The organism is Paenibacillus sp. YAF4_2 (genome assembly GCF_052113225.1).
Lineage (GTDB): Bacteria > Bacillota > Bacilli > Paenibacillales > Paenibacillaceae > Pristimantibacillus.
Window position 1 is genome coordinate 288,358 of record NZ_JBFRCT010000008.1, and the last position, 57,671, is coordinate 346,028.

A 57,671-nucleotide genomic window follows, 5' to 3' on the forward strand; every position below is an offset into this window, starting at 1 on the left:
CTCACCATGCATGCTTATGCTGCTCATTATACGTATCAGAATACACCCATTGATGAATGGCTGAAGCAGGCTTTTCATATTAAAAGAGGCTTTTATGACCGGATTGTTCATTTTGCTTTTGGTCTGTTAATCGCCTTCCCTGTGCGGGAAGCTGTTCAGTATTTTTTGAAGCTTCGCAAGAAATGGCCGCCCTATATCGTGACGTTTACGATGATCATGACGGCAAGTGCCTTATATGAGCTGCTCGAAATGTGGTCGGCGTATCTGTTTAACCGGAAGATGGCCGCTCAATATATTGGACTTCAGGGAGATCCATTTGATTCGCAGAAGGATATGACATGTGCTCTCTTTGGTGTCTTGCTGGCCATTGTGATTTTTCTGATTTTGCATAAAACGCTAAATAAAAGTCGTACCAAATAACCCCTTTCAGCTCAAAAGCTGAAGGGGTTATTTGCTTAATTCAATGATTTAACAGGTATTGCTTTGGCGTCTTCCCGAAGGTGCGCTTGAACATTCGGATAAAATAGCTTGTCTCCATGCCAACAATTTCGGCTATCTTCTCAATCGTGATGCCAGACTGCTCCTGAAGCAGCTCCATCGATTTGCGCATTCGCAGCTGCAGGATATATTGCTGGGGGGTTACCCCAAATTGCTCAACAAACAGCCGGTGAAAATGCTGGACGGAATATCCCGCCGATCGGGCGACATTAGCTAGCGCAAGACGCTCATTGTAATGTTCATGCATTAACTGGACAGCCGTTTGGAGCGCAGCATTAGCCTGTCTCGAAGGAGACTCGTTCTTGCTGGCTTTCTTTAACGCGGATTGCCCTTCCAGAATCGTGAGCATCATATTGTACATTCGTTTTGACGATTCCCAGTAAGCATGCTCTCCGTTCTGACTAATCAAATACCATAAGGATTCCAGTTGATCCCATAAGCTGTCAAAATGACGTGTAGTTTCCGTATTCATGATCAGTTCGTCCATTTGCAGCAGTAAAGGATCAGCTGTAAAACCCCGGAATGCCACAAAGCCTAATTCCCAGTTCTCCTCATCTCGTTCAGGATAATATTCATGAGGCGTATTGGCAGGCAAAAAAAGGATGGTTCCAGGTGATAATCTCAGCTCCTGACGTCCGTCTATACGGAATCGGCCATAGCCGCTGCGGGACAGGAAAATTTGATGAGCGGGATAACCTTCGGGTCTATCCAGATGCTTTTGCGCATGGCTGCCGACACAGCAAACATAGAGCGGTAGAAGCTGTTCCAGATTGGCAAATTGGGCAAGCAGGAAGGGCATCATAACGGCATTATATCTCCTCATATGTTAAGATTGTACGATTTCTTGCTGCAACTGTTATACGGATATAAGACTACTTATTATTATAATCAGAAATAGATAAGCGGATATAACGATTATTGGAGGAGGTAGTCAAATTGGTGCAAAACGAGAAGGTATATCGTATTCAAACCGATTCATATAAGCCAAAAGAAATCTATCCATCTTCCTTAAAGCTTGGAGGAGCTCATCCCGAAGGTGACCATATTTCATTTACAAACTACTACATGGAACTTAACGGTAAACCGTACTTTGCGGTATGCGGTGAGTTTCATTACTCCCGATATCCGGAGACGGAATGGGATACCGAATTGCAAAAGATGAAGCTGTCGGGGATTACGGTTATTCCGACTTATATTTTTTGGAATCATCATGAAGAGATGGAAGGGGAGTTTCATTGGGAGGGCAATCTGAACCTTCGCAAATTTGTCGAGGTTTGCGGCCGGAATGGTCTTTATGTCATTCTAAGAATTGGTCCATTCTGTCATGGTGAGGTCCGTAACGGTGGTTTACCTGACTGGCTGTTCGGCAGAGCCTTTGATGTCCGTTCGAATGACGAAGGTTATCTGAACTATGTGTCTCGTCTGTACAACGAAATCGGTAAGCAGGCAGCTGGTCTATTGTATAAAGACGGTGGTCCGGTTATCGGCATTCAGTTGGAAAATGAGTTCCGTGCGGCTGCAGCTCTATGGGAGATGACGGCAAAGCAAGGGGACGAATATATGAGCGGAGGCACAGGCGGGGCAGAGCATATTATTCGCCTGAAGGAGCTTGCACAGGAAGCAGGATTAACAGCCCCAATCTATTCGATTACCGGCTGGGGAAATGCTCCAGTTCCGGAGGATGAGGTGCTTCCTCTGTATGGCGGTTATGCTTATACACCTTGGACCGTGAACGAGAAGCAGCAACAGCAGAAGCCAACTGCTGAGTATTTATTCACAGATTACCATAACGATACGAATGAAGCCCGAGACTTCGCTCCTCCTTATGCGCGGACGAAATATCCTTTTGCTTGCTGTGAAATGGGTGGAGGCATGCAGGCTTGGTATTTAGCCAGGTTCCAAGTGGATCCTGAAAGTGTGCTGGCAATGAGCCTGGTTAAGATCGCGAGTGGCTGTAATTTTATCGGCTATTATATGTTCCATGGCGGGACCAATCCGATTGGCAAGACCGGCTATCTGAATGAGAGCACGACTCCGAAGATTACATATGATTTCCAAGCTCCGATTGGCGAATTTGGGCAAATTCGGGCTTCGAATCATTTGATTCGGCCGCTGCATTATTTTCTGCAGACTTTTGGCGGACTACTCGCTCCTATGGGCACGCTTCTGCCGGAAGGTGCAAGCGGGCTGCAGCCGGAAGATACGGAGACCCTTCGCTTTTCGGTTCGAACAGACGGACATACCGGATTTCTATTCGTTAATAATTATCAGGATCATATTGAGATGTCCGAGCACGAAGGCATTCGGTTTGCAATCGAGCTTGGCGGCGAGACGTTGGCGTTTCCAAGAACGAAGCCTCTTACGGTCCGTCCTAATGCTTCATTCTTCCTGCCAATGAACATGAACTTAAGCGGCGTTCAATTACGCAGCGCAACCGCGCAGCCAGTGACGTTGCAGCAATCGGGCGATGTGAATACCTATTTCTTCTTAATGCTGGAAGGTAATGATGGTGAATTTGTCCTTGGTGATCAAGGAGTTGCATCGATAGAGGTAGATCGTGGTGTTGTGGTCCATGAAGAGAGCAGGGAATACATCATTACGGTGTCTTCTGATACCTCCAGCTTGATCCGTATTTATTGTCAAGACGGTTCAGAAGTGCGGATCTATGCGATGACAGCAGCAGAAGCGGCATTAATGTGGGAGCTTGATAAAGACGGTGATAAGCAAATTTTGTTCTCGACAGCTGTACCTGTGTGGTCGGATAAGGGGATCGAATTTGTAACGAGCAGCTCATTCACTGTGCGGGAGTATGAAGGAGCAAGCAAAAACGGATTTACTTCTTATCAGGTTCATGTTCCTGAGAAAAAGCCAGAGCTTCCTATTGTCCGTATTCATGATCACAAGGTGGCTTTACGCTTTACACCAGATGTCATGGACGATCTGGAGGATCTTATTCTGAACATTTCCTATACAGGAAATGTGGGTTATGCCTTCTCAGATGGGCAGCTGTTTCATGATCATTTCCATAACGGAGATCCTTGGGAAATTGGCCTGGCGAGATTTCCTCAAGTGCTGCAGGCAGGTGGAATTGTCCTAGAGACAACGCCGCTTCGGATCGGGAAGACCACTTTCTCAGATGATAATAATATGGCCGCTGAGCAGCGCTTCGAAGGCGAGAAAATTGCTGTTTTTCACGACATAACTGCTGTGCCTATTTATCGGGGTAGGATGAATTTGGGGAGAAAATAGGATTGAAAACAAGATTTGCGTATGCTATGATGTGCAAAAGCGTTGAAGAGAAATACATGCAAGCCGCTTATGTTCAGAGAGCAGGGGGAACGCTGAGACCTTTGCCTTAAGCGATGTATGGAGTCGTCTCGGAGCTGTTGACTGAAGGCTGAGCTCAGAATATTCAGCTGTGTAGGATCAACCGGACTGGCACACGTTATCGTGCAGCAGGTAAGAGCAATCTTACTTCATGAGACCGGCATCGCAAGATAACCGGTAAATCAGGGTGGTACCGCGAAGAGTTAACCCCTTTCGTCCCTAGGTTAGATCAGCTATGCAGCTGACACCTATGGAAGAAAGGGGTTTTTATGATTTACCACATCGGAATGTTTAAGTTCTTTAAAGCGATAAAGCGTAAAGAAAATCATTCCGATTGGCGATAAAAACTTCCGCTTAAACGCGGTCGCTCATCTTCGAAGTACTCCGCTAGGAGTTTTTTTCATATCGCTTTAGAAGCAATGAAGAGAAATAGCGACAAGCTGCTTATGCCCAGAGAGCAAAGGAAAAGCTGAGACCTTTGCCGTAAGTAATGTACGCGGTCATCTCGGAGCTGTTGATCGAAACGTCTCTTTAGAGTCGGAGTAGGTTCTACCGGATTAGCACACGTTATCGTGCTGCAGGTAAGCGCATAGTCTTACCTCTTGAGACCGGCATCGTAAGATATCCGGTGAACCAGGGTGGTACCACGAAGAATAAACCCCTTCGTCCCTTATTGGCCTAGCAGCTTAGCTGCGTGAGCTGATAAGGGACGAAGGGGTTATTTTAATTTACAGGGGGCTGCCGATTATGGAACAAACCATTCAAAAAACTCAAGCAACTCAAGCTACTCAAGCAACTCAAGCAACTCAAGCAACAGAAACGAAACAAACCTGGATGACAGGTTCTGAAGCATTGCTGCAAGGATTACTGGATGAAGGTGTAGATACGGTATTTGGTTATCCAGGCGGAAGTGCCTTATATATTTACGACGCGATGACTCGCAATGCGGAGTTCAAACATATTCTTACCCGGCATGAACAAGGCGCAGTGCATGCTGCTGACGGTTATGCAAGGTCGACGGGAAAGGTTGGCGTATGTATTGCCACTTCCGGACCAGGGGCGACTAACCTTGTAACGGGCATCGCGACAGCTCATATGGATTCCATTCCTATGGTTATTATTACGGCTAATGTCATGACATCTTTGATCGGTACGGATGCCTTCCAAGAGGCTGATATTATTAGCATTACGATGCCAATTACGAAGCATAGCTTCTCCGTACGAGATGCTGCGGACATTCCTAGAATTTTGCATGAAGCCTTTTATCTAGCTACTACCGGGCGGAAAGGTCCCGTGCTCATTGACATTCCGAAAGATATTTCCAATGCGAAGCTGTTATATGAGCCTTACAAAGCAGAGGTTCAATTACGTGGATACGTGTCGAAGCCGGCTTTGGATTACGAGAAAATTGAGCAGTGGCTGGAAGCTATCGCGGAGTCCCAAAGACCAGTCATTATTGCTGGTGGAGGAATTGTTCACTCAAATGCATCCGATGAGTTAATCCAATTTGTTAATCAAACGCAAGTTCCTGTTGTAGCAACCTTACATGGTTTAGGCGGATTTCCTAGTGGACATGAATTAGGACTTGGTATGGCCGGCCATCATGGCAACTTCGCAGCGAATATGGCGATTCAGCAGGCAGATCTCATTATCTCGCTTGGTTCACGGTTTGATGACCGGCTGACAATGAAGGTCGACGGCTTCGCCCCAGAGGCGAGACGAATCGTTCATATCGATATTGATCCCGCGGAGATCGGGAAAATCATTAGCACAGATATTGGCATAGTAGGTGATTTGAAGGACATTCTTGCTTATGCCTGCGCCAAAGCAAAACCTTCTAAAGCGGCAGGCTGGATGGAGCAATTACGGCAGTATCGGTCGCAGCATCCTTTGCGTTATAACGATTCAGACGCGGAAGTGAAGCCGCAGTTTGTTCTTGAGATGATTCATGAAGCTTCGCATGGCGATGCAATCATAACGACGGATGTTGGACAGCATCAAATGTGGACAGCGCAATTTTACAAGTTTAATCACCCGCGCTCGCTACTGACGTCCGGCGGCCTTGGAACGATGGGCTTTGGTTTTCCGGCGGCGATTGGCGCGCAGATTGGCAATCCCGATCGATTGGTTGTCTCGATTAACGGGGATGGAGGAATGCAGATGTGTGCGCAGGAAATGGCGATCTGCGCCGTGCATCAGATCCCGGTTAAGATCGTCGTTCTTAACAATCGTGTGCTTGGCATGGTGCGGCAGCAGCAGGAGCTGATGTATGAGAATCGGCTCAGTCAGATTGATCTTGCTGGAAGCCCCGATTTTGTTAAGCTGGCTGAGGCTTATGGGTTAAAGGGATTGCGCGCGAGCAACAAGGAAGAGGCAATCGCTGCCTGGAAGGAGGCCTTAGAGACACCGGGTCCGGTACTTGTTGAATTTGTTATTCCGATGGATGAGAATGTTTACCCGATGGTTCTTGGGGGTACTGCATTAGATGAGATGCTTTTAGGTGATTTCGAGTAAAACCTTCTTACGTATCAAGGTTATCACCTATCAGGAGGAGAAAATGAGGAAATTCATCTTTTTTCTTGTGGCAGCCGTATTTATCCTTATCTCGCTGTCTGGTTGCAGTAAAGGTCCATCGAAAGCAGATGTTTTAAAGGAACTGAAACCTGCCGAGAATGAAAAGTATGCCATCCATTTATTTTACAAGGACAGCCTTCCTGAAAGTGAAACAAATGAGGTTAATCTGTTCCAGAACTCAGATCCAGCGATTAACAAGGCGATTGTGAAAGTTCAGTTCTGGGATCACTATCAAGAGCGGAATAGGAAGTGGGCCAAGGCGATCGGCGTCAATGAATTTCCGATGTATGTTCTTGTTGATGCAGATGGGATCGTACTGATGACTCCCTATTGGAGCCAATTGAAGGAATACCTAACAGAATCACTGCTAAAATAATAAACCAGGCGTAAACCAGTTGACAGCAATAACTGTATACATTATTATAACAGTAATAACTTAAGTTACAGTTACTCACTTTCGATTAAAGGCGGTGATGACCGTGAATTTTGAAGTCAGCGATTGGGTGCAAGGTCAAACGATCAGCGGCGAATTTATTTTCGGCTATGTCGAGCAGATCGACTTGGAGCAAGGTGTTGCAAAGGTTTATGTTGTAAAATCGGATAACGAGGATTCTGCCGGTCGAATCGCGCTTGCCAAGTTTCATCATATGAGGCAGCAGGCACAATGGTCTCCTGAAGAGGAAGACATCCGTGGTCTTATTGATCTCGCATTAGAGACGCAGGATCAGGAATGGTTTATGGAGCTCAGCGACCAGTTGAAGGATACGGTAAAAGGCGATTCCAAAGGTCGCAGCGTATTCTCGAAAAAAAATGTATCCCGATTATCGACATATATTTAAGTATTGATGAATGAATACAAAAGTGGCCGTGCAAGTTCAATTGAACTGCATGGCCACTTTTTGTATTGCACCATTGCGAGTCACATTAACTTTGCTTTCGTTTTGTTCTATTTTGTAATTTAAGGAGATCTGCAACAGCAGAGCAACAGCAAAGATTTCCGAGAACTTGACATTTCCCGGACATACAACTATCCGCTTGGCTTGGATATATCTCAATACATATAACCCTATTCGGACTGTCACCTATACACGCACGCAATGGGACAGACAACATGCCATTCCCAATTCGGGTACTGACCATGGGAATAGTTGATTTGTTGCGCGACTTTTTGTAGTGCTTTCCTCTACATCCACATGAACATGACAAAGGGGGATACACCGCCTTAAATGAAAGTTTAAATGGTGTATTGTATGCGTTAACTTGTAACGGTGTATGGACGACAACTATCAACAATGAGGCCGCTTAATCAACGCGGATTTTTTTACCCTCACAACGGGGAGCTTGTTACACCAGCTTATAGATATACAAAAGGGTTCAAAATAAGCACACGGCTTATTTAAACCCTTTTTTTAGTAATGCGCTTAATAGATTGTTTTTACCATGAGTCAATTTTCCAAACGGAAGGGAAGGGATAGAAGGCGAAGAGAGAACCGCTTTTTTCGCTGCTGCCGGTGCTGTAACAGTTGCTTTACCTTTACTTTACCTTTACTTTACCTTTGCTTTACCTTTGCTTTTACTTATGCTGTTACCCTTGTTGCTGCCCTTACTTTTCCCATTCGTTCCCTTGACATTCTTACTGCCATTGCCGCCATTAGTGTTAGTACCTGTATTGCCATTAGCTTGCTCCTCGGTTTCTCTCCCCGTTTGTTCCAAGTCCTGCTCTGATGTTGTCGAGCCATTCCCTGATCCAACCGTGATAGATTCCGGGGCGATCTGTTTCACAAATCCAAAATGAATGATGCCACTATTGTTAACGACAACAACCTTATTGATCCAGCAAAACATGTAAGACTCGCATCCTCTCATAGCGGTGGCTTATCTCATAGTTTATGGACAAAATCCTGGACCCGAATGGGTGTTTTAATAGGGAATAGAGCCTTTTTACGGCTCAAGCATAGTCAGGCTTCACTGAGGAGAACACCGATAGTTCATCTTCCAGTGTGTGTATACTTTGAATCCACATTTCAAGAAAAGCCTTCCCATCAATTAAACGCACATTGACCTCATCTGCATATTTGATGGCAAGATCACTGTAAGAGCATGTCGCAATAATGGCTGCTTTTTGTACCTTTTGTTTAATCATTTGACTATGTAATATAGCGACAGGCTTAAAATCAAGCTTCGCATTAGGCTCGTAGCATTTTACTTGAATAAGCTCAACGCCATTATTCGTGTCATGCAATATGTCTATCCCTCCGTCATTGCTGGAGGGTGTCACTGTACATTTCCCCTTATATACAACTTCTAAGGTTTTTGCGACAAAACGTTCGAAGTCATAAGGTGTATCTTCTGTCTTTCCTTCTTCTTTTTTGAATCTTTGATACATTCCGGCTAATAGAATTTTATGTACATCTTCTTTTGATTTAAGGAATTCACTAAGTTTGTTTTGCTGTAATCGGATTTGGCTATCTTTTAGAGAATAAAGGTGAAAAGCATAATAACCAAGAGCAAATAACGTTAATACTAGCAATGTTTCAGGAACCAAAACAAATCATCTCCTTTTTATGCAATCTAGTATTAACAGAACAAGAGGAATTCATAATGGAGATAAATAAATGAAAGGGGCACATTTGAATGTGCCCCTTTCATTTATTTATTTTTTTATTTATTTATTTATTGAGCTGCAAGGCGAGTTGCTGTGAAGGGGATTCCGGTTCCTTAACTAACGGTTTCACTTCAAATTTATCCCATTGAATGAAGTTCTCCAAAATAATAACCAGCAAGACACCAATAATGAGGCCATTAGAGAGAATTGGCGTCAAGAGCGGAGGGAACTCCGCGAAGGCCGAAGCGGGAATGTTCATAATACTGATCCCCGTTAATACGGGAAGTGCAACACGATAGATCGTTTTGGCGTTAAACGTTGTTCCTTGGAAGGAGCGAATCGCAGTACCAAACATCTGCAGATAAGCAACAAACAGTACTGCGTTCCCGACGGATAAAGGCAGCTGTGCCAGCCATCCGCCTAGTGCAGGGAAGATCCCGACGATAATAAACATGGCAGAGCCTGCAAGGAGTGCGGCACGGCGTAATACCTTTGTATTTTCAAGAAAACCAATAGATGATGCAAATGTTCCAAATGGAATTAGACCAAGACAGCCAGCAAGGATGGAGAAGCTGTTTGTGAATAGAATCGATCGTACAAACTGCTTATCTGATGCTTCTCTTTTGAAGAGTCTGCCTGCAGCCGTTAAGCTGGTCAACGTATTGGTCATGTTCACAAGACCAGCGAGGAGACCAACCATCATAATTCCAGGTTCAAATCCAGGTGTTCCCCAGGGCAGCCAATGCCAAATGCCATTGCTGCTTCCAGTTGCTGCACCCATTCTGCTTTCGCTTCCGAACAATAAGGCATAAGCAATCCATCCGACGATGATACCACCAAGCAGCGAGAACTGTCCCCATTTGCCCTTGCCTTTCAGATGAATGAGAGCGACAACTACGATAATAAACAAGGACAAGCCTGCTAATTGCAAATCCCATTTACCGCCTTGGTCATAACCAATCATCCCTTTGAAGAATGTATTGGCGAGCTGGAAGGTAAGGAGCAGCAGGAAGACACCCATTACCATTGGGGTGAAGATTCGCTTCAATACTTTAAGAAAACCGCATAAGGCGAGCACAATAACGACCGCACTGGACAAAATAAATCCTGTACTTAGACTGGCAGCAACTGTGCCGATATCCATGCCCATAGCAGGAGCAGAAGCGCAGATACTAAGCACAAGCCCCCACCATACGCCAGCGGGTCCATCCATTAGGGCATATCGATGCCCCCAGATTGCTTGAACGATACAAAGCAGACCGGTCAATATAAAGGAGCGCTGCATGGAAGAAGCGATATCTTCCGGTGCAAGTCCCAGCGCATGTCCGATCGAGAGCGGTACCATCACTGTATTGGTAAATATAAAGAAAAGCCACTGCATGCCCGCAAGCAGCACAGTAAGTGAATCTTTTGACTTCAACATGTTATTTCCCAGCTTTCCACCTAATATCCGTACGTTTCGAGCTTTGATTTTCTCCCGAATGCTCCGTATATGGTATCATGGGCATAACTATATTAAAAATATTAAATAAATTGCGAAAGCATATGAAAATCATATAGCTGGTTTGCGGATTGGATCGGAACTGAAGATGGACATCAAACAATTACGTTATTTTATTGCCTTGGCAGAAGAGCTTCAAGTAACTTCAGCTGCGCATCGTCTACATATGTCTCAGCCTCCGCTTAGTCAGCAATTAAAGCTGATGGAGGAGGAGCTTGGCGTGTCGTTATTTCTTCGAAGTGGGCGTCATCTCGAATTAACCGCCCCAGGCAGAACGTTGTATGAGCATGCTCTTACCATAACGCGGCTGCTGGAGGAAGCGAAAGAAGAAGTAAGAGAATCCGGGCTTGGAGTAAGAGGAAAGCTGTCCATTGGCATTAATACGTTGTCTGATGAGCGGCTTCCCGGCGTACTCAGCGCTTTCCGCATGTTGTACCCGAAGGTTACGTTCAAAATCCAGCAGAATGAGACGATTACCTTAACCAGACTTATCAAGGATAAAGCACTGGATTTGGCGATTGTCCGCCTTCCGATTAACCTTGAGGAATTTGATCATGTCATTCTTGGTGCTGAGCCTTTGTTTTTTGTAACGGGAGCGGGAAGCGAGAACGAGGAGCTCGAAGCGATAACCTATGATTACATAGCTGCGCATCCGTTAGTCCTCCCGAGTACAGAGGGTCTTGGTCTTTATCATTTGATTTTGGATCAATTTCATTCACGAGGACTGTCGCCGTCCATTATTGGAGAGTGCTCCGATATCGGTATGCTTGTAGAGCTTGTGGCTTCCGGGTTTGGTGCTTCGATTCTGCCGCGGACTTCAGTTAACCGTTATCAGAATCACCGCATTCGCGTATTCCCGATTGAAGGCCCAGATGTCACCTCAAGCTCCGCAATCATTTGGCTGAAGCAGCACTATTTAAGCAAAGCCGCGCAAAAGCTCATTGAATTGATAGCGGATCGCCCGATTACTTGAGGGCAGGGCGGCTTTCTTTGTGCCAAAATGCCGTGTCCCGTCTATCAGTAGATGAATTTACTATAAGTATAAGAAGGAATCTATCCACCCGAAGGAGGGAATGTCATGCAAGGAAGAACCAAAGGCAACGCCCAAGGCATTGACGTATCCCATTACCAGGGAGACATTGATTGGCAGAAAGTAGCTGGTGCTGGCATTACGTTTGCATTTGTCAAAGCAACGGAAGGTGAAACCTACAAGGATCCGACGTTCGAGCGTAATGCCTCCGGAGCGGCAGCAGCAGGGCTTCTGGTCGGAGCTTATCACTTTCTGCGGGCAACTTCTGCGGCAGCTGCAAAAAGAGAGGCTCAGTTTTTTTATCAAACCGCTTCACAAGCCGACAAACTGCTGCTGCCTCCCGTGATGGATTACGAGACAAATTCAAGTAACCTAAGCGATGCCAGTATGAATGCCGTAGCGAAAGCTTTCTTAGATGAGACGGAGCGGTTATTTGGTGTAGAGCCAATCTTTTATACAGGCAACGCTTTTGCGAACCATTTTGATCCCACACTTGGCAGCTATTTGTTGTGGATTGCCAGATATAACGCTTCAACACCACCTGACGATGCAAAGGCATGGGGAAGATGGACCTTTTGGCAGTACAGCGATGGAGGCTCCGGTGGTACATTGCCAAACGGCAGCCGGAAAGTAGCGGGTATTAGCGGGAATGTCGATTTGAACGAATATGCAGGCACGGTAGAGGACTTGCTGAAAGCATATGGGCCAGAGGAGGATCAGCCAATGACAGATGCAGAAAGACAGCAAATGGAGGAGCTTTCAGAGCGGATCGCCGCTCTTGAGAAGCATGTTAATTTGTCGGGCGACCAAACGCCGCCAAGTTGGACGAAGACTTCGACTTCTGCGGCTATGAAGGCAGGTATTATCACTTCGGTAAACGATAAAGGAATGCCGGAGTTTATTACAATTCAAATGCTGTATAACGCAGGCTTATGTAATGCAGAATTAATTAAATTTTTCAAAGCGTTTAGTGCCGATACACGCAAGGCGATCGAAGATCTGCTGAAGTAAGATGTAAACAAATCCCCTCCGGTCTTGCCGTGAGGGGATTTGTTTGTATTAACCTAAAGTTTTGATTAGTTCATTGCCATGAATATCAAAAAGAGAATAAGCTTTATCGACCATGGCTTTATCTTTCTCGAATAAATGAAGGGCTTTATCACGGATTCCGCTTGTTGTGGACACATGATTAAGCTGCTGTACCATAAATTCAGAGTTGCATAAGGCAATGACCTTCTTGCTGTATATGGTTAGCTTTTGTTGAAAGTCCACTGCTGCTCCTATTATTTCTGGAGAATACACGACAACTTCACCATCTGCAGCCTTCATGTTGCGATGGTCGACTAATATATTTAACTCATCCCTGCCATATGCTGAGCAGATGCCTAATATGGTCGATGTTAAATATTCGACATCTTGCTTACCGCCAAACAAGCCGTTAACCTGGAAGGACAATATTTTCTTATCATGGTCCAGATGATAGCTGAACCTTTCTTTAAAAGGTACAGCAAAATCACTGGGCTGATAGGCAAGATTAGACGAGAATCTCTCACTTGAGAACAGATATTGGATGGAAACTCGAAGGGCGACTGCGATCTTTTCAATATTGACCAAACTAAGATTGCGTTCTCCTCGTTCGACGCCACTTATGTACGTTCTGTCGAGCCCGGAATGATAGGCGAGCATTTCTTGTGACATCCCGCTGCGGGCACGTAATTCCCTGACAATTTGGCCAAATTCGGAACGAATGTCCATGAAGGTAGTCCTCCAGATCTGCGTTATGAGCAATTGGAATACTTAATAGAAGAGAAAGCTTCGTTCATTCTATTGGAATAGGACGGAAGTGTCAATATCAGGGAATCAAGTTTTTCCCCTTAAAGCTGTTGTTGTTTTGCAGGGCATTCACGAAGTATAGTAAAAGTGGTGATCGCCCTTGAAGGATATTCCATTGTATAAACAAATTCAAGCAGCTATTAAAAATCAAATATCACTTGGGAACCTGCGGCCAGGTGACAGAATTCCATCAGAGATCGACTTGGCTGCCCAGTTTCATGTAAGCTTAATGACAACAAAAAATGCCTTGGCCGGTCTTGCAGAAGAGGGAATTGTTGTCCGCTCCAAGGGCAAGGGTACTTTTGTTGCTGGGCAGGCTCCTTACAAGCTGTTTTTTTCGGAGGAGTCAAGTAACGGCAAGAAGCGGCAGCTACCGATGAAGCCTCAACTAATTGGCATGATTATTCCATCTATGCGTACGAAAGTCGAACAGCGGCTGCTTGACGCTATTGAGAAGGCTGTTGACGGATTCGGCTATACGCTGGTGATTCGTGTGTCGAGAGGCAGTGCCGTGAAGGAACTGCAGTCGCTTGAAGATCTTGGTGCACTTGGTATCAGCGGACTCATCTTATTCTCGATTGGGGCACAGCATGAGCGCCGAACGGTTATAAGGGCGGAGGAGCTTGAGTGTCCGGTAGTTCTGATTGACCGTTACTATACCGACCTCCCCCTTGTCAGCGTCAGTTCGAATAATCAAGCAGGAGCACGACAAGCAGTTGCTTATTTGGTGAGAAGAGGGCATCATCGTCTTGCTCTACTTACGCCGCCAACTGAGCATAGCGTTATGGCCGACAGGCTTGCCGGATTCGACAACGCAGTAATTGAACACGGGATTGTTGAATCTTCTATTTTACGCTTTACCGTTCCATATGAAGTATTTAATGTCTCGAGGAAAGAAGGGGCGGAGCGGATAGAGCATTGGATGCGGGAGCGTCATGCCGAATTTTCCGGACTAATAGCTACTGATGTAGAGCTAGCCAGGCTGGCTTATCATGCTTTAAAACGGATGGATCTGATGTCTGGTAAACAACTGGTCACCTTCGATGATCCGGAAATCCCGGAGGTCGCTTATATCCGTCAGAATGAAACGGCAATCGGTGGGAAAGCGGTCAAGCTGCTAATGAACGGTATTCTTCGCGGAGAGCAGCTGCAAGGCAGACATGTCGTTCCAACACGGCTTGTATTCCCTTCATAAAAAGGCAGAAGGCAGACCCCGTCAGGGGTCTGCCTTCTTAGCTCTTATGGATTAACCTTGAAGTTATCGAATCGCGTATGATTGTTCATCGTACGCAAGCCGACCTTACCATGAGTAAACGGGTTGCTGCTGTTGTCCGTATAGGTGATCTTTGGCGTAGCCATATCGTTCACATATACTTTGATCGTTGTGCCGGAGGTCGTAACCTTCATATGCTGCCAGGTGCCCGCTGCCAGTGTAATCGGCGATGAGCTAACGGCTGTGTAATTATAATTCATCTTGCCTAAGTAAACTCCATTAGACTTGATAAAGGCATAATAACCTTGGAGGTAATCTGGATTATTGACCAGTACAGTACCATTTGACGGATTATTCACCCGGACCAGCATGCCGGCATCGCCGGTTGTGTCTACAAGCTTAATATCCGATTCAACGGTATAATCAGCCCAGCGCTCATTGCCAATCGTCGTTTTGCCAAATACGCCTGCTCCTGCAGAATCCAGCTCACCCGAATTAACGGACCAGCTGCCCTCAAACCTTGTCCAACCGTTGTCATTGCCGTCATTAAAATCGTCAGTCAGGCTGGTGACTGCGTCGCCGCGGGAGAAGGTCATCCCCGAGAAATCAAATTCCCCTTTAACAAACTCCAACCGGAGCTCGTGATAGCCGGCAGATAGGTAAAGCCCTTTTTTACTCGCTGTTGTCCAGCTTTCCCAATCACCAGTGCTCGGTACATTTACAATACCGGTTAGATCGGTTGAGCCGTCCCATACGCGGAAGCTCGCATCCGTGTAGGTAGTGGCAAGACGCGCATCCAGATCGTAGTAGCCGGTCTCGGCAACATTCACGCGGTATTTCAGCCATTCACCGGTTTGATTCCAGCCTACGACATTTTTGCCCTCCGCTGCTGAGCTGCGGATATCCACCGAACCCGTGCGGTAAGCGCCGCCAGTGTTGCCTGCGGTCAAGTCATGATAGGCTGTTCCCTCAGCCCCATTCATATAATGAACAGCTTCAATTTTGCCTGGAACAGGTTTATACGCATTCCATGCACTGCTTCCGTTCACTTTGTTGCTAAAAGCGGTGTAGCCAAAGTCGGCATGAGCATCCGTTGTGGTGTACCCGATCTTGCCGCCTGCGATTCCGTTTACGGTACGAGTCTGTTTTTTCATGCCATCCACATAAACGGTGAAGCTGGTACCTTCTTTCTCCACGCGGATCTGATGCCATTTGGTATAGTCGTATCCTGATGGAAGAGCTGCATATTGCCATCCTTGGCTGACGCCGCCAACAACATAATTCGTCTCTAGTCGGTTCAGGCTTCGGTTCAATACCGCTGTACCGTAGTTGTTCTCATCCGTGTAAGAAAATACAGCGCCATATACCGGATTGCTGGTTGTACCCTGCTTGATCTGCTTCGTGTTGAATTCCGCTGTATAATCGCTTGCGGTGCTGGTACTGGTCACTTGGCGGTAAGTAGCTGCGCTGCCAATCGTGTCCTGCCACATCAGCTCCTGATTATAGATCCCCCATGTACCGCCGCCGATATTCGTCCATCCGGTCCCGATGGCTGTCCGGTTGAAACGGTCTTCGAAATCCGCGAGCTCTGGATTTTGCTGGGAAGCCGTAGTTGGACCAAGCACCAGCATTTTGTCGCCATTCCAGACAACGCGGTCCAAATTCATTTTACGGCCCGGATAGACAAGATTGCCGCCCGAGGCATGGCTGTGATATACCATGAAGTCGGAGTCCAGGTCTGGTCCCTTGATCATGCTGTTATGTCCAAGGCCAACATTGGAGCCTTCCGTATCAATTAATACCGGGTTCTGAGAATCAGCCGGTGCGAAACCGGTGGTTGGGCTTGTACCAGTTGCATAATTGACCCGATATGCTGTGCTCCACACATGATTGCCGGTGTAGGTCATATAATATTTGCCGTTGCGCTTGAAGGTAGTAGACCCTTCCGTCCAGCCAGCCATCGTTAATCCAGTGCCAACAGCTGTACCAAAGGCTGTAGGGCTCGTCATTGGACGTGCATTAATCGTATTGGAGCCGGTCGAGTAGAAATACCATTTGCCGTCATCATCAATAAAGACATTGCCGTCAATGCCCATGCCAAGGTTGCCGGTTGCAACCGTGAATGGCCCGGTTGGACTGGTGCTTTGCAGCACATAATGTCCGCCGCCGCCCGGTGAAGTGTACATGTAGAACATCCCGTTCCAATAGACGACTTCAGGTGCATAAGCAGCCTTCGTGACCGCTTCTGTCGTACACAATCCGCGGTAGGACCAATCTACGAGATTAGTAGAGGACCATACCTTGACGCCGCTCTGATCATCAACGGTACTGACATAAAGGTAATAGGTGCCGTTAAATTTTAGAATATACGGATCGCCTTCGCCATAGAAATCATTGTTTGCCCAATGCCAGGAATCTGAAATAGTAATCGGATTGCTGAACGCACTCACCTGGAGCGGCATCAGCATAACAGAAGCTGCAGCGCCAAGGAGCAGGGTTTTCCATTTCTTCATCAATGATCATCTCCTCTAATAGTAGAATAGAACGCTTTAGTAAGCGTTTTCAAAACGTAGTATAACAGGAGGCTGCCTTGAGGGCTTATATCTAATTAGATATAAAAACAAGTACTTGGCGTAATTTTGAAGAAATATCCGGGCAACGAAATAGTCAGGCTTAAAAAGCCTTATTTAATATATTTGTAATAAATGTTATATTATTAGAAAACGCTTACTTATCAACTTCATTAGGGAGGAACGACGATGAATAATCTTTATATTCTGCCAGTTGAACAGCGGCTTCCGCTTTCGGAGCGGGCAAGTATGAACCATTTTCTGAAGAGCTTCTAGTCAACAATAGCATAGGGAGGGATTTCATGAATACGATACTTTATTCTCTTAAGCAAACTCCCTTTGAGGAAATGCCCCTAGGATCCATCCGGCCGATTGGCTGGCTCATAGATCAGCTACAGATTCAGGCGGAAGGGATGACAGGGCATCTGGATGAGTTCTGGAGCCATGTCGGTCCAAACAGTGGATGGCTGGGCGGCACGGGAGAAAGCTGGGAAAGAGGACCTTACTATTTAGATGGACTTGTTCCACTGGCCTATCTTCTGGAAGACGAGAGATTAATAGCGAAGGTAAAGCCCTGGATTGAATGGACGCTTGCAAGCGCCCGTGAGGACGGACAGTTCGGACCAACAACGAACGAGGACTGGTGGAGCCGGATGGTTATGCTGAAGGTGCTCATTCAACACGCGGAATATACTGGAGATGAAAGGGTCATTCCTTTTATGACCAATTACTTCAAATACCAGCTGAAGCATCTTCCGAATCGTCCGCTTGCCGAATGGGCGAAGGCGAGAGGCGGGGAAAACCTGATCTGCGTGTATTGGCTTTACAACCGTACTAGTGAGCCGTTTCTGCTGGAGCTGGCACAAATAATCAGTGAACAAACAGAGGATTGGAGGGGGTTATACGAGCAGTTCCCGTATTGGAACCGTCAAACCTCCTTCGATCACCGTGTTCATGTCGTTAATGTGGCCATGTCCTTCAAGCAGCCAGCACTCCGTTATTTGCAGACGGGAAGTGAGCTAGATAAAGCGGCTGTATATAAAGGCATTCGAAGCGTCATGACCTACCATGGCCAAGTAAATGGCATGTTCTCTGGAGATGAGTGGCTGGCGGGAACACATCCAAGCCAAGGGACGGAGTTATGTGCTGTTGTGGAATATATGTACTCGTTGGAGCATCTCATCAGGATAACCGGGGACGGCTACTTCGGGGATATTCTGGAGAAGGTCGCGTATAACGCGCTGCCTGCCGCGATCAGCTCGGACTGGAAGGTTCACCAGTACGATCAGCAGGCTAATCAGATCATGTGCACACATGCCAAGCGGAATTGGACGGAAAATAATAATGAGGCCAATCTGTTTGGCATCGAACCGCATTTCGGCTGCTGCACTGCCAATATGCATCAAGGCTGGCCGAAGTACGCGGCTAGGCTGTGGATGGCAGCTGAGAATGGTGGTCTTGCAGCAATTTCCTATGCACCTTGCCGGGTAACCGCGCAAGTTGGTGCGGAGAAGGCAGCTTCGGCAGTTATACAGGTGGAGACTTCGTATCCGTTCCGGGATACGGTCAACATAAAGGTTGAGTTGAGTTCGCCGGAGACGTTCACCATAAAGCTCAGAATTCCGGAATGGTGCAAGGCGCCTGTACTGCTGATTAATAACGAGCCTTATCCATTGCAAGCTGTTCAGGGGTTTGCCTCGGTTCATCGTTTATGGAGGGAGCAGGATGAGCTCGTGCTTACACTGCCGAAGCAGGCGAAGCTGGTTCCACGTGCAAATGGTGCTGTTGGTGTTCAATATGGTCCAATCATGCTGGCTATTCCAGTCAAGGAGCAATGGCAGAAGCATCGGACCTATCCTCCTTATCATGATTGGGAGCTGTATCCAAGATCACCATGGAATTACGGTGTAGAGCTTAGTGAGCAGACTGTTTCGGATAAAGGTAGAGTAATAGAGGATGAAATCCAGAGGCAGCCTTTTGCTGCAGAAAATTGTCCGCTCCGTATGAGTGTTCAGGCACGCAGGCTTCCAGAGTGGACAATGGAGATGAATTCAGCCGGCACACCGCCGGTCAGTCCGGTTATTAGTAAGGAGCCATTGGAAGAAATTGAGCTCGTTCCGTATGGCTGTGCGAGGCTTAGAGTTGCGGAGTTTCCGGTTCTTTGCGAGCTCCCATAATAGTTCATTCTAAAAGTCGGCCTAATGCCCTTCCTAGCAGGGGCATTAGGCCATTTTTGTGCAATCAATCAGAGATTAAGCTTTATAGATTTGAATCCGTTTATATTCCTTCATGATCTCGTCATGCAGTGCATGCTCCTCTGGTATGCCCATATGTCTTCTAATGATATCATTTGCCCCTTTTTGCTCGATAGCCAACTGCAGAATTTCGGCCTCCGGGTTACCTGCTCCAAAGTGTACGGCTTTCATGTCTATCACCTCACTATTATTTGAATATTCAGATAATTAAGGTGAACGAAAGCCTGTGCCTCGTCTCAATGATAAGGCAAAGACTTAGGTTATTCATTAGACGGCTGGCTTTGCTAAAAATCCAGATGGATCATGAATTAAATGCTCGAAGCTAATGTCGGCGAGTGATTGGCCATGCTGCGTAATATTGCCGAAATCCAGATGCTGCGTAATTTTATTAGGGAGAACGACACAATGGAGTCCTGCTGCAATGGCCGCTTTGGCGCCATTAGGAGAATCTTCGATCGCAATGGCATCTCCAGCTGGAATGCCAAGAATCGAAATCGTTTGAAGATAGAGGGAGGGATCAGGCTTTACCAGCTTGACATGATCAGCGGTTTGAATACATTCGAAATACGAGGTTAGCTCCAGCTTGTCGAGATAAGGTGTAATCCACTCCAGCCTGGAACTAGAAGCAAGACCGATACGAAGGCCAGCAGCTTTTGCGGATTCCAGGAAGCGGATCACTCCAGGTCTCACCGTCTCTTGCTTCATCAGCTCAGCATGCTTCTCGTGTACTCTCGAACGGAATACATCCCGGTCGATGGCAATTCCACAATCGGTGATCAAATATTCATAAGGATTAAACAAATGAAGACTAGTTCCTATACATTGCGAATATTGCTCCAAGGTAAGCTCGACTTTATGCTCCGCATAGAGCGCTCGGAATGCCTCGTACCAGGGTGTCTCCGTGTCTAGAATCGTTCCGTCGAAATCGAAAATCAACGCCTTTGCCAATTGCATCTCCTCCTTGCGCTTTCAGCGCTTCGTAGTCGTTTTTGGGCCGTAAAACGCAAAAAAGACCCTGTGTACACAGGGCCTTGCTTGAGTAAGCAATAAATATTGCATAACCCTCCCTGGTAAAGAATTACCAGCGATTAAGCGTACTTCAATCCTACTGGAAGGGGGTGGAAGTGTCAATGAATGCAATTGCTTACTCATTAAATTGATTTGTGATAAATTTTTAATGCACATTTTTCGGGCTAATTAGCCTTGCTGCGGTCTTTATAAAACACATGTACAACAATATCCTGTTTATAGTTGCCAAATTGCTTGCCAAACAAGCTGATACCGCCGCAGTGGCGGGCTGTCTCCAGTGAGGCGAGCCTAAAGCGGAAGTCTTCCCCTAGTTTGATGCCCACATCATTCACCGTAACCTCAGATAGCTTGACACCATCCAGGTAAGTACCTGTTTCCTGAATCGTTAAGGTTTTGAGTAGACCGTTCTGCGTACCAAGCTGCCACCAGGCAGGTGTTAGAGCGCCACGTTTGCTGCCGAAGTCGCCTGGGCATGTCCAAACGCCAACTTCAATATCGTTAATGAAAAAGCTGATATCCGATGGCCAATTCTCGTCATAATAAGGAGCCTCGGAGCAAAGCTCCAAGGAAATTTCTACTTGCTCTGCCGTTTGAGCAGCATGAAGATAATTTGGGATTCGATATTCAAGATAGCCGCTGCCGAACCAAATATGAGCCGCATTCATTCGTTCCGGATCAGAGAAGTATCTCGGATCATCCACTAGCCCTAATATCTTCGTGTCGGATGCCAGTCCGCAGGTTGGTTTTACGGCATAATTCGAGTATTGTCCGATCGGAATTTCTATGGTGTATTTCGATTCTTTTTCTATTTCATTATTCGTAGAAGATGATCGAAGCTGCAAGGTAAGCGAATCGATGGCAAGGGAGCACATCTTTGGGCTTCCACGAGTACCGGACAGGCTTTCCGTCTTAATCAGACCGCCGTCCTCCATCTTCTGAATATGTTTGGTCACGATAGCAGACGACAAGCCAAGTGCCTCCGCTAACTCTTTAATACTCATCGACCGGTCACTCAGGAGCTCGATCATTTTCACACGCGTTTCAGATGAAAAGCATTCGAGCATTTCCATATATTGGGTACTGATTTGAATATGCACGTCATTTCCTCGCTTTCTTTCTACTCGGCTATTATATAACCATTAAGTTAATAAAACAACTTTTTAGTTGACGTTGATTCGGCCAGGAGATAAAATAAGCTGCAGAATCATATGTAATTGTTAATATAACAACTTATTGGTTAACTAACGGAGGCGTAAATGATGACAAACTTGCCAAGAGCAGAATATCCTAGACCCCAGTTCAACCGTGATGAGTGGGTATGTTTGAACGGAGAATGGGAATTTGATTTTGATGATGCACGTTTTGGTAATGAAGAAGGCTGGCATAACGGGAATAAAGACTTTTCCAAGCGGATTGAGGTTCCATTCAGCTTCGAAAGTAAATTAAGCGGCATCGGCGATCCAACGTTCCATGATGTGGTATGGTACCGCAGACAGCTTGAGATTCCGAATTCGTTCCAAGGCAAAAGAGTTGTGCTGCATTTTGGTGCAGTAGACTATGAGGCTTCGGTTTGGTTAAACGGTCAGCTCGTTGCAACGCATGAAGGCGGACATACTCCTTTCCATGCTGACATTACAGACGCACTGCAGGCCAATGGCGACAACACGCTGGTTGTCAAAGCGGTCGATCATGGTACGGACGTATTCCTGCCGCGCGGCAAACAGTTCTGGGAAGAGAAATCCCGGGCGATCTGGTACACACGTACAACGGGGATCTGGCAATCCGTCTGGATGGAAGCGGTAGCACCGGTTCACCTTCGGAAGGTGAAGTATGTAGCGGATATCGATACGAATGAAATTCAAATCCGCTCGTTTGTAGGCGGTTTTGTGCAAGGGACGAAGAATGTAAGCCTTTCGGTCAAGATTTCTTTCGCAGGAGAGATTGTGTCGGAGGACACGTATCAGGTACGGGCAGGCGAAGAAAGCCGGAAAATTAAGCTCAGCGGCTTAAACGATCATGGAATGGATCGGTTATGGTGGCCAGAACGTCCTAATCTGTATGACGTGGAATATGTGGTATCGGTTGACGGCGCAGAGGTTGACCGGGTGACAAGTTACTTCGGTATGCGGAAAATCTCGATCGAGAACGGCAAATTCAATTTGAATAACCGTCCTTACTTCATGAAGCTCGTACTTGATCAAGGCTACTTCCCTGACGGAAACCTAACTCCACCATCGGATGAAGCGGTTAAACTGGACGTAGAGCTGATGAAGGAAATGGGCTTCAACGGCGCTCGTAAGCATCAGAAGGTTGAAGATCCTCGCTTCCTGTATTGGTGCGACAAGCTGGGCCTTATCGTATGGGGCGAGATGGCGAATGCCTATGACTACTCCGAGGAGTATGTCCGCCGGATTACAAAGGAGTGGCAGGAAGCGATGGACCGTGACTTCAACCATCCTTGTATTGCCGTGTGGGTTCCGCTAAATGAAAGCTGGGGTGTACCAAATATCCAGATCGACGAACGTCAGCAGCAGCATGCGATGGCTATGTACCACCTGACCAAATCGCTTGACCCGACTCGTCCTGTCATCTCGAATGACGGCTGGGAAATGGTCGCTACTGATCTGTACAACATCCATGACTACGAGTGGAGACGCGAGGTGCTCGAGGAACGTTATGGCAGTGTTGACAAAGCAGTGTCGGCTATGCCGGCTAACCGACGTCTCAGCGTAGGTGGTCACGAATATGACGGCCAACCGATTCTGATTACTGAATTCGGCGGCATCGCCTACAAGAAAAGCGACTGGGAAGGCTGGGGTTACTCCGGTGCTTCGAACGATGAAGACTTCGTAGAACGTCTTCGTAATGTGATTCAGCCGCTTATCTTCTCCGGCGTAGTTCAAGGTTACTGCTATACGCAGCTGACTGACGTCGAACAGGAGATCAATGGCCTCCTCACATACGACCGCAAGCCGAAAATACCACTCGAGCTGATTAAAGCAATCAACGAAGGCAAGTAACAGCAAAAGACCGGACAGCCAGAGAACGACCTTCAGGCTGTCCGGTTTTTTTGTCCGCTCTAGCATGAGCATCTATAAATATGTCCATCCCTTCTAAAAAAGCGACATGGGCGCGCTGTCCCCCCGCAAGCTAGAATGAGAAACAGAAAGAGCAACAAACACATTCTAGGGGGAAGCAAAATGAAAAAAACGACTAAGCTCTTAGGTACTTCGTTAATCGCACTCAGCATGGTTGCTGCAGCAGGCTGCGGTAACAATAACGGCGGGAATAATGCCGAAAGCAACAATCAAGGCAGCACGAATGCTAAAGCTGAGAAAGCTGACATCCTATTCTGGACACCATTCTCCGGCGCTGACGGCGAGTTCATGAAGAAGATCGTTGAGAAGTATAACTCTTCCCAAGACACCTACAAAGTGAAACTCGTTATTCAGCCAAATGGCGAATATTATAAGCTGCTTGATGTGGCGATGAGCGCAGGTAAAGATCGTCCTGACCTGGCCATCATGCACGTAGACCAAATTCCTACCTATGTAAACAAAGGCCAGCTTCAACCGATGGACGATCTGGCAGCAGCTTCTGCCATTAACAAAACAGATTATGTAGAAGCACCAGTAAATTACGAGACAATTGACAGCAAATGGTACGGTATTCCGCTCGATATTCACCCGCTGGTTATGTACTACAACAAAGACCTGTTCGAGCAAGCAGGCATCACGGCTCCACCAACAAACCGTGCGGAATTCGAAGCGGATGTCGAGAAGCTGACGAACAAAGATAAAGGCACTTACGGCTATGTTGTTCCTACACTTTGGCCGCAGCAGTTCATTTTCCCAACGCTTGTATGGCAGAATGGCGGCGATCTCTGGAACGGAACAGACGTTGCTTACAACTCACCGGAAGCAGTAGAGATGGTACAGTGGATGCGCAGCCTCGTAGACAAAGGTGTATCCCCGGGCAACGTACAGCAAGACGGCGAGAATACGTTGTTCCTGCAAGGTAAAAACGCGATCCAATTCAACGGTCCTTGGATGAAAGGACAGTTCGACGAAGCGGGTATCCATTACGGCGTAGCGCCAGTTCCGCAAATCGGTAAAGCCAAACAAGCCGTATATGCAGGCTCCCATAACTTCGTATTGCCTAAAGGTGTAACAGACGCAAATGTGGTAAAAGGCATCGGCGACTTCCTGAAATATGTATCGACCAACTCGATGGACTGGGCAGCTTCCGGCCAAGCGCTGGCATCTAAGCCAATGCTTGAAAGCGAAGAGTTCAAAGCTCTTGATATGCAAAGCAACGTAGCGAAATCATTTGATTATGTTCAATTCGCGCCTAACGTACTGAACTGGGCAACGATCTCCGATCCAATCTGGGGTGAACTGAGCAATGCGCTGCTTGGCAAGAAGGATGCTCAAAAAGCGATGGATGATGCTGTAGCGAAGTCCAGACAAGCGATGAAAAAATAAACCGTCACCTTAACGTAAAATGATCATTATGGGAGGACGAGGAGGCGAATAAAATCGCTTCTTCGTTTCTCTGTTTTCATCCTTAACCGGAAATGGAGGAGCTGCACTTGGTTAAGAGCACTTTGCAATCACGCTTAACGTCAACTTTGTTTGTACTGCCTTATTTGCTCAGCTTTTGCACTTTTCTGCTGATCCCGATTTTGTACGGGCTGTATATATCATTTCATGATTTCGAACTTCTGTCTGACGATCATAAATTTGTTGGCTTCGATAATTACATCAAGATTTTTACACCTGGTTCCTATTTATTCGAGCAATTTACGACAGGTTTATGGAATACGGTACAGTTCGTGTTATATTCTGTCCCGCTGCTTGTTGTTCTCGGCCTTGCGCTTGCTTTGCTGCTGAATCAGCTGCCGAAGCGGATTCGAGGGATGTTCCGTACTTTTTATTTCATGCCTTATGCAATCTCCGGTTCTGTAATGGCCGTTATTTGGCTGATGATGTTTGATACGAATGCGGGCTTCCTGAATGGACTCTTGGCCAAGCTTCATATTGATCCGGTGGCTTGGCTGACGGATATGCCGTGGGTTTGGGTATCTCTGGTCATGACTACGCTGTGGTGGACAATCGGCTTCAATATGATTATTTTCACCAATGCGCTGAATGAAGTGCCAGAGGATTATTATGAGGCGGCTTCGATTGACGGTGCGAATGCATGGAGGAAGTTCGTCAGCATTACCCTTCCATCGATTCGTCCTGTGATGCTGTTTATCATCATTACTTCTACTATTGCATCGTTTAACGTTTATGCGCAGCCGTTCCTGCTCACACGCGGAGGACCTGGCGACAGTACAAAAGTTCTGCTTATGAACGTGCTGGATGAAGCATTCAAAGGCAAGCAGGTCGGTTCGGCTTCTGCGATGGCAATTATGATGGCGATCATTATCATTATAGTCTCAGTTGTCCAATACCGGATTGCTTACGGAAGGAAGGAGTAGGAGGCATGAAAAAAACGTTACTTGTTCTTGTTGCAGTCCTCATCGCAGTTATTTTCCTGCTTCCACTTATTTGGATGTTGTCCACTTCCTTCAAGAATGATTTTGAAGCTCTGGCAGGACAGTTGAGTCTCATTCCGAAGAAGCCAACATTCGAGAACTATCTCGACGGTTTAAAAGGTAACCTGATGAATGTTCCAATCACTCGCTGGATTACGAACTCTTTATTCGTAGGCGCTGCGGGTACAGCTATTGTGCTTTTATTCTCATCGATGGCTGCGTATGCGCTGGCTCGTCTGCAGGATTTGCCGCTTCGCAAGCTGATGTTCCCGATGTTCATCGGCTCGATGATGATTCCAGGCGTATTGACCTTCCTGCCGATGTACATGGAGTTTAACGCGCTTGGCTGGATTAATACGTATGCAGCCCTCATTTTCCCTTACTCGAGCGGTGCATTTGGCGTGTTTCTACTCTTTCAATTTTTCACAGCGTTTCCGAAGGAAATCGAAGAGGCTGCCCGGATTGATGGTGCAAACAAATGGCAGATCTACTCCCGTATTCTGCTGCCAGCTTCGGTATCCATTATGGTGACGCTTGCGATCTTTACCTTTATGGGTATTTACAATGATTTCGTATGGCCGCTTTATTCGACGACTTCGCCGGAGATGCGCACGATTACAGCCGGTATTGCGATGATGGCACAAGGCAGCTATACCCAAGCGTACGGCAAGCTGATGTCGATGACGGTTATTGCAACACTTCCTGTGTTCATTATTTTCATCGTTGGCCAACGTTCATTCGTTAAAGCAATCACGCAAGCAGGAGTCAAATAGACAGTGCTTACGAAGTAAGAATTGCCCATATGTCTGAAAGCCAGCCATATGAATGGCAATTCTTTAGCCAGTGCTTACGAAGTAAGAATTGCCCATATGTCTGAAAGCCAGCCATATGAATGGCAATTCTTTAGCCAGTGCTTACGAAGTAAGAATTGCCCATATGTCTGAAAGCCAGCCATATGAATGGCAATTCTTTTTAGGAGGTAGTCAAAAGTTGAACTCAAAACGATGGCTTGTTATATCAGCAGCTGTGCTGTTGGTTATAGCAGCTGGAATAGGGGTGTGGACACTGAAAGATCAAGGGCAGGAAGTACAGGACAACACAGCCGTTTACAACGGTCATGGAGGTACGTTCAAGAACACGCTCGCAGAGATCGATACGCCTGACCCAGCCGTTGTTTATAAGGATGGCTACTATTACATGACCTTTACGCACAACGGTGCTGATGTAATGGTTATAAAATCTCGAACAATCGACTTCAAGCAGGCAGAGCGGAAGACGGTATGGTACCCGGATATGGGGACGAATTATTCGGCTGAGCTGTGGGCTCCCGAGATTCAATTTATTCAGGGGAAATGGTATATCTACTTCGCTGCTGACGACGGACTTAATGAGAATCACCGGATGTTCGTCTTAGAAGCCGATACCGATGATCCGATGGGAAGCTATACCTTCAAAGGCCAAGTCAAGGACGACTCCAACAAATGGGCTATCGATGGCCTTGTGATGGAGCTCGACAATAAGCTTTATTTCGTATGGTCCGGCTGGGAGGGTGACATCAATGTGCAGCAAAATACGTACATTGCGCCAATGAGCGATCCGCTCACTATTAGCGGACCACGTGTCTTGTTATCCGAACCTGATCTGGAATGGGAGAAAGCCGGGGGCCCTCCTTATATTAATGAAGGGCATTCGATTCTCCATCATAACGGCCAGGTTCATATCGTCTATTCAGGCGCAGGCAGCTGGACGCCGTTCTATTCGCTTGGCATGTTATCGCTGAAAGAAGGAACCGACCCGCTTGTTGCCTCGAACTGGACCAAAGCAGAGCAGCCGATTCTCAAAATGGACGAAGAAGCAGGTGTATACGGTCCAGGACATAACTCCTTTGTTTCGTCGCCTGATGGCACAGAGCAATGGATCGTCTATCATGCGACAACAGCGCCGACGGATGGCTGGGGTAACCGCAAAGCACGTGCCCAGAAGCTGACTTGGGATGCGGAAGGCAAACTGCAAATCGGTAAGCCACTCTCGCTCGATACTGCTATTGAAGTTCCTTCGGGGATGGGCGTATTTAAGGCGGAACCGGCAGCAGCGGATGTAACATTTCATCTGATTCCGTCCAACGTTCATACAACGGCTCCACTGCTGATTCATTATCAGAATGAAACAGGGGAGATGCTTCAAGCTAAAGTAAGCGTGAACGGCGAGCAAGCATCAGAGGTTACACTTCCGAAGAGCAGCGGAATAGGTTATGCCTATACCGATATACCGCTTGCGGCAGGCATGAACGAAATCAGTATTTCAATTGATGGCGGGCAAGGAACAATTGAAGCGATTGAGATTCCAAGATATGAAGCGGAAGTTGCCTCGGCAGGCCCGCAAGGAACGGCCGAAGAAAATCTGTTTGCCTCGGGTACAGGCAAAGTTGTTATTGCCCCAGGCGAAGGTGAAGCGGTACGTTTCGAGAATATTCAGGTTCCGGTTAGCGGCAAATATGAGATCCGCGTAGCCGCCGCGAATTCATCTGGTAATGATGCAGAGCTGCATATCCGCGTGGAGGATAGCAAAGGAAAAGGTGACAGGGTTATTTTCCCATCCGGTAAGCGCAACAATTACCAGACACAATCTGTCACATTACAATTGAAGGCTGGTAAGAACGCCCTTATACTTGAGAATGCGACAGAAGAAGTACATGTCGATTATATGGACATCTTGAGAGTTTCTAACTAATAGCTTAGCTTACGAAGCAGGAATTGCTTCACCATTCTTTTTAGGAGGCGCTGGTCATGAGAGGCTTGTCCTTTCGAACAATCATTCTAACTGTAATCGGGGCAAGTCTTGCCTTGACTGGCTGCAGCCAAAACAATAATAAAGAGCCGGTATCCGCTGAAGCTAAGGCGCCGGTTATTCAGCTTAATTATTGGACCCCATTTAGCGGTGGCGATAATTTATTTATGACCGAAATGGTAGATCAGTTTAATCAGGAGCATGATGATATTCAGGTCGTCCAGATGAATTCACGTCTGGACGATTATTATTCACGGCTGAGAACAGCCATTTTATCGGGCAATGCCCCAGATGTTGCTATTATCCATGCAAGCTCCTTGCCCCAATTTGTGCAAAACGATTACGTTGAAGATTTATCTGAACCTGCCAAAGAGGTAGGTCTGGATTGGAATGTATATAACCAATCAGTTATGAAAGCCGCTTTATTCCAAGGTAAACCTTATGCCGTGCCGCTGGATACCCATGTGCTTGTCATGTATTACAATAAAACCTTTCTAGAGCAGGCTGGCGTGCTTGATGATCAGGGTAAACCGGTGATTGAAGGCGGAGAAACAGGCTTTACGAAGTTTCTGACAACGATTAAGCAAGCTGTGCCAAGTGATATCGCACCGCTTGCCCAGCCAAGCACACGGATTGATTCTGTCTGGCTGTGGTGGAGCTTGTACAACCAGATTCAAGGCGGCGGGAAGTTTTATAACGAGGACAGTACAAAAGCCGTGTTTAATAATCCGGCAGCGCTGAAAGCTTTAAGCTATGTGGAAGGGCTGTATAAAAGCAAGCTTATTCCGCCGAATATTCCTGATGCATTTAAGCTGTTTAATGAAGGGAAAGCAGCCGTCCTGATTAGTGGTGTATGGGCGACTGGCGCGCTTGAGAAAAATGAACAGCTGAACTTCGGCGTCGTTCCGCTGCCAACCATCTACGATAAGCCGGCTGCATGGGCAGATTCGCATACGTTAGCAGTTCCTGCACAGCATGAGATGACACCAGAGAAACGTGAGGCAGCAATGATCTTTATGAAATGGCTTGCTGAGCACGGTGCCAAATGGGCTGAGGCAGGCCATGTTCCAAGTGTAAGTGCGATTTTGGACACGGGTGCTTTCAAAGCGCTTGACTACAGAAGTGATTATGCAGAAGCGGCGAACGCAGTAGCTTTCTGGCCGAAGCATACGAAGCAGCATAGCTTGATTGAAGTCATCATCCGACAGTTCGAGCGAATGATTTATGGTCAGCAGACACCAGAGCAGGCGCTTCAAGCAAGTGAGGCGCAGATTAATCTCGAGTTGTCGAAGTGAGGGTGATAGGATGAAACTTCTTAAGCGTCCACAGCATTGGTTCAAAAATTTGGCACTCGCACGTAAGCTTATCCTCATTAATGTGCTCTTGATCGTTGTCCCGCTGGGGGTAATCGGGGCCTGGTCGTTCTCGATCTTCGCTTCCAAAATGGAAGAGCAGGTAGGTAAATACCAGCTTCAGATGCTGAAGCAGGTGACGCTGAATATTGATACCTATATGAATGAACTTAATCGGCTGTCGCTTATGCCGTATCAATACCAGGAGATTTTAGATTTTCTCGCGACCTCCCGTGAGCCCGGAGAAGCGTTAACTTTGCAGGAGATCGATGATCTGAACAACTTTGTCTCCAAAGTATTTCTGAACGGACGCGTCGATATTATGGGCATTTCCTTATTTGGCGAACATGGAGCCTCTTATGTCGTGCTGCCTGAAAGCCAATATATGACGACCTATCAGCTTGGCGGTAATCCAGAATGGCTCGATAAAGCGAAGGGAAGGTTCGGCCAGCCAACCTTTATCACGACACATGATGTGAAATCGACAAGCGGAACAGTGTACAAGGTGTTCTCCATCGCCCGCGAGCTTCGCAGTTTTGACAGCGGCGATACGCTTGGCTATATCGTCATCGATATTGACCCTGCGGCGGTTCGCAAACTGCTGTCACAGGTAAGCCTCGGCAGCAAGGAATCTCTGTACATGACCGACAGTGCGGGAGATCTGGTGCTGCGTAAGGAAAAAACAGCGATCTATCCCGTTATAGAAGGACTTACGCAGGAAGGGGTTTCTCATCATAAAGTAGACGGTAAAAGCCTGCTGGTTGCCCATGTCAATTCGGAAGTGACGGGCTGGACAACCGTTGGTGTCGTTCCTATATCAGAGCTGATGAAGGACAGTCTTGTTGTCCGCAACTCCATTTTACTTATTGGCGGAATTTGTATCGGATTAGCTGTGCTGTTATCCGTCGTAATCGCCTTCCGAATTACAAGTCCGCTTCGGATGCTGCGTTCACTGATGCGAAAGGTGGAGCGGGGCGATCTGAAGGTATCTTTCCCTGTTAAGCAATGGGATGAGGTTGGTCAGCTGGGCAGCGCTTTTAACATGATGGTATCACATCTGAGTGAGCTGGGTTACCGGTTGTATGAGACGGAGATTCGGGAGAAGGATGCTGAGATTGCAGCGCTGCAAAGCAAGATCAACCCGCATTTTCTATACAATACGCTTGGCTCAATCTCCATGTATGCCGAGGTGGAAGGCAACCGGGAAGTTGTTACGATGACGAATAATTTGAGCCGTCTGCTCCGCTATTCGTTAAGCGGCCGCAAGGAGACGGTAACGCTGCGCGATGAGCTGGATCATGTTCAAGGCTATATGACCATTCAAAAAATGCGTTACGAGGATCGAATTGATTTCCGTCTGGAGATTGATGAAGCCTTGTACAGCTGCCCGGTTATTCCTCTTATGATTCAACCAATCGTGGAGAATGCCATTAATCACGGGTTGGACAAAGGGATTGGAGAGGGCCTTATCCGGCTTTCCTGTTATCAGGAGCAGGGGGTATTAACCATTGTTATTGAGGATGACGGAATTGGCATGACCAGCGAGCAGCTGAGCACGATTCGTTATCGGCTGGAGAAAATTCATGATCTTGGCGGCACTACCGGCAACGGACTCATGAATGTGCATCGCAGAATTAGGCTGCATTATGGGGAGCAATACGGACTTCAGCTGGAAAGTATGCCTTTCCAAGGTCTTAAGGTCATTATAAATATGCCAATCGCTTATTCCATGACAGGTTAGGAGGACAAGCCAATGCCTACCATTCTTATTGTTGATGATGAGGCTATTTTTCGTAAAGGTCTTCGTAAAATCGTCGAGTCCTCTTCCGGCAGCTGGCAGGTTGCGGGCGAAGCGAGGGATGGCTATGAAGCGCTCGAAATGCTGGAGAGCTTACTGCCCGACGTACTTCTGACCGATATCCGCATGCCACGGATGGATGGATTGCAATTGATCCAAATTACGAAGCAGCGTTTCCCGAATCTGCTTGTTATTGTGCTTAGCGGCTTTGATGAGTTTACGTACCTGCAGCAGTCGCTGCGCCATGGGGTTCGGGATTACTTGATGAAGCCGGTGGAACGGGAAGAGTTGTTCAAGACATTAGATCGACTAGAGAGTGAGCTGACTCAGGTACAGACGGCATCAGAAGTTTATGCAGCGGAGCCTGCGGATGCACGGATGATTCGTCAGCATGTAAGCGAGCATTTAGTTGCCGGACTTCTTAAGGGCTATATGAATGAAAGTGATTTGGCGCTTCTGGCAAAAATCGGCCTAACCTTCACTGAGCCGAACTTCGCCTGTATGCTTATCAAGCTGGACAAAGATGCCCTGGATCAAGAACGGTATGATAAAGCGGATCCAAGCTTATTCCAGCTGTATATTCAACAGATCGTTCAGGAATTACTCGACCAGCGTGCTAAAGGGTTTTCTTTTATTTTATCGGAGACAGAGGTCGTTGCTCTTGTGAATGTGGCCAGTCAGCCTGAGGCAGGCAATCCACTCTTTGAGCTGTCGGAGACTATTCGCAGGCGGATGATCTCTTTATCGAGATTGACAGTTACGATTGGCTTAGGCAGGACGGTTAGTGGGATCAAGGAAATCCCGCGTTCTTTCCAAGAGGCGAAGATCGCGCAGCTGCATCGGTTAATTGTAGGCGGTGACCGTGTAATCAGTTATGAGCGGATGAATGAAGCTAACGAAGAACTGGCGTGGAGCTCAACACGTGAGCAGTCGCTCGAATGGCTGGAGTCATCTATTCAGGAAGGGAAGACTGAGCAGACGATCCAGCATGTTGTCACCTTCATTACAAGCCTTTGTTCACAAGCGAAAAGTCCTGAGATCATTCATCAGCAAATCTGCAAGCTGCTTATTCATGGATATGAGGAAGCGGAGAAGCTGGGGCTTACGAAAAGCTGGCTTGGCGAGCGGACCATTCAAGCCGTGCTGCTGGAGATTTGCTCGCTTAACTCACGCGCTGAGCTTATTGAATGCTGTCGTTCTTATCTTGGCAGACTGTCGGAGTGTATCGCCTACGGGCAGCGCCATTCCGATCATGATCCGATTGAGAAGGTCATCCGTTTTGTCAATCAGCATTATCAGGAGCCGCTGTCACTGAAGCATGTGGCGGAGCATGTTTTCCTGAATCCTGCGTATTTGTCTACCTTATTTAAGCAGCGAACAGGAACATCACTTGTGGAATATTGGACCGATCTGAGAGTGAATGATGCGAAGAAACGTCTCGTTACCTCGAATGAGAAAGTGACGGTTATTGCAGAGAGTACAGGCTTCGGGAATATCCGGCATTTCAACCGTGTGTTCAAAAGCGTCACTGGTCTGGCCCCGATTGACTATCGGGAGCAGGCAAGGTCAGTGAAGGTATAGATGGAACCAGCCAGAAGAGCGGATTAATGTTCTTCTGGCTGGTTCTATTTCTATTTTACCGATCAAGAGGATCGGCCCGATTCTATTCTAATTGCACACAAAACGGAGACATTTTGGAGCAATACCCGAGTATATAACGATAATACCGCGACGGACTAACGCAGAAGCTGCTCCATCTTCGAGACCGTTTGTTTATCAGCCGACAGATTAATCGTGACGGTATAATGAGGGGAATCAGTTGCGATAAAAGACAGCTGGTTAAATAGTAATTTCCCAACTGTCGGATGATAATTGATTTTCTTCCCTTCCGGGCCGTTCAGCACATCATGCTGCGGCCACCATTCCCGGAACTCTTCACTTGTTTGCTGCAGCTCGCTGATTATCTCCATCCACCAGGAGTCACCTGGAAATTTGGCGTAACCGGCACGGAACTGGGCTAGCCTGTGTCTGGCATGCTTCTCCCAGTTCTCCCGCAACAGCTCCCTCACGCCAGGCAGATGGAATGAACGCCATACCGTGTTTCTTTCACGCTCCGACATGGATTCGAAAGGGCCATATATCATGTCTGCAGCTGTATTCCAGGCTCTTATGACCAATCGCTGATCGGTTATAAAAGCCGGACTTGTACCTTGAAGGTCAAGGAAAGTCTGCAGGGTCTCACTGATACTGTTCTCTTCTATGGACTGGTCAGCAGGCACCTGCTGGAGAGCAAGCAGAAACAGATGCTTCCTTTCATCGGCATCCAGCTGGAGCGCTCGGCTGATACTATCCAGTACCTGAGCGGATACCTGGATCGGACGGGCCTGCTCCAGCCATGTATACCAGTCGACACTTACCCCTGACAGCATAGCTACTTCCCCGCGTCTAAGCCCTGGTGTCCGGCGGCGTCCGCCGTCTGACAGTCCAGCCAGCTCCGGTGACAGCCTAGCCCGCCGCGTCCGCAGAAATTGCGCTAGTTCCCGTTGTCTTACAGAATCATCCATGATACAAAACCTTCTCTCTTCTTCCCATTATCGAAATTCCTATCGTAGGAGAAAAACTCCTAGGATAAGCTATCATCTTAATCTCGCTGTGAATCCATTATACACTCTATGAGAATTCGACTTGAAGAGTAAGGTAGGGGAAAAACAATGGAGAAGGCTTTACAAAACGTATCCGGCCGAAGTGGGCTGCTGCTTCTTGGTCTATCGCTTGGCTATTTTATGGTACTGCTGGATATGACGGTTGTTAGTGTTGCCCTTCCGGCGATCCATGCGGATCTCGGGGGAGGGATTACCGATCTGCAATGGGTAGTGAATGCTTATACAATTGTGTTTGCGGGACTGCTGCTATCGATGGGAGTATTCGCGGACAGATTGGGAGCGAAGCGAATCTATATAGGCGGTCTCATTTTGTTTTTTGCCGCATCAGCTGCATCAACCGCTGTAACGTCGACAGGCGCACTCATCGGCTTAAGGGCGATCCTTGGGATTGGAGGCGCGGCTTTGCTGCCAGCCTCGCTGGCATTATTGTCACATACCTATCCCGTGCCGACCGAACGGGCCAAGGCACTTGGCATATGGACAGCGGTAACGGGGGCTGCGATGGCGGCGGGGCCTGTTATAGGCGGAATACTGGTGGACTCTTTTGGATGGCGGAGTATATTTCTTCTGAATGTACCGGTTGCCGGTATCAGTCTGCTCCTGACTTATTTGCATGCAGGGGAAACCCCGCGTACTGAAAAGAAAAGCTTCGATATAGGAGGGCAGTTGACTGCTTTGGCCGCTATAGCAGCCCTTTCTTTCAGTTTGATGGAGGGGCAAAGCTACGGCTGGTACTCTCCTGTTATACTGGGAACGTTTGGTTTGGCGGTCATCGGAATAATCCTGTTTATCATGATTGAGGCCAAAGGAGTGGCTCCGCTGTTTCCGCTGCAATTATTCAGGAACAGCACCGTGTCAGCAGGGTTGATTGCTGGATTGGTCATTAATATTGGGTTATCCGGTGTACTGTTTGTACTTCCATTGTTTTTTCAGCAAATCCGGGGGTTAACCGCTCATACAGCCGGGCTGTCTCTGCTTCCGATGATGCTGCCGCTGGCCTTTAATCCGATTCTTACTGGACGGATAGTCAGCCGAATTGGAGCACGGAAACCAATGGCGGCGGGATTCAGCCTTGGAGCTGGAGGAACACTGCTCCTGGCATTGACGAATCAGAGCACTAGTTATGCATGGACATTCGTTGGTTTATTATTAATAGGCTTTGGGGTATCCTTAACCATTCCTGCGCTGATGTCGGCGGTTATGTCCTCTGTAGCAAGGGAGCAGACGGGCACTGTTTCCGGTGCGATAAATGCAAGCCGTCAGCTTGGCTCGGTTCTCGGTGTTGCCTTGCTTGGAGCCGTATTGAACGGAAGCCAGTCGTTTATCACCGGAATGCAAATCTCTTTTATCCTAATTACTATCCTTTTGTTCGGCGGATCTGTTCTAACCTTTGCTATATTCGGTAGGAAGGGATAAGGATGAAGATGTCTATGCGATGGAAAGCATCTTAATATAACACCTAATATTCCCAATAATACACCTCGTCCTGTAAACCCTTACATTCTAAGATGAGAGAAGCATCTAATTCTTGAATTGGAATTAAGGGGGAGTACGAATGGCACGAAGCAAGGCAATGCTGTCTGCTTTAATGGCGCTGCTGCTGTTGTTAACGGCGTTTCCGGTATATGCGGCAGACAAGGATAACGAAGCAGTCAGTACGGTAAGCAGTGGGTCAGACCACTATGTGCGAATCAAGAGTAAATGGAAGAGCAATTATTTGTATGAGGGCTCGGACGGTGTTGTCCGTTATGGTTTTACGGCCACGGATAATGAGAGTTCGTATTGGATTATTGAAGAGAATGGCGGGATAACACGGATCAAAAACCGCGCAACCGGCCATTACATCACCAAGGAGGATACGAATCAGCGTCGTGATCCTCTGTACAGCCGCAGCATTACGACCAGTACTTCAGATGATCAATGGATCATTGCAGATTCAAGCCGTGCCGGATATGTCATTATCAAGAATGCCAGCGATCCGTCAGCCAATCTGGTTATTCACGAGGAAGACCAGCTTGGATTTGCTGAGGTCAGCGGCGATATTAATATCACATTTGAAAGTCCGCAGTGGGCACTGGAACCGGTAGATCCTGCGGGCGCTCCCGTCCGGATTGTGAATCAATTCAAGGCAGGACAATATTTGTATGAGGATAAGGATGGCTTCGTCAAATTTGGTGTTGCCAAAGGTATGACTGACCTGACAACCCATTGGTATGTTGAAACGGTAGAAGCAGGTGACGACGGCAGTTCAGTTATCCGACTGAGAAACCGTGCAACTGGCCATTATATCACGCAAGGTGCAGAAGGCTGGATGCAGCTTAAAGCCACTGCTCAAGACGGCGCGCGAAGTGAATGGACGAAGGCAACCGCAGCTAGTGCGGGCTTTGTTACTTTTACAAACGTATTAGCGGCGCAAGCGGAACCCTCCCTCACTTATGTGCTTAACACCCAGTTCCCGGATGACACGAATGTTCGGGCTAATGACTGGGCTCAGCCTTCGTGGGGCAGTGCGCAGTGGCGCATTGAACTGGCAGTGAATGAGCAGCCTGTCCGTATTGCCGCTTATTCGGATAATCCGGCGGATACTGTTTATTTGGTTGAAAATAACGGAATCGTTCAATATGGAGCTATTGACAGCGCCAACGCTGGCTTCTATCTGTGGGTTCTCGAGGATTACGACGGCAAGTCGCTTATCCGTAATGTTGCGACCGGCCATTATATTCGCAACGGTGTAGCTGAACCAACTGATCCGCTGACTGCCGATCAGCCGGTAGCTATTGATGCTTCCTATCAGTGGAGTCTGGCCTCTTCAAATATCTATGACGACTATAAAACAATTAAAAGTGCAAGCGGGACTAACGTCTATCTGCATAACGCGGATGCAGCTGGAGCTGCCCAAGCGGGAACGATTGATCCGGATACGAATCCGGCACAGTGGCTGTTTGCTGATCCGTCAGCCACAACGGACGGGTCCCCGCAGTTTGTACGCATCATGAATGAATGGCAGTCGATGTATCTGTATGAAGATCTGCAGGGCAATTTGAAATATGGCAATATCCGGGAAGATGATCAGCGTGATCAATGGGTCATTGAGCGCTTTCAGGGACGCAAGCGGATTAAGAACCGTGCGACCAATCATTATATTAATCTGCAAAATGTGACGGACGGTCATATTAAAGTGTCTGATGTGGAAGATGACTGGAAAAGCGCTGTATGGGTCATTGAGGATAAGGGCGGCGGCTCTAGACTAATCCATAGTGTTCTGGATACCAATAAGGTGGAAGGCTCTCAGACATATATTAACCTGCAGAACCTGACCAAGTATGCCGAGTATGGCATTATTAATCCGAACTGGGGAAGCCCGCGCTGGCGCTTTATTAATGTGCCGGAGGCAGCGCCAAGCAATATTCGGATCAAGAGCAAGCTGAGCGGCGGCTATTTGTATGAAGTAACGGAAGTAGGCTCGGATGATTTGGGCAAATTGAAATTTGCTGCCATTCCGGAATCCGATATCTCATCAGTCTGGTTCCCTGAGGATACGGGTGATGGAGTAGGATCTGTACGGCTGAAAAACCTCGCAACTGGTCACTACGTCTCCATGGAAGGGGTTGGCGGAACGGTTGAGCAGGATGCGCCGGACTTCAAGCTGATGGCCGAAAGCATCTATCCGCAATGGGGCAGTGCCAAATGGTACCTGCAGGACAGTACTGCTGCGGGCTATGTGAATATGAAGAGTGCATGGGCAGGCCATTTTATCTATGAAGCAAGTGGTGACGACGCTGGATATACCAAGGTAAGCAAGCTTGTTGCCGGCAACGATGAAGGACAATTTGCATTGGAAGAGGTTGAAGCTCCGGAGGCCCCACTGCCGGCTGTTCCCGTCCGGATTAAAAATGCAGCAACCAGCCAATTCCTTTACGAGAACCATGGCGGTGTTGTACTGTACGGGGATGTGGCAGCGGATAACGGCTACTCGCATTGGCTGCTTGAAGAAGATAACGGAGCCTATCGCATCCGTAACCGGGTCACCGGCCATTATATTTCGGTAGACGATAATTACCGGTATTTGACAAGCGTAGCCAGAGAGGAAGTTGGAGCAAAAGCAGATTGGTCAATTGAATCACAAGGCGCGACTTATTTGATCCGCACCTTGTACGGAAGCTACGATGATGAATATATCAATGTGCAAAATGGTGCAGGTTATGCGGAGCGCGGCTTATTCCCTGCTTCCTACGGGACGCTGCAGTGGAGCTTTGACAATGCGCCGGATGATTTCACGACGCCGGTGATGGGTGAAGAGCGAAATGAAACAACAAGCACACCTATTTTTGACGATACCAATTACATCACAATTACGGCCGGCGGCAAAAGCCTAGCACAATCGAACGGTACTGCGGTGGTAACTGCAAGCTCCGGCACGGGCAATTCAAGTGCTGAATGGCTGCTGCAGGACTATAATGGCCGCAAGCTGATCAAGAATCGTGCAACAGGCAAGCTGCTTTCACTGGATCTTTTACTCAAAGACAGTGCTGTAATTACGGATGCCGAGCAGTGGGTCATTGAAGAACGCTTAGGCCAGTTTGTTCTGGTTAACGCATCCGATAAGAGCGGAGCATTGCATGTAGCGGATAGTGAGCTGCTTTATGGAGAAGTGACGACGCCTGCATTGTGGAGCTTTACTCCGGCTCGGGGCAAAGTCATTTATGAAGCGGAGAACGCCTTCCACAGCCAAAGCATCACAGCCGCTGCATTATCGGAAGGCTATACTGGTACGGGTTACGCAACAGGATTGAAGAATGAGAATGATCTTATCCGGTTTGTCGTGAATGCTGAGGAAGCGGGTGCTTATGACGCCTTTATCCGTTACCTGGGCAGTCAAGCCGGTGATTTAAAAGTAACGGTAAATGGCATTCCGTCTGATTCCGTTACGGCTACGGCGGCTTCGAGCTGGAAGATTGCCAAGATTTCGCTTGACCTTCGTGCAGGCGTTAACACGGTTACGGTACAGAAGGGAGCAGCAGGAAACGGCAGCTATTCCATCGACTCGCTTTCCGTTGAGGATGCAGTTAACCTGGCTTACCGCGGAGCGACAGTTCCTTACGTTACTTACGAAGCTGAGCATGCGGCAACGAATGGTTCGTTAATAGGACCTTCTCGAGTCTATCGCGAGATGGCTTCCGAAGCTTCCGGCAGACAGGCGGTTAAGCTGGATGAAACGGGTGAGTATGTGGAGTTTACTCTTGCGGAGGCGGCTAACTCTATCGTATTGCGTTATGCGATCCCGGACAGCGCAGACGGCAGCGGACTGCAAGAAACGCTTGGGCTCTATGTAAATGGTGAATTCAAGCAAAAGCTGAATCTGACATCGGAATACGCTTGGGAATACGGCAGCTACCCTTGGTCTAATGATCCAAAGCAAGGCAGTGCACACCGCTTCTTTGATGAAATTCATGCGCTAATTGGCGATGTTCCTGCTGGTGCGACAATCAGGCTCGAGAAGGATGCAGACAGCTCTGCTGATTATTATGTCATTGACCTGGCCGACATGGAGCAGGTTGCAGATTCGTTTGTTATGCCGGATGGTTTCCTCTCGGTGGCGGACTACGGCGCAGCGGCTAATGATGGAGCGGACGATACAGCCGCTTTTAATGCCGCAATGACAGCAGCAAAAGCATCTGGTAAAGGTGTCTGGTTCCCGGCAGGAACGTTCGAGCTACGTGACAGCTTGCTGCATGTAAGTAATGTGACGATCCGAGGCGCTGGCATGTGGTATACAACTCTGCTTGGTGCCCGGTTTATCGGAGATGGCGGCAACATTCAAGTATATGATCTTCTTGTGGACGGCGATTTGAACATCCGGGATGATGAAGCAAGCACACATGGCTTTGAAGGTGAGTTTGGTCCAGGCTCCGTTATTCAAAATGTATGGATCGAGCATTCCAAGACTGGTCTCTGGCTGACGCGCATCAAAGGCAGTACGGGATTTACTGACAGCCTCCATATGATTGGGTTGCGAATGCGTAATTTGATGGCGGACGGCATCAACTTCTGTGTAGGAACGAGCAACAGTATGCTGGAGCAAAGCGATATCCGTTACCCAGGTGATGACGGTATTGCAATGTGGTCGGCAGAAGGTGTAGCCAGCGTCAATAATACAGCTCGCTTTAATACGGTATCTCTTCCTTGGCTGGCGGATAACATGGTTATTTTCGGCGGCAAGGACAACAAGATGACTGATAATATTGCAAAGGACACGATTACAAATGGTGCAGGCGTAGCGGTATCGACTCGGTTTAATCCGGTTCCGTTCAGCGGGAAAACGGTGGTGGAGCGAAATACACTGATCCGTACCGGAAGCTTTGATACTGGCTATGGCATTAACCTTGGTGCGATCTGGGTATTTGCAAGCGAGAAGGATTTGAACGGAACCGTATATATCCGCAACAACACAGCCCTCGACAGCACGTATGCCGGACTAATTGTTCATGGTGACTTCCGGGTTAGCGGCGTCACTATGGAGAACACCGTAATTGACGGCACGGGTACAAACGGCGTGGATATTACGCCAAATGTCAAAGGCTCGGTTATCGTCGATAACATGATCGTCCGCGGCGAACGAATTGCCGTTGTCAACGATTCCAATTCGGGCTTTGCATTCGAGGAGCATAATGAAGGCTTCGCAAGTCTGCTCAAGCCGTTTCAATTCGTGTTAGGTGACGACCTTATCGGTCCTTTCGAGATACAGAAACGCACCTCTCAACCGGTCCATGTGTTTAACCGAAGCGGGGAAGAAGTGACAGAGGATGCCGTTATTACAACTGATAACAATACTATGGCTTATCTGGATAATGGAATTTTGAGAGCAGTAAGGCCTGGCGTTGTAAAAATATCGGTTACTTATAATGGAGCGACACGAGTATTTACGCTGCAGGTTACTGGCGAAGAAGACAGCAATACCAGTACGAATCCGAGCAGCAGCGGAACGGATGTCATTACAGCAGCTGCAAAACCGGAAGACAATGATTTGGCTTTGAAGAACAAGGTGAACAGCGGACTTTCTATTGTTACGATTGATGTCAGTGGTGCTGCTGTATTCGGCAAGGCTGCCTTTACAGTAAAAGCTTTGCAGGAGCTTGCTGCTTCCAAACCGGACACGATGTTGGTTGTGAGAAGCAAGGAGGGAAGCTATACCTTCCCGCTGAAGCAGCTTGCTCAGATTTTGAAGGCAAATGGTATGACAGATACGACTAATGCCATATGGACCTTCATTATTCAACCGGCAGCAGCCGACTTGGCTGCGAAGCTGAACAAGGATGCAGCAGATCAAGGCGTAACAACGGTTGGCTCTGCAGTTGATTTCAGCATCACGGTTCAATCCGGTACGCAAACAGTTGTGGTTACTAGCTTTGGCGGTGCTTATGTGGAACGGATGATTACGGTAGATGGCGTGCAGGAGTCGGACAGATTAACCGTATTGGTCTATGACTCGACAACGGGTACATTTAGTCCGGTACCAGCTGTTGTTTCGGTAAAAGATGGTAAAACCGTTGTTACCATTAAGAGCATGGGCAACAGCATTTACACGGCTGCAAAGCTTGACCGTACATTCACGGATACGGCGAGCCATTGGGCGAATGCAGACATTGCCTTACTTGCCGGCAAGGGAATCTTGAATGGCGTATCCGCAGGCAAGTTTGAACCGGAGCGTGCGGTCACCCGTGCAGAGTTCGCAGCGATGCTCGTTCGTGCGCTGGGTATCCGACAAATCGGAGAGGCTCGGGCCTTCAAGGATGTTGCTGCTGGCAGCTGGTATGAAGAGACAGTTAAGCTTGCATCTGGTGCTGGCATCATTAACGGCTACGAAGACGGATCCTTCCGTCCGAATTACAAGGTCACCCGTGAAGAGATGGCCATCATGGCGGTTAAAGCGCTGGAGCTTGCAACAGGCAGCAAGCTGGTTGCAGCAGATCTGAACTATAAGGATGCGGGCCAAATCTCCAATTGGGCATCCGACGCGGTCTGCAAGGCCACAGGAGCAGGTCTGTTAAAAGGCATGCCGGATAGTTCCTTTGCACCGGCAGGCAGCGTAACCCGTGCCGAAGCGGCAACTCTATTGAAACGGCTTCTTGTTTCGGCAGAATTAATCAGCGAAGAGGGATAAGTTTAGAATTTTCAAAAAAGAGATGGTCCCGTTGCCAATGGCAATAGGACAGTCTCTTTTTTTTGCTCCGAAGGCAGGCATTAGTGGGACAACTCTGTCGTCCTCTAGCAGTTTTGTGTTTAGTTGACGTTGTTATTGACTAACCTTGGTTTTATTCGATAATCTAACTGTATTTGGATTAATCCATCTCCATATGATTAACGGTATTCTTATTCCTCAAATCGGGAGGTTTAATGATGAGATTGCAAGGGAAAATCGCCATAGTCACAGGTGTGAGCCGAGCTAACGGAATCGGAGCTGCTGTTTGCCGGGCATTTGCCGTTGAAGGAGCCAGCCTATTTTTTACACATCTGTATGAATACGATAAACATATATATCCGAATGATGTCGATTTAAATTGGCCTAATCATTTCGCTGAGGAACTACGTCAATTAGGCATTCAAGTTGGGCATATGAGCTTGGACCTGGCATTATCGGGCTCAAGCTCCTTATTGCTGGAGGAAGTATTAAAGGAGGTTGGTTTTCCGACAATCCTCGTTAATAACGCAACATATAGCGTTGATGCAGATTTTAGACAATTAAACGAGGCGCTCATCGACGCACATTGTGCTGTGAACATCAGAGGGACGTTTATGTTATCCGCGGAATTCGCTCGTATGGTAGAGAGTAAAACCCATTCGTCAGAAAGAAAACTTTGTGGACGGATTATCAATCTTACTTCAGGTCAGGGTAAAGGCCCCATGCCAGGAAATCTTGCTTATGCCGCGACAAAAGGTGCCATCTCGGTATTTACTGAATCCTTAGCAGCAGAACTAGCACCGCTATGTATTACGGTGAACGCTGTTGATCCAGGTCCTACTGATTCGGGCTGGATGTCCGAAGAGGTAAAGAAAGCTCTTCTGCCGCAATTTCCGATGGGGCGTATTGGGCTTCCTGATGACGCGGCACGTCTTATTACTTTTCTGGCAAGCGATGAATCACAGTGGATAACCGGTGAAATTCTCCATTCAAGAGGTGGTTTTTAACTTTACATTAAGTAACAACGAATCGCTATGAGTGGAGCAACGAAGGCAAAGATGACTCCATCATTGGAATGATTTCAAATACACTTGAAGAAGAAGTAGATTTACTGAATGTGTATCATCAATTAAGAAAGAAGTTTGAAATGAAGATGGAACATAGGATTGAGTTAGATCATTTAGCAGGATACTTATAGATGTCATGTTAATAAAAATGAAAAGGCTGCCCCATCGGTCATCTAGGACGACGAGGCAGTCTTTTTCACATGCGCTTTAGCCCAATAACGTTACGAGGATTCGTTAGATTCCCGGTATGTGCTCTCCAGTCTGCTTTCGCAAGGTACACTCCAAACAAGAAGTCAATTCTAACGAGAAAAAAGTAAAAATAACGGCATAGGTGTCGTACTTGAATTTTCTATAATAAAAACAACTTCAAAAACTTCCTACTATTCTAAGAAATTCGAGGTGCTTAATATGGAGACTTCACCACAAGTAATGGGAAAGCTGGAGAAGCCGAAAAAAGTACGCTCGCTGCAAAGCGGAGAGACTCTTGCCGGTTTGCTGTTCGTGAGCCCAATGCTCATTGGCGTATTTATTCTCGTCCTGCTCCCCATCATAGCAACAATTGTACTTAGCTTTGCAGATTGGAATTTTGTTCAAGGCTGGAAAGGGATTGACTGGGTAGGCTTAGGTAACTTCAAAAAGCTGTTCCATGATGATCAATTCTTACGTTCCGTACGCAATAACTTTGTCTTCCTGCTGGCTGTACCGGTGTATATGTTAATCTCCATGGTGCTCGCCGTTCTCATCGACCGCCATGTCTATTTGAAAAGCTACTTCAAGGTTGCTTACTTCATGCCTTATATTTCGAGCATCGTTGCTGTTGCTGTCGTATGGCAAGTCTTGTTCCAACCATCGTATGGACCCATTAACCAGGTGCTGCACACCTTAGGCTTCAGCAACCCGCCGAAATGGATTGCCGATCCGCATTACGCACTTATTTCCATCATGATGATCGTGGTTTGGACTTCTATCGGCTTCAATATGATTATCTACACCGCTGGTCTGCAGTCGATTCCGAAGGATCTGTATGAAGCGGCTGATATTGACGGAGCGAACGGCTGGGTCAAATTTGCAAGAATTACGTTCCCGCTGCTGTCGCCAACATCGTTCTTCCTTCTTGTAACCGGTGTCATCGCAACCTTTAAAGTGTTTGATATTATTGCCGTTATGACGCAAGGTGGTCCGATTGGCTCTACCTCGCTGATGGTCTGGTATTTGTACGATACAGCATTCGTTAATCTTAAAGTTGGTTACGCCTCATCTATTGCGGTCATGCTGTTCGTCTTCGTTCTTCTTATTACATTTGGACAATGGATTGCACAGAAGAAATGGGTTAATTATTAATCGCGGAAGGAGCGGTACTTCATGCCAACAACAAACACAGGCTTCAACTGGCGCAAAGGCGTTATTACAGTCATTATGTTCGCAATAAGCATCATTTTCCTGATGCCGTTTATATGGATGCTGATTACCTCTTTTAAATTAGAAAAGGATGTATTCGTTTATCCCATTGAGTGGATTCCGAAACATTGGCATGCCATAGAGAACTACAAGGAAGTATGGGTGGGAGATTATCCCTTCTGGAAATACTATCTCAATTCGATTAAAGTAGGCGTTACGACTACGTTTATCTCGGCTCTGCTTTCATCGTTTGCTGCTTACGGGTTCTCGAAGATTAAATTTAAAGGAAGCAACTTCTTGTTTCTGATTGTACTCGCGACGTACATGGTGCCAAGCCAAGCGATTCTGATCCCGCAATTTATTTTGTATCGTCAGATCGGCTTGTTCGACAGCTTGTGGGGTCTTATTCTTCTTAGCAGTTTCAGCGTATTGGGGACCTTTATGCTTCGCCAATTCTTTATGGGCGTCCATCAGGAATTTATTGAGTCAGCTAAAATTGATGGGGCGAACCATTTCCGGACTTTCTGGAGTATTGGTCTTCCGCTTGTGAAGCCTGCCGTTGCAACCTATGCGATTTTGCGCTTTATCTGGACATGGAATGACTATCAGAACCCGCTTATTTTCCTCCGAAGCGACAATCTGTTTACCATTCCACTGGCGATGCAAAAGTTCACTTCGCTTAGCGGCGAATTCTACTCGCTAATTATGGCAGCTGCGGTATCTGCGATCCTGCCGCTCCTGATTGTATTTATCATTGGTCAGAAGAGTGTTATCGAAGGTATTGCACTTGGCGGCGTAAAAGGGTAATGAAAGCGTTAGCAGAAAGTCGAATTTGTTGCATTTTAGGTAAAGATAGTTTCATCCTTACCTGACATCTGCTCACTATAATGAAAACTATCAACATCCTATTAGCATTTCAGAGAGGGGCAAAAGAAATGAAAAAGAGATGGGCTTCAGGATTAGCGATTAGTTTACTGCTTACAGGAGTACTTGCAGGATGCGGAAATTCCAACAATGACACCAACAACAAGAATGCCAATGCATCGGCTAATGCGAATGCTACGGCAAGTGCAGACGCTGGTTCGAACAGCACAGCAAGCGGAGATCCGGTAAAACTGCGCCTGTACACTTACGGCACGGAGCAGGCGTACAACTGGAAAGCAACACTTGATGCTTACCATGAGAAAAATCCGAATGTAACGGTAGAGCTTGTACAGCTGAGTGAAAAAGGCGATACACAGGAAGCAATGAAAAAGCTCGACCTCGGAGTTGCATCCGGTGAGCAAATTGACGTCTTGATGTTCAGTGATGCTGCCGGTTATGCGCAACGTGTAGCACTTGGCATGGCGGCTCCACTTGATGACTTCCTGGCTAAAGACGGCTACAAGGTGGAAGAGGACTATAAAGTAGATACACATCTGAACGGCAAGGTATATGCACTTCCAGGCAAATTCAACCCTTGGTATGTTCTTCTGAACAAGGATAATCTGGACGAAGCGGGACTTGCTGTTCCGACGGACTGGACTTGGGATGAGTATGCGGACTACGCGAAAAAGCTGACAAAAGGCGAAGGTGCTACCAAACGCTATGGCACTTACTTCCATGGGCCGCAAAACGGCGGCTGGATGGAATACTTGAAGCTGATGATGGAGAACCAGCCAACAGGTTCGGAGTTCCTGAAAGCAGACGGCACATCTAATCTGGATGATCCTAACTTCAAGAAAACACTGGAGCTTCGTGTGAAAATGGAAAAAGAGGACAAATCCTCCGTTCCTTACTCGGATATGATCTCGCAAAAGCTGGCTTACCGTAACCAATTCTTTAACCAATCGGCAAGCATGCTGACTATTGGTTCCTGGATGAACACGGAAATAGGCGGTACCGATACACTTCCGCTGACCTTCCATGTGGCAGTTGCTCCATTCCCGAAAAACGCGGCGGGTGACCAATCCGGCATCACACCTGTAACAACAGACTATGTGGCCGTATCGGAAAGCTCCAAGAATAAAGAAGAAGCTTATAAATTCGTTCGCTGGTACACAACCGAAGGTCAAGTTGTTCAAGGCAAAAACATTCCAGCATGGAATGGCGTAAGCAACGATCAAGTGGCTGGCATTATCGATACAATTCTGAGCGGTACTAAAAATCCTGAGCTTGTCGACAAACAAAGCTTGGTAAATACGCTTGTTAATTCGAAAGCAACAGAAATTATCGCGCCAGCATCGTATCAAGCAGAAGTGTACAAAGCAATCAACGAAGAGTATGAAAAACTGATTCTTGGTAACCAAGATATCGACACAACCGTTGCGAACTCCAAGAAACGCGTTGACGAAATTATTGCAGCCAACAAAAAATAATTAATCAGGTATAATAAGTTTCAAAGGGGACGAGATTCGCGTCCCCCTTTTCTATCTAAGGGGGACACCATGGATGTATCGCATCAGATCCTACTTTCATTCCGTACGAGGTAAGCTTTCGTTAGTCGCTGTGATTTGTATTCTCATACCAGCCGTATTAACGATGCTCATCTATAACTCCCTAACGAGAGAGGCTGTTGAACAGCAAGCGAAAGAAAATGCAACCGATTCCATGCAGCTGGTCAATGGATCCGTAAAAAACTTGTTCCAAGGGATGCTGAATACGGCCAATTACTTTCAAGCCAATACGGATATGAAATCAAGCTTTATTAAAATGATAAATACGGATCAAATTGATCCCTACGATAAATTTATGGCCACGAACCGGATTATGCAGCAGCTTGAGACACTGACTTATATCGGGGAAAAGAGCTATATCACGATTATATTGACCAACGGTGAAACGTTTACGAACTATTCCAAGGATGAAATGGATCCGCTGCGCTTTCAGAAGGAGCCTTGGTTCGAGAATTTGAAGCAGCTAACTGGACTGCAATCCTACTGGGTGAGCACAGCACCAACGATGTTTCCGTATGACAAGATCAGCAGTCCTTATCAAATTTCGGTAGCAAGGACGTTGAGGTTCGACAGTACCCGGATTTACGGGTATGTCATTGTGACGATGATGGAAAACAAGATCAGCCGTATTTTGGGCAGCTTGACGGGCAGCCAGGAAGTGCTTCTGGTGGACGGTGATGGACGGATTTTGTCTTCACCACGTCAGGAGCAGATCAACCAGACGTTCCAATACAGGAAGCAGATGCTGGAGAGTGACCCGCAAGCAGCATCGTCCATTATTAAAGATGAGAATAAGAAGATTTTGCTGACAACTGCTGATCTTTCGTTTATTGACTGGCATCTTGTGGCGACGGAACCGTACCAGGATGCAATCGTGAATATCAGCTCGATTTTTAACCGGGTATTTTTATTCCAGGTTATTTCTTTTATTATTTTTCTCATGCTGCTGCTCCTGTTGATGAGACAACTGACGAAACCGCTAATCCGGCTCGGTAAGGTTGCTTCAAGTGTACAGCGGGGTAATCTAGAGGTCCGCTCGAGCGTTCGTGGAGCCGATGAGATCGGTAGATTAGGCTTCCTGTTCGACCAAATGCTTGACCGTATCAAAGAAATGCTTGCCGAGGTTTCGCTGACACAAGCGCGTAAACGTAAGGCAGAGCTTGCGATGCTGCAGGCGCAGATCAATCCGCATTTTCTGTTTAATGTACTCAATTCCATCCGCATGAAGGTCATGCGCGGTGGTGACCAGGACAGTGCGAAGATGATTGCTTCCTTATCTAAGTTGCTGCGAATGACGATCAGCCGGGATGAGGACGCGATTATGCTGCATGAAGAGATTGAGCTGCTGACGCATTATGTAGAGTTAATGAATCTCAGGCAGAAGGAAGAAGCGCGGCTCGTTGTAGATGTTGAAGTGACATCCTTTGATATTAAGGTTCCGAGGTTTATTTTGCAGCCGTTGGTTGAGAATGCACTTATCCATGGCCTTAATCAAAGTGCAGGAATGATTCGCATTACGGCAGTCCGAAATGAGCATTTCCTGGAGCTTGCCGTAGAAGATGATGGGAATGGAATAGATCCTGATGCACTGCTCAGTCTGAGGGAACGCCTTACGACTGCAGCCATAGAGCCTGGCCAAGAGACAGGGCGTACGAAAACGCCTGGCATGTCCGGAATTGGCGTGGCGAATGTAGCAGAACGAATGCGGATTATGTTCGGCGATGCCTTTCAAATAACCGTGGATAGTGGGAAAGGAACCCGCATTATTATGCATATCCCTATTCGAGAGGAGGGGCGTCCTCATGTATAAAGTGATGCTCGTAGATGATGATTATCCGGTCATCGAGCTGTTGTCGGAAGTGGTAGATTGGGAGAAGCTTGGCCTCGTCTTGTGCGGAAAGCATGAGAACGGTCTTGCAGCATGGGAGCATATGCAGGAGGAAATGCCGGATATATTGGTGACAGATATCGGGATGCCGAAGATGGATGGTATCGCACTGGTAACCAAAGTCAAGCAGTTAAACCCTAAGGTTCGAATCGTCATCTTATCCTGTCATAGTGAATTCCAATATGCCCAGCAGGCGATGCGGCTTGATGTACAGGATTATTTGCTGAAGGATCAGCTTGATCCGGAGGATTTAGTAGGGCTGCTGCAGAAGTTCAAGGATGGCTTTGATGGCGAGAGCCAAAGGCTGAAAGAACAAAACCAAATGCAGCGAATGGTCAGTGAGACGCAGGAACTAAGGAAAGAAAAGCTATTCCGGGAGTTCGTACAGCAGCCATTAATCTCTCCGGAGCAATGGCAGCGTGACTTTAGCTCTTATGGCTTATTCCACAGTGGAGAGCTATGTCTTCCAGTAGCTGGCTTTATTGAAAGCTACAATGTCATTAAGAACCGGTTTGATTCGGATCAAACCTTGCATTTTGCCATTAGTAATGTCATGGAGGAACTGCTTACGAATCTTCCACTTCGAGTTGTGCATATCGGCTACAGCAGCAGGCAATCGTTATTGCTGTTTGCGTTTAAGCCGGGGCTGAAGCAAAATGTGTACGATCAAGTGCAGACTAGTCTTCAAACGATCCAAAGAACGCTTGGTCAAGTGCTTAAGGTGAAAATGGCTTTTCTGATCGGAACGAGCTGTGACAGTCCGCAGCTGCTCAAGATGGCGTTATGCAATCTGCTGAAGGCGGATGAACAGCGGTTCTATTTATCCCAAGCGGAAATAACCAAATGGCAGAAGGACTTGGAGCATACAACGGGTCTTCTCGCCAAGTACGATCAGGCTGGGGCTGAAATCCGTGAAGCACTTATGGCGAAAGATGGAGAGAAAATCAACTCCTTGGCGGGAAAATGGGAAGCGCATATTCGCGGAGAACGGTATTCTTCTGAAGAAGTCAGGGACTGGGTGTTGAAGCTGCTCATAGATATGCGGTTGAAGCTCCATGCTATGCTGTTTTCTTCGCCAGCTATAACAGCCGAGAAGCTGCATAAGGAGATCGTGAATTTTGACTCGTTATGGGGCTTGTTCCAATGGTTTAACACACAGTTGTTGTCTTATATTGCGGCTAGAGAAGATGCATTGCCCGTAAGCAAACGGCGTGAGGTATCAGAAGCATGCAAATATGTGTCGATGAATCTAGGCAAAAGGATTACACTGGAGGAAGTAGCTGCTCATTTGCATATGAATCCCAGCTATTTCAGCCGTTTCTTCAAGAAGGAGACGGGCCTGACCTTTATTGAATATGTAACAGATCAGAAGATTGAACGGGCCAAAGAGCTGCTCGACCAGACGAATTATTATGTGAGCGAGATTTGTGAAATGCTTGGCTACGATAACCAGAGCTATTTTATTAAGACCTTCAAAGCGCAGACAGGCTTAACACCAACCGAATATCGCGGTTAGTAGGAGGGAATATGCGAATCATCTATGAATGGAAGCAGGAAACATTAGCACAATGGCTCGCTGATCAGCCTGAAGCGGAGGATAATATTTATTCTCTCACCGGGAACAGGATCAATTGGAAGGGAATGAATGATTCCTCTCTTTATGCAGGAATGATTAAGGAGATTAGAGAGGAAGGAGAACGCCTGCTTGAGCGTTCGATTCCTGTTCTGACAGAAGAGATTTACAATTTGTTTGAGACAAATGGCAACCGGCTTATTTATGAAGGACTTTATTTCGAACGGCGCCGTCGTCTTACCTCATTTGCCTTTCTACATTGTCTTTTTCCTGATGAGGACCGGTATCGTCAGGCTTTAATAGAGATCATAGAGGCGATTCTCGTAGAGAAGACCTGGTGTTTGCCTGCACATATGAGAGGGCAGCAGATTAATCGCCATATTGATTTGTTTGCTTCGGAGACTGGCTTTGCACTTGCTGAAATGATAACGATTACTGGGCAGTCCTTGCCTACGGCACTTCGTGAAGCAATGGTGGAGCAAGTGGAGCGGAGATTGTTTACTCCTTATCTGGATGATCAATTCCCACCTTATCATTGGGAGAGTGCAGACCATAACTGGGCGGCCGTTTGTGCAGGCTCAATCGGATCGGCAGCTTTGCTGCTGGAACGTGATCCTGTTCGGAAATCCGCAATTATTCATCGGGCAATCGGAACAATGAACCATTATTTATCCGGCTTTGGTGATGATGGTGCTTGTGCGGAAGGTCCGGGCTATTGGAATTACGGCTTTGGTTATTTTGTTTACTTTGCTGATCTGCTGAAGCGAGCGACGGATGGGAACGCAGATTTATTCGTCTCAGAGCTGGTACAAACGATCGCTAGGTTCCAGCAAAAGGCTTATCTGGTGCAAAATCGCCCGGCCAACTTTTCAGATTCTTCCTCTCATGTAAGCGTAAACATTGGATTGTCCGATTATCTAGCCACTCAGATCGAGGGAGTCGAGTTTGCGCCCTTGTCGATTAGAGCAGGCTTTACGGATGACCACTGCAGTCGTTTTGCACATGCGTTGCGTAATCTGATATGGTTCAGTCCCGATGCTCCAAGGGATGCAGATTGGGCAGGTGGAAGCTGGTATTTGGCTGATGCCCAGTGGTTCATTTCGCGAAACAGCGGGAAGACGGGCAGCTTTGGCTTTGCAGCCAAAGGGGGCCACAATAATGAGCCACATAATCATATCGACGTAGGTCATTTTATTTTGCTTGCGGATGATGACCCGGCGTTTGCCGTTGATCTTGGCAGCGGTGAATATACAGCACAATACTTCGGCGAAGGCCGCTATGAATTTGATTGTACAGGAGCACAGGGGCATTCTTTGCCGATTATCAAAGGACGTTATCAGGAAGTTGGCGCGAAGAGTGCAGCTGAAGTGATACAGCTCGAGCAAGGGGATACCGAAGATCGGTTTACACTTGAGCTTGCCGCATGTTACCCGGACAGCGGACTTGATTCCTATAATAGACAGTTTGTGTGGAATAAAACCGACCTTCCGGAGCTCGAAATAATTGATTCATTCCGGTTTGAGCAACAAGGTGGAGCCATTACAGAAGTAATCGTTAGCAAATGCGCACCAGTTGTACTTATAGATGGACAAATTCAACTAAAGGGTAATCGACATACGGTTCTTTTATCCTTTGAACCTCTCCATTTGGATGTCTCTATTGTTGAGCGCGTTTATTCGAATCATTCCGGTCAGGAAGAAAGCTATTATCGGATTTATCTCATTTCCAAAGATGAGGTCTCCCTTGAAAAGACGTTTAAGTTGACATTCAAATTTCAAGAATAGGTGGAATCAGAGGATGAATACAATTTCTGCGAATCGCATTGAAACGGCTCCATGGGTGAATGAAGCTTGGGAGCAAACCATTAATAAAGTAAAACGGACAAGCGCACGTATTGGAGCCGAGTTCCCTCATGCCAGTCAAGGCGGTACTTATATACTCGAAGCTCCACACTGGTGGACAGCTGGTTTTTGGCCGGGACTGCTTTGGCTCCTTCATGAAGGGGAAGGCAGTGCGGATACAACGTTCCGTCCTATTGCTGAAGAGTGTGAACTTAGACTAGATGAAGTGCTGGACGGCTATGACCGACTGGATCATGATATCGGCTTTATGTGGACGTTAACGAGCGTCATTAATTATAAGCTATACGGAAGTGAATTATCCCGGAGAAGAGCGCTGAAGGCCGCTAACTATTTGATGGGCCGCTTTAATTTGAAGGGCAATTTTATCCGTGCGTGGAACCCTTGGAGTGAAGGGGAAGACAATAGCGGTTGGGCAATTATTGATTGCGCAATGAATGTACCGCTGCTCTACTTTGCAACGCGTGAAACAGGAGATTTAAGATACAGCCATGTTGCCGAAGCACATATGGGGACGGTTCTTAATCACTTCATTCGTAAGGACGGATCGGTCCGCCATATTGTCCGGTTTGATCCGCAGTCCGGCGAAGTAGCCGAATATATTGGCGGTCAAGGTTATGGACCTGAGTCGGCGTGGTCCCGTGGAACGGCGTGGGCGGTGTACGGTCTTGCGCTTGCTGCCAAGCATACAGGTAGACAAGAATATATCGATGCGGCGAAGCATGTTTCTCATTTCTTCCTGTCGCAGCTGCCGGAAGACAGCGTGCCTGTATGGGATTTCCGTGCACCGGAGGAAACCAAAGTACTTCGTGATTCATCTGCAGGAGCTTGTGCAGCCTGCGGGTTGCTGCTGCTCTCCGAGCTCGTACCGGATTCAGAAGCTTCCAGCTACCGGAATGCAGGGGAACGTATTCTGAAATCCTTGTACCAGAACTATGGTGCGTTTGATCAGGACGAGGAAGAAGGACTTATTTTACATGGTACAAGCCATTATCCGGAACGTAAGAACATGGATGTCCCACTTATCTATGGCGATTACTTCTTTGTGGAAGGTCTTGCACGGCTCAGAGGAGGCGCGACGATTCCATGGGTGTAAAGCCAATTGCAGCAAACCCTCTGCTAGGTAAATGGGATCTGGAGCAGGCGTTCCGCGAGCTGACGGAGCCGCTTCTTCCCTTTTACTCAATTGGTGGAGCGCGTCTGGAGCTGGACGGTTCAGGTGCGGGCCAAACGGTCGACGTTGCAGGCATGGAAGGCTTTTCCCGTATTGTGTGGGGATTGGCCCCTCTAGCTGCAGGCGGCGGCACGATCGATGAAAAATTGCTGCAAGTTGTACTTAAAGGGATAACAAACGGAACGAATCCGGAGCATGAAGAATATTGGGGAGCGGTGTCCGATTATGACCAGCGTCTAGTTGAGATGGCATCCCTCGGATTGGCGTTAGCGATCGCTCCGGACCGACTTTGGGAACCGCTCAGTCAAACAACAAAACAGCATTTCTATAACTGGTTAAATCAAATCAATGAACACAAGGTTCATGACTGCAATTGGCTGTTTTTCCACGTACTCGTTAACGTCGGCTTCTATAAGCTGGGATTGCCTTATGCCAAGGAACAGCTGACGGCTAATCTTGATCGTCTCGAACGGTTCTATCTGGAAGAAGGCTGGTACGAAGACGGTACTTCGGGCCACTGTGATTATTATGTACCACTTGCGTTCCATTATTGCGGATTAATTTATTCCGCCCTTATGAAGGAAGAAGATCCGGAGCGGGCCGAGCGTTTCGAGGAACGGGCCATATTATTCGCTCAGCAATTTGTGCATTGGTTCTCGGAGGATGGCCGTGCGATTCCATATGGCAGAAGCTTAGCTTATCGGTTTGCGCAGGGTGCTTTATGGGGGGCTTTTGCTTTCGCAGACGTCCAGCCTTTTGAACCAGGTGTGATTAAAGGACTGTATATGCGTCATCTGCGCTGGTGGTTCCAGCAGCCGATTTTTGCTTCAAACGGAGTACTGACAGTTGGCTACGGCTATCCGAATCTCATTATGGCTGAAAACTATAATGCTCCGGGTTCGGTCTATTGGGGGCTGAAAGCCTTCTTGCCGCTGGCATTGTCAGATAACCATTGGTTCTGGCAAGTTGAGGAGCTGCCGCTTCCTGAGCTTGCTGCTGTATCGGTTCAGCAGGCTCCTCATTTGGTTATTTGCCGGGATAGAGATCATATTGCCGCCTTTAATACGGGTCATTTGACAACAAATGATCATACACATACTTCGGCGAAATATGAGAAGTTTGTTTACTCCGCTTCCTTTGGCTTCAGCGTACCGCGGGCGGAATGGGGGTTATCGCAAGGAGCATTTGACTCCATGCTCGCCTTAAGTGAAGGCGATAATCTTTATCGCGTCCGCAGACGGAATGAACAAACGTCGATMGACGGTGATCTGCTTACTTCTGTATGGAGGCCTTGGCGGGATGTCACAATCACAACCTATTTAATTGCAGGTTTACCGTGGCATTTACGAATCCATCGGATCGAGACAGCTAGGGAACTGGATGCGGCAGAAGGCGGCTTTGCCTTACCGCTGGATATTTCGCTTGTCGTATCGCAGCAAAGTGTAAGTGTATCGGGCATGACCGGATTTGGCTGTAGTGGGATAACTGGCATTCTCGGATTTGAACGTGCAGAGCTGATTCATTCCCAATCCAATACAAACCTGATGTTTCCAAGGACCGCGATCCCAACGTTGTGTACCAAGCTCCAGCCAGGCTTCCATTTATTAATTTCTGCTGTTTATGGAAAGCAGGGTAAGGATGAGGCTGTACAGTCGGATGATTGGACGAAGCTGTTCCAAGTAACTATTGAAAGTGATCAAGTAAGTGCAGTAAGCCCTATGGGGAAAGTCATAACGATTAGCCGATAACACGAACCGCCTTCGCCCAAGCTGCATATCCTAATGGCAGAAGCCTACTGGGGGAATGCCAATGAAAAGCATTGCAGCGCCAATTGGACGCGGGCCGTCTATTACGACCATTATACTTGTGCTTTATGTGCTTCTTGTCGTTCTGCTGTTTTTTTGTTTTGTGTAATGAGTAATGGCCGTGCAATAAACTGCACGGCCATTTTTTGTGCATACGGAGCATTCCAATGATTCTGGAGAAGCCGAGCAATGGCGATTAGAAGAACATTGGAATGCGGAGTCTTAAAAGCCTAAATACTGAGGCTCTTCACTTTCAAGCTCTTTAACCCGGCCCGCTACCTGATCAACAATGGATTGCGTTTGCTGTGCAGCTTGCTCGAACATTTGCTTGGCCGATTTATTTTCAGTCGACAGAGCAAATTGCTCCAGGCTAGCCTGCGCGCTCTTCAAAGAGGCGACGCATGTTTTTACATCGGATGCTACGGTCATGTGAAACACCTCCTTATAAATGGGCAACAGAACTAATATGGCAGGCTTTGACACTTCACATTCATGGAAAAAACATCCAATAACCAGAACCATTTTCCTTCTGTGGAAAATGGTTATTCGTGTTGCCGTCAGCTTTTTGACAAATAATTTAACTGTAGAAATAAGCGGACAGGGGGACTCGAGTTGTGCAGGATTGGTTAGAGATAACTCTTCGCACTTTGCTCTCGATATTTGTCTTATTCTTAATGACGAAGCTCGTGGGGAAGCGGCAAATATCCCAGCTTTCATTCTTTGAGTACATTACCGGTATTTCAATCGGCAACCTTGCTGCATACGTGTCGCTTGATCTTGAGGCTACCTGGTATTTGGGGCTGATTTCTCTTGGCGTATGGGTTGCTGTCTCCATTGGGATCGAGTTCTTGCAATTAAAGAGCAAGAAAGCTCGCGACTTGATCGATAGCAAAGCAACCGTTCTGATTAAAGGCGGTAAAGTACTGGAAGATAACTTGAAGAAAGAACGATTAACGACCGACGAGCTGCTCGAGCAGCTTCGCAAAAAGGATATTTTTCGTGTTGCGGATGTTGAATTTGCCATTATGGAGCCTAGTGGTGATGTCAGCGTGTTGCTTACAAGGGAAAATCAGCCGCTTACACCTGCTCATCTAGGCATCAAGGTAGCACCGGAGCACGAACCTCAGGCGGTCATCATGGATGGCAAGATCTTGGATGAACCGCTGTCCACAGTTGGTCTAAACCGCAGATGGCTGACGACCGAGCTCGAAAAAATCGGTGTGACCCTAGACAATGTATTTATCGGTCAGGTTGACGCGTACCGTCAACTATACGTCGATCTGTACGATGACCATATTAAAGTACCTCAGCCTCAGCTTAAAGCGGAGCTGTATGCTTTACTGAAGAAGATCGAAGCGGATTTGGAGCTGTTTGGTTTATCGACGAAAAACAAAGATGCGAAGCATATGTATGAGCGATGTGCACAAGAGATGCAAACCGTCATTATCAAGATGAAGCCGTTATTGCATCACTAAATAAGGAGGCAAGCTGATGTCGAGCAATGATAAGAAATTCACACCGGTGCAGCAGGAGTACCAAACACTTGCCAAAAAGCATGAGCCCAAACGCCCCGTTTTCATAAACTGTTTGAAAGCTTTTTTAGTTGGGGGTCTGATCTGCATTATAGGCCAGGCTATCCAGGAAATGTTCGTGCATTGGGCTGGTTTTGATGAGAAGAAGGCCAGCAATCCGACAGTAGCTGTTCTGATTTTTCTA

At 47.2% G+C, this 57,671-nt stretch carries 41 protein-coding genes (2 of these 41 only partly in view); 30 read left to right on the plus strand and 11 right to left on the minus strand.

Annotation, left to right across the window (positions count from 1 at the left end; translation table 11 throughout):
* On the plus strand, positions 1–420 hold the 3' portion of the coding sequence (locus tag AB4Y93_RS19765; RefSeq protein ID WP_441894569.1) for a DUF2238 domain-containing protein. Its footprint begins 237 nt before the window's first position; the window shows 420 of its 657 coding nt (coding positions 238–657); its start codon lies off the left edge, out of view; the stop codon is at positions 418–420.
* A gap of 40 nt (positions 421–460) precedes the next feature.
* Here the strand turns inward: AB4Y93_RS19765 and AB4Y93_RS19770 are convergent, their stop codons facing one another.
* Entirely contained in the window at positions 461–1,300 is an 840-nt protein-coding gene (locus AB4Y93_RS19770; protein ID WP_441894570.1) for an AraC family transcriptional regulator, read from the minus strand.
* 137 nt (positions 1,301–1,437) lie between these two features.
* Here AB4Y93_RS19770 and AB4Y93_RS19775 point away from each other — a divergent pair, with 137 nt between their 5' ends.
* From AB4Y93_RS19775 to AB4Y93_RS19790, 4 genes are all read left to right on the plus strand, one after another.
* Positions 1,438–3,747, plus strand: a complete 2,310-nt coding sequence (locus tag AB4Y93_RS19775; RefSeq protein WP_441894643.1) for a beta-galactosidase — start codon at positions 1,438–1,440, stop codon at positions 3,745–3,747.
* A gap of 912 nt (positions 3,748–4,659) precedes the next feature.
* Positions 4,660–6,339, plus strand: coding sequence for a biosynthetic-type acetolactate synthase large subunit (gene ilvB, locus AB4Y93_RS19780; RefSeq protein ID WP_441894644.1), 1,680 nt, complete (start codon positions 4,660–4,662; stop codon positions 6,337–6,339).
* Positions 6,340–6,382: 43 nt separating this feature from the next.
* Positions 6,383–6,775, plus strand: coding sequence for a hypothetical protein (locus tag AB4Y93_RS19785; protein ID WP_441894571.1), 393 nt, complete (start codon positions 6,383–6,385; stop codon positions 6,773–6,775).
* A gap of 103 nt (positions 6,776–6,878) precedes the next feature.
* A complete protein-coding gene (locus tag AB4Y93_RS19790; protein ID WP_441894572.1) occupies positions 6,879–7,238 on the plus strand; it encodes an IDEAL domain-containing protein in 360 nt (119 codons plus the stop codon).
* 706 nt (positions 7,239–7,944) lie between these two features.
* Here AB4Y93_RS19790 and AB4Y93_RS19795 read toward each other — a convergent pair.
* From AB4Y93_RS19795 to AB4Y93_RS19805, 3 genes are all read right to left on the minus strand, one after another.
* On the minus strand, positions 7,945–8,244 hold the full coding sequence (locus tag AB4Y93_RS19795) for a hypothetical protein (protein WP_441894573.1): 300 nt from the start codon (positions 8,242–8,244) through the stop codon (positions 7,945–7,947).
* A gap of 103 nt (positions 8,245–8,347) precedes the next feature.
* Positions 8,348–8,944 (minus strand): restriction endonuclease, encoded by a 597-nt coding sequence (locus AB4Y93_RS19800; protein WP_441894574.1) that lies wholly within the window; start codon positions 8,942–8,944, stop codon positions 8,348–8,350.
* 124 nt (positions 8,945–9,068) lie between these two features.
* Complete coding sequence (locus tag AB4Y93_RS19805; RefSeq protein ID WP_441894575.1) at positions 9,069–10,427, minus strand: uracil/xanthine transporter; 1,359 nt, start codon at positions 10,425–10,427, stop codon at positions 9,069–9,071.
* A gap of 166 nt (positions 10,428–10,593) precedes the next feature.
* Here AB4Y93_RS19805 and AB4Y93_RS19810 point away from each other — a divergent pair, with 166 nt between their 5' ends.
* Together AB4Y93_RS19810 and AB4Y93_RS19815 are read left to right on the plus strand one after the other, a co-directional pair.
* Positions 10,594–11,478 (plus strand): LysR family transcriptional regulator, encoded by an 885-nt coding sequence (locus AB4Y93_RS19810; protein ID WP_441894576.1) that lies wholly within the window; start codon positions 10,594–10,596, stop codon positions 11,476–11,478.
* A gap of 105 nt (positions 11,479–11,583) precedes the next feature.
* The gene (locus tag AB4Y93_RS19815) at positions 11,584–12,546 is read left to right on the plus strand and encodes a glycoside hydrolase family 25 protein (RefSeq protein ID WP_441894577.1); all 963 of its coding nucleotides are present in this window, start codon (positions 11,584–11,586) and stop codon (positions 12,544–12,546) included.
* A 48-nt stretch (positions 12,547–12,594) separates the two neighbouring features.
* On the opposite strand, the gene AB4Y93_RS19820 is transcribed toward AB4Y93_RS19815, so the two are convergent.
* Entirely contained in the window at positions 12,595–13,290 is a 696-nt protein-coding gene (locus tag AB4Y93_RS19820; protein ID WP_441894578.1) for a helix-turn-helix domain-containing protein, read from the minus strand.
* A 193-nt stretch (positions 13,291–13,483) separates the two neighbouring features.
* Between AB4Y93_RS19820 and AB4Y93_RS19825 the strand changes: the two genes are divergently transcribed.
* Entirely contained in the window at positions 13,484–14,563 is a 1,080-nt protein-coding gene (locus tag AB4Y93_RS19825) for a GntR family transcriptional regulator (protein ID WP_441894579.1), read from the plus strand.
* Positions 14,564–14,607: 44 nt separating this feature from the next.
* Here the strand turns inward: AB4Y93_RS19825 and AB4Y93_RS19830 are convergent, their stop codons facing one another.
* Positions 14,608–17,094 carry a family 43 glycosylhydrolase gene (locus AB4Y93_RS19830; protein ID WP_441894580.1) on the minus strand — a complete coding sequence of 829 codons (2,487 nt, stop codon included), beginning with the start codon at positions 17,092–17,094 and terminating at the stop codon, positions 14,608–14,610.
* Positions 17,095–17,453: 359 nt separating this feature from the next.
* Between AB4Y93_RS19830 and AB4Y93_RS19835 the strand changes: the two genes are divergently transcribed.
* Positions 17,454–19,328 (plus strand): beta-L-arabinofuranosidase domain-containing protein, encoded by a 1,875-nt coding sequence (locus AB4Y93_RS19835; protein WP_441894581.1) that lies wholly within the window; start codon positions 17,454–17,456, stop codon positions 19,326–19,328.
* A gap of 75 nt (positions 19,329–19,403) precedes the next feature.
* Here AB4Y93_RS19835 and AB4Y93_RS19840 read toward each other — a convergent pair whose 3' ends face one another.
* The 3 genes from AB4Y93_RS19840 to AB4Y93_RS19850 form a co-directional block, all read right to left on the minus strand.
* Positions 19,404–19,577: a hypothetical protein gene (locus tag AB4Y93_RS19840; protein WP_441894582.1), complete on the minus strand. Its 174-nt coding sequence runs from the start codon at positions 19,575–19,577 to the stop codon at positions 19,404–19,406.
* Between the two features lie 96 nt (positions 19,578–19,673).
* A complete protein-coding gene (locus AB4Y93_RS19845) occupies positions 19,674–20,360 on the minus strand; it encodes an HAD family hydrolase (protein WP_441894583.1) in 687 nt (228 codons plus the stop codon).
* A 239-nt stretch (positions 20,361–20,599) separates the two neighbouring features.
* Positions 20,600–21,532 carry an ArsR/SmtB family transcription factor gene (locus AB4Y93_RS19850; RefSeq protein WP_441894584.1) on the minus strand — a complete coding sequence of 311 codons (933 nt, stop codon included), beginning with the start codon at positions 21,530–21,532 and terminating at the stop codon, positions 20,600–20,602.
* 162 nt (positions 21,533–21,694) lie between these two features.
* On the opposite strand from AB4Y93_RS19850, the gene AB4Y93_RS19855 reads away from it, so the two are divergent.
* The 8 genes from AB4Y93_RS19855 (at position 21,695) to AB4Y93_RS19890 (ending at position 33,495) form a co-directional block, all read left to right on the plus strand.
* Positions 21,695–23,455, plus strand: coding sequence for a glycoside hydrolase family 2 protein (locus tag AB4Y93_RS19855; protein ID WP_441894645.1), 1,761 nt, complete (start codon positions 21,695–21,697; stop codon positions 23,453–23,455).
* A gap of 180 nt (positions 23,456–23,635) precedes the next feature.
* A complete protein-coding gene (locus tag AB4Y93_RS19860; RefSeq protein WP_441894585.1) occupies positions 23,636–24,919 on the plus strand; it encodes an ABC transporter substrate-binding protein in 1,284 nt (427 codons plus the stop codon).
* Between the two features lie 107 nt (positions 24,920–25,026).
* On the plus strand, positions 25,027–25,920 hold the full coding sequence (locus AB4Y93_RS19865) for a carbohydrate ABC transporter permease (RefSeq protein WP_441894586.1): 894 nt from the start codon (positions 25,027–25,029) through the stop codon (positions 25,918–25,920).
* Positions 25,921–25,925: 5 nt separating this feature from the next.
* Positions 25,926–26,750, plus strand: a complete 825-nt coding sequence (locus AB4Y93_RS19870; RefSeq protein WP_441894587.1) for a carbohydrate ABC transporter permease — start codon at positions 25,926–25,928, stop codon at positions 26,748–26,750.
* Between the two features lie 217 nt (positions 26,751–26,967).
* Complete coding sequence (locus AB4Y93_RS19875) at positions 26,968–28,707, plus strand: family 43 glycosylhydrolase (protein ID WP_441894588.1); 1,740 nt, start codon at positions 26,968–26,970, stop codon at positions 28,705–28,707.
* 56 nt (positions 28,708–28,763) lie between these two features.
* Complete coding sequence (locus AB4Y93_RS19880) at positions 28,764–30,059, plus strand: ABC transporter substrate-binding protein (protein ID WP_441894589.1); 1,296 nt, start codon at positions 28,764–28,766, stop codon at positions 30,057–30,059.
* Positions 30,060–30,069: 10 nt separating this feature from the next.
* Positions 30,070–31,857 (plus strand): cache domain-containing sensor histidine kinase, encoded by a 1,788-nt coding sequence (locus AB4Y93_RS19885; RefSeq protein ID WP_441894590.1) that lies wholly within the window; start codon positions 30,070–30,072, stop codon positions 31,855–31,857.
* Positions 31,858–31,869: 12 nt separating this feature from the next.
* On the plus strand, positions 31,870–33,495 hold the full coding sequence (locus AB4Y93_RS19890) for a response regulator (RefSeq protein WP_441894591.1): 1,626 nt from the start codon (positions 31,870–31,872) through the stop codon (positions 33,493–33,495).
* A gap of 155 nt (positions 33,496–33,650) precedes the next feature.
* Here the strand turns inward: AB4Y93_RS19890 and AB4Y93_RS19895 are convergent, their stop codons facing one another.
* Positions 33,651–34,478 carry a helix-turn-helix transcriptional regulator gene (locus tag AB4Y93_RS19895; protein WP_441894592.1) on the minus strand — a complete coding sequence of 276 codons (828 nt, stop codon included), beginning with the start codon at positions 34,476–34,478 and terminating at the stop codon, positions 33,651–33,653.
* A gap of 147 nt (positions 34,479–34,625) precedes the next feature.
* Here AB4Y93_RS19895 and AB4Y93_RS19900 point away from each other — a divergent pair, with 147 nt between their 5' ends.
* The 11 genes from AB4Y93_RS19900 to AB4Y93_RS19950 all read left to right on the plus strand — a co-directional run bounded on the left by AB4Y93_RS19900 (position 34,626) and on the right by AB4Y93_RS19950 (position 55,898).
* Complete coding sequence (locus tag AB4Y93_RS19900; RefSeq protein ID WP_441894593.1) at positions 34,626–35,993, plus strand: MFS transporter; 1,368 nt, start codon at positions 34,626–34,628, stop codon at positions 35,991–35,993.
* 139 nt (positions 35,994–36,132) lie between these two features.
* On the plus strand, positions 36,133–42,738 hold the full coding sequence (locus tag AB4Y93_RS19905; RefSeq protein ID WP_441894594.1) for an S-layer homology domain-containing protein: 6,606 nt from the start codon (positions 36,133–36,135) through the stop codon (positions 42,736–42,738).
* A 233-nt stretch (positions 42,739–42,971) separates the two neighbouring features.
* The gene (locus tag AB4Y93_RS19910) at positions 42,972–43,763 is read left to right on the plus strand and encodes an SDR family oxidoreductase (protein WP_441894595.1); all 792 of its coding nucleotides are present in this window, start codon (positions 42,972–42,974) and stop codon (positions 43,761–43,763) included.
* A 468-nt stretch (positions 43,764–44,231) separates the two neighbouring features.
* Complete coding sequence (locus tag AB4Y93_RS19915; protein WP_441894596.1) at positions 44,232–45,164, plus strand: carbohydrate ABC transporter permease; 933 nt, start codon at positions 44,232–44,234, stop codon at positions 45,162–45,164.
* Positions 45,165–45,185: 21 nt separating this feature from the next.
* Positions 45,186–46,028 (plus strand): carbohydrate ABC transporter permease, encoded by an 843-nt coding sequence (locus AB4Y93_RS19920; protein ID WP_167277345.1) that lies wholly within the window; start codon positions 45,186–45,188, stop codon positions 46,026–46,028.
* 128 nt (positions 46,029–46,156) lie between these two features.
* On the plus strand, positions 46,157–47,578 hold the full coding sequence (locus AB4Y93_RS19925) for an ABC transporter substrate-binding protein (RefSeq protein WP_441894597.1): 1,422 nt from the start codon (positions 46,157–46,159) through the stop codon (positions 47,576–47,578).
* Positions 47,579–47,651: 73 nt separating this feature from the next.
* A complete protein-coding gene (locus AB4Y93_RS19930; protein WP_441894598.1) occupies positions 47,652–49,466 on the plus strand; it encodes a sensor histidine kinase in 1,815 nt (604 codons plus the stop codon).
* The gene (locus AB4Y93_RS19935; RefSeq protein ID WP_441894599.1) at positions 49,459–51,060 is read left to right on the plus strand and encodes a response regulator transcription factor; all 1,602 of its coding nucleotides are present in this window, start codon (positions 49,459–49,461) and stop codon (positions 51,058–51,060) included. The genes AB4Y93_RS19930 and AB4Y93_RS19935 overlap by 8 nt, the downstream gene beginning before the upstream one ends.
* Positions 51,061–51,071: 11 nt before the next feature.
* The gene (locus tag AB4Y93_RS19940) at positions 51,072–52,901 is read left to right on the plus strand and encodes a hypothetical protein (protein WP_441894600.1); all 1,830 of its coding nucleotides are present in this window, start codon (positions 51,072–51,074) and stop codon (positions 52,899–52,901) included.
* Between the two features lie 13 nt (positions 52,902–52,914).
* On the plus strand, positions 52,915–54,072 hold the full coding sequence (locus AB4Y93_RS19945) for a glycoside hydrolase family 88 protein (protein WP_441894601.1): 1,158 nt from the start codon (positions 52,915–52,917) through the stop codon (positions 54,070–54,072).
* The gene (locus AB4Y93_RS19950) at positions 54,063–55,898 is read left to right on the plus strand and encodes a DUF2264 domain-containing protein (protein WP_441894602.1); all 1,836 of its coding nucleotides are present in this window, start codon (positions 54,063–54,065) and stop codon (positions 55,896–55,898) included. The genes AB4Y93_RS19945 and AB4Y93_RS19950 overlap by 10 nt, the downstream gene beginning before the upstream one ends.
* A 279-nt stretch (positions 55,899–56,177) precedes the next feature.
* Here AB4Y93_RS19950 and AB4Y93_RS19955 read toward each other — a convergent pair whose 3' ends face one another.
* On the minus strand, positions 56,178–56,384 hold the full coding sequence (locus AB4Y93_RS19955) for a DUF1657 domain-containing protein (RefSeq protein WP_167277359.1): 207 nt from the start codon (positions 56,382–56,384) through the stop codon (positions 56,178–56,180).
* Positions 56,385–56,569: 185 nt separating this feature from the next.
* Between AB4Y93_RS19955 and AB4Y93_RS19960 the strand changes: the two genes are divergently transcribed.
* Entirely contained in the window at positions 56,570–57,430 is an 861-nt protein-coding gene (locus tag AB4Y93_RS19960) for a DUF421 domain-containing protein (protein ID WP_441894603.1), read from the plus strand.
* A 13-nt stretch (positions 57,431–57,443) separates the two neighbouring features.
* Positions 57,444–57,671, plus strand: the 5' portion of a protein-coding gene (gene spoVAC / locus AB4Y93_RS19965) for a stage V sporulation protein AC (protein ID WP_441894646.1). It continues 261 nt past the right edge of the window; only the first 228 of its 489 coding nucleotides appear in the window; it begins with the start codon at positions 57,444–57,446; the stop codon falls past the right edge of the window.

Bases quoted from the DNA above. Each gene is read 5' to 3' on its own strand.
- AB4Y93_RS19770 (WP_441894570.1), bottom strand. From the start codon at position 1,300: ATGATGCCCTTCCTGCTTGCCCAATTTGCCAATCTGGAACAGCTTCTA.
- ilvB (WP_441894644.1), top strand. From the start codon at position 4,660: ATGACAGGTTCTGAAGCATTGCTGCAAGGATTACTGGATGAAGGTGTA.
- AB4Y93_RS19785 (WP_441894571.1), top strand. From the start codon at position 6,383: ATGAGGAAATTCATCTTTTTTCTTGTGGCAGCCGTATTTATCCTTATC.
- AB4Y93_RS19795 (WP_441894573.1), bottom strand. From the start codon at position 8,244: ATGTTTTGCTGGATCAATAAGGTTGTTGTCGTTAACAATAGTGGCATC.
- AB4Y93_RS19805 (WP_441894575.1), bottom strand. From the start codon at position 10,427: ATGTTGAAGTCAAAAGATTCACTTACTGTGCTGCTTGCGGGCATGCAG.
- AB4Y93_RS19810 (WP_441894576.1), top strand. From the start codon at position 10,594: ATGGACATCAAACAATTACGTTATTTTATTGCCTTGGCAGAAGAGCTT.
- AB4Y93_RS19815 (WP_441894577.1), top strand. From the start codon at position 11,584: ATGCAAGGAAGAACCAAAGGCAACGCCCAAGGCATTGACGTATCCCAT.
- AB4Y93_RS19820 (WP_441894578.1), bottom strand. From the start codon at position 13,290: ATGGACATTCGTTCCGAATTTGGCCAAATTGTCAGGGAATTACGTGCC.
- AB4Y93_RS19830 (WP_441894580.1), bottom strand. From the start codon at position 17,094: ATGAAGAAATGGAAAACCCTGCTCCTTGGCGCTGCAGCTTCTGTTATG.
- AB4Y93_RS19835 (WP_441894581.1), top strand. From the start codon at position 17,454: ATGAATACGATACTTTATTCTCTTAAGCAAACTCCCTTTGAGGAAATG.
- AB4Y93_RS19840 (WP_441894582.1), bottom strand. From the start codon at position 19,577: ATGAAAGCCGTACACTTTGGAGCAGGTAACCCGGAGGCCGAAATTCTG.
- AB4Y93_RS19845 (WP_441894583.1), bottom strand. From the start codon at position 20,360: ATGCAATTGGCAAAGGCGTTGATTTTCGATTTCGACGGAACGATTCTA.
- AB4Y93_RS19855 (WP_441894645.1), top strand. From the start codon at position 21,695: ATGACAAACTTGCCAAGAGCAGAATATCCTAGACCCCAGTTCAACCGT.
- AB4Y93_RS19860 (WP_441894585.1), top strand. From the start codon at position 23,636: ATGAAAAAAACGACTAAGCTCTTAGGTACTTCGTTAATCGCACTCAGC.
- AB4Y93_RS19870 (WP_441894587.1), top strand. From the start codon at position 25,926: ATGAAAAAAACGTTACTTGTTCTTGTTGCAGTCCTCATCGCAGTTATT.
- AB4Y93_RS19880 (WP_441894589.1), top strand. From the start codon at position 28,764: ATGAGAGGCTTGTCCTTTCGAACAATCATTCTAACTGTAATCGGGGCA.
- AB4Y93_RS19885 (WP_441894590.1), top strand. From the start codon at position 30,070: ATGAAACTTCTTAAGCGTCCACAGCATTGGTTCAAAAATTTGGCACTC.
- AB4Y93_RS19890 (WP_441894591.1), top strand. From the start codon at position 31,870: ATGCCTACCATTCTTATTGTTGATGATGAGGCTATTTTTCGTAAAGGT.
- AB4Y93_RS19895 (WP_441894592.1), bottom strand. From the start codon at position 34,478: ATGGATGATTCTGTAAGACAACGGGAACTAGCGCAATTTCTGCGGACG.
- AB4Y93_RS19900 (WP_441894593.1), top strand. From the start codon at position 34,626: ATGGAGAAGGCTTTACAAAACGTATCCGGCCGAAGTGGGCTGCTGCTT.
- AB4Y93_RS19905 (WP_441894594.1), top strand. From the start codon at position 36,133: ATGGCACGAAGCAAGGCAATGCTGTCTGCTTTAATGGCGCTGCTGCTG.
- AB4Y93_RS19910 (WP_441894595.1), top strand. From the start codon at position 42,972: ATGATGAGATTGCAAGGGAAAATCGCCATAGTCACAGGTGTGAGCCGA.
- AB4Y93_RS19915 (WP_441894596.1), top strand. From the start codon at position 44,232: ATGGAGACTTCACCACAAGTAATGGGAAAGCTGGAGAAGCCGAAAAAA.
- AB4Y93_RS19920 (WP_167277345.1), top strand. From the start codon at position 45,186: ATGCCAACAACAAACACAGGCTTCAACTGGCGCAAAGGCGTTATTACA.
- AB4Y93_RS19925 (WP_441894597.1), top strand. From the start codon at position 46,157: ATGAAAAAGAGATGGGCTTCAGGATTAGCGATTAGTTTACTGCTTACA.
- AB4Y93_RS19930 (WP_441894598.1), top strand. From the start codon at position 47,652: ATGTATCGCATCAGATCCTACTTTCATTCCGTACGAGGTAAGCTTTCG.
- AB4Y93_RS19935 (WP_441894599.1), top strand. From the start codon at position 49,459: ATGTATAAAGTGATGCTCGTAGATGATGATTATCCGGTCATCGAGCTG.
- AB4Y93_RS19940 (WP_441894600.1), top strand. From the start codon at position 51,072: ATGCGAATCATCTATGAATGGAAGCAGGAAACATTAGCACAATGGCTC.
- AB4Y93_RS19945 (WP_441894601.1), top strand. From the start codon at position 52,915: ATGAATACAATTTCTGCGAATCGCATTGAAACGGCTCCATGGGTGAAT.
- AB4Y93_RS19955 (WP_167277359.1), bottom strand. From the start codon at position 56,384: ATGACCGTAGCATCCGATGTAAAAACATGCGTCGCCTCTTTGAAGAGC.